This is a genomic window from Streptomyces sp. NPDC058092 (assembly GCF_042884935.1).
In the GTDB taxonomy this organism is placed as follows: Bacteria; Actinomycetota; Actinomycetes; order Streptomycetales; family Streptomycetaceae; genus Streptomyces.
Genome location: NZ_JBHVSY010000025.1, coordinates 1 through 55281 on the forward strand (window position 1 = coordinate 1; position 55281 = coordinate 55281).

Genomic DNA, 55281 nt, shown 5'->3' on the forward strand with positions numbered 1-55281 from the left:
GCTTGCTCATGTTGCTCTTGCCACTCAACCTGGACTGCTTCCTCCGGGACCAATCCGTCCCAGTATCAGGCTGTCCACTTCAGAGGGGGAACTTCGAGTCGCGCTTTCACCCGCTACACCACTGCAGAAGCGGTCCGCCATGCGACCATCGGACGCAGCCTTGCACGTTTCGCCGAACAGGCAGGCTTCTGCGTGGAAGCTGTGCTCGCCACGACACCGGTCTTCCGTGACTTCCAAGAGGCGGACCATACTCTGGGCCTCGGCCGCAACGTGCAGAAAGCCATCAATGAGGGCCGCATCGATCAAGACCGCGGCCCACCTGGAAAAGGAGTTCGGCGCCGTGGCGGTCAATTTCCATGTAGCCGAGTTCGTCGATGCAGAGAAGGTCGACGCGGCCGTAGCGGGCGCTTGACATGGAACGTCCGCGGAAGCGCGATGTACGACTCCATGCCGCCCCCGCCGGCACGCAGGCGGCGAGCGTCGCCTTCTGCCCGCGGTCATCCACCGGCTCGACGACAAAGACGGCGCTGACCTGCGGTGCGACGCACACGAGGCTACCCTCGGCGAGAGTCTCCAACAACGGTCCCTCGTCTCCCGCCAACGCCTTGCCCCACACAGCGAAATCCCGCACGATCGCACCCCAATCCGTCCACAGATCAGGCGATGCCCCCATCGCTTCGGGGCAGCTGTCGAACATGGAAATTCCGCCGACATCGCTGTGCGCGAGCATTGTCGTATCCGGGTAAAGATCACCACGAAGTGGGAACTCCCGCTTCACAGTGCCCGCACAAGGCCAGCTCAAGCCACTTTCGTGCGTACCGCCAACGGGCAAGAACAGACCAAGTGGCTTTATCGAGCAATAGTGGATTCTGGCACAGATCTTGGGGAGCGGTCGCGGAAGGTGACACTGTCGTTCGATCGCAAGGGATGGTCGCGAACCCGAGGCCCGTCACCGCGCACTCCGACCGCCACAGGCATGAGGCTGCCCTGTCCGACCCGGCACATACGCTGTCGCCACGGAACTGAAATCCTGAAGCTGGAGGCGGCATGTCTTTGACATGGCTGGAGACGGAGGGCGGCCCGTTCATCGTGGTTCCACGCGCCGCGCTGCCGCACTGGTCGGGAACGGAAGGCGACTACGACCGAGCCTGCGAGGTGATGGATCACGTTGGAGTCCTCGCACTGCCTGGCGGAGCCGAGGCACTCGTCCTTGGGGACGAACCTCTCTCCACCGCCTACCTTCCTGAGTCCCGAGTCCTCGTCCGCTGGTGCTACGCGGAGAGCGAGGAAGGTGTCGCTGACATCATCCGGGCTGCGCTTTCCACCGCCAAGTGGGAGGAAGGACCTGTGCTGAGCACCACTGGCGAGCTCGTCATGTTCGATGCCGCCTACTTCGGCACTGAGGTCGGGACACTCGCGGACAGCACCGCTCTCGAACTCGGCGCTGGTCGCTACCGGGTGGACTCGGCAAGCGTCGAACCCGATCACCTGACGTCCTTTCGCGTCCACCGATTTGTTGAGCTGGCCTGACCCGACGTTGGTACAGGTCTTGGGAAGTCGTTGCCGAGGGTCACTGAAGCAGGATCATCTTGCGGAGTAGTTCGAATCCGGCTCGTCCGTAGAGCTGTCTCTTGATCTTCTTGATGCGGTTAACGGCGCCCTCGATGCTGCCGGAACTCCAGTCCAGGGTGAGCCCGGCTGTCACGGCGCCGAGGTCCCGGCGCAGGTGGAGGGCGAAGCCAGTGAGACCGGGGAGCTGGCTGACGTCGACTGCGTCGATCCAGGCAGGGAGCGTGGCGCCGAGGCGGTCGGTGAGTATCTCGCCGAGGTCGCGGATGTGCCCGGCGGCCGTGTCCAGTTCGGGGCAACGGGCCAGGACCTCCTTCAGGCCGGCGCGGTCTTCCTCGGTCAGGGTCGCGGGGTGACGGGTGAGCCAGCCGGTCACCTGCCGCACCGTCGGTGGCCGGGGCGGTGCGGCGGACGGAGCCCCGCGCAAGGTGGCGATGTGGGCGCGGACCATGGCGTAGGTGACGGGAGCGTGCTCGGCAACCAGCTCGCTGTGCAGTCGGGTGACACTTGTGCATCCCTCGGCGAATCGCCGCTCCAGGTAAGGCTTGCAGGGGTCCAGCCTGCTGGGCCGGGGTCGGTTCTCGCGGAAGGTGTCCTGCCAGCGGGCGGCGGCCGCGTACCGGAGCACGGTGTTGAGGCCCCAGCCCAGGTGCCGGGCGATCGCCCGGCGTGAGTGGCCTTGGGCAAGCATCTCGTGGACCAGTGCATGTGCGGCCTTCTTCCGCTCGGCCCGTCGGCCGACGGGCTCCAAGTTGTCCTGCGGCCGACCGGAAGCCAGTCGGGTGGCCTCCGGCAGCATGCCGCTGGGCGACGGGTTGCGCAGGCAGTCGCGGTGGGCGGCGACGCAGGTCTCCACGGCTCGGCCGAGGCCCTGCCACAGATGGAACCGGTCTGCGACCTGCAGAGCGTCGGGGGCACCGCGCCGGGCCCCCTCGGCGTAGGCGCCCGCCCGGTCCCGGCAGATGATTTCCACGCCGGGGTGGCGGATCAGCCAGGCGGCCAGCGGCCCGGCTTCACGTGTCGGGAGTACATCGACCACGCGGTGGTCTTCGACGCTGGTCAAGACGGTGGAGTAGGTCTGGCCGCGGCGGATCGCGAAGTCGTCCACGGTTCAGCACGCGCGGCGTGCTGAACCGTGGATCGGGCAATGCCATGACCCTGCGTAGCAAGGTCATCCTTCCCGCGCCGAAGCCCAGCTGGGCAGCCAGCCGGGCGCCGGCCCGCCCGGCCAGGGCGAGCCCTACTCGCTCCAGGGCGTGGTTGAGCCGAGTGGTGAATCGTGCGTGCGGGGCGGCCAGCCGGGAGAACGGCTCGGCGAACGTCCGGCGCCGGCAGTCCGCCGACCCGCAGATGAAGCGCCGGACCGTCAGCCGGATCACAAAGCCCTGATCAACGAGCGGAAGGTCCTTCAGCCTGCGCTGGTAACGGTCGTGGACTCGGTCTGAGAAGCGGCCGCAGTCCGGACATGCAGCCCCGGCCACGCGGCCTCTCGCCACCACCTCGACCGTGCCGAACGCGGCCGTGACCGCCTCGACATCCACCTCGTCGATCCCGTCGAACACCAGCGAGTCCCAGAACGATGTATCGGCCTGCATGAACAGCACCATCACCGTCCACAGCCGACCACGGCATCGACCGACAAGCATCTGAGGGAGCGTCAATTCCGGCTGTAAGGCGGCAAGGCGTACGCCGTCTCACACGAGCCAGTCCCTCGCAATCGAACATCAAGGTAACGCTCCGCGACGGCTCCCCAAGATCTGTGCCAGAACCCAATAGTGAAGTCGCCTGTCGATGGGTTGGGGAGGCGCCCAAATCCACAGAGGGGTGCTGTTGATGAGTTCGGGAGGCACTGGATCTCTTGCCAGCTCGGCATCGGGATGCCGTTGAGGAAGGCTGCTGATCGACCGAGGCGACCCAGTCGATGTCGCCGGCTGCGTCCGCCTTCGCCTGCGCGGCTTGCAGCATCCGCTCGAAGGTGCCGTCCTTGGCCCACCGGCGGAAGCGGGTGTGCAGGGTGGCCCAGGACCCGTACCGCTCGGGTACGTCCCGCCAGGCAACCCCGGTGCGGAACTTCCACCCGATGCCGTTCAGGACCATACGGTCGTCCAACCGGTGACGGCCTGTCGCAGCCGTGGGCAGCAAAGGCCGCAGCAGGTCCCACCCGGCATCGGACAACTCCTGGCGACGTATCACCCAGACGTGATCCACTGCCCAAGATCACGGGTCGATGCCGTGACGGACTGAGCGCCAAGGTCTACCTGGCCTGCGTCGGACCGCGCGGGCTCAGACTGCGAAGCCACCGTCCACCGCCAGCTCCGCGCCTGTGACGTATCGGGCGCTCTCGCCGGCCAGGTATGAGACGGCGTCCGCGACCTCCGCCGCCGTGCCGTAGCGGCCGAGCGCAGTGAAGCCGCGCTGGAAGTCGGCGGAATCGCCGTCGCCCGGGTTCATGTCGGTGTCGATCGGGCCCGGGTGGACCAGATTGACGGTGATCCCGTGCGGGCCGAGCTCCCGGGCCATGCCCTTGGTGAAGCCGATCAGAGCGGCCTTGCTGGTCGCGTAGAGCGCGCTTCCGGGGAAGGCCACGCGCTGGGCGATGCAGCTGCCGATGCTCACGATCCGTCCACCCTCGACCAGGTACTGCAGCGCCGCCTGGGCGTAGAGGTAGGGCGCGCGAACGTTCACCGCCAGCACCCGGTCGATCTGGTCGCATGTCACCGCCTCGATTGGTCCGACGGCGCCGACACCCGCATTGTTCACCAGGATGTCCAGCCGCGTGAACCGCTCAGCGACCGCCGCCACCGCGCCGCACACCGCCTCCGGGTCTGCGCTGTCCGCGCGGACGGCCCAGCCGCTCCGCCCCATCGCGGTGATCTTGGCGACCACCTCCTCGGCCAACTCGGCCGAGCCCTGGTAGGTCAGCGCCACGTCTGCGCCGTCCTCGGCCAGCCGCAGCGCGACCGCCGCCCCGATCCCCCGGCTGCCGCCGGTCACCAGCGCCACCTTGCCGTCGAGCGCCGTCGCACCGTTCATCGTCATCTCCGTAAAACTCCTTGTTCCGGTCTTGGACACGCTCAATCCAAGACCGGAACGCCCTGCGGGTCCGGCGGTATTCAGACGTCACGTTCAATCTTCAACGACGACTCCGTACACCCCGGAAGTACGGCGTTCGTCTACGCCTTCGGAGGAGGGGATCTGTACGGGCATCTCGGTGTCAACACGCCGTGGCCGCTGCACGATCCGCCCGCCGGATCGGCAGCCACGTGGACCAAGGGGCAGCTCGGCCGGCCGACCGCCGCCGTCCAGCACCGCGCGCGCCGAGCTAGTCAACGCCGGTCAGCTCGGCCTCCGCGGGCAGGTCTCGGCCGGACGGCGCGAGTTTGCAGACCGCCATGCGCTACGTCACCGCCGCCCACCCCCAGCGCACCACCAAGCTGCCCCGGTAGCCCCGGGACACGGCCCCTGCCGCCAGCCAGAGCGGCGGCACATCGGTTCCAAGCCCTCGTCATGCGGGGTTGACCATGCGAAGCGCCAACCCGGCGGCAAGGGCGGCCGCTGGGGACTTACGTGCTGGAGCAAGGTCTGTCAGCCGTTGATGATGTCGGTGAATCGCAGGGTGTTGATGTTTCCTCCGGAGGCGATGACACCGATCCGCCGGGGGCGGTTGTCGATGTGTCCGGCGAGGAGGGCGGCCAGGGCGGTTGCGCCGCTGGGTTCGAGGACGATCTTGAGTCGTTCGAAGGCGAAGCGCATGGCGCCTCGGATCTCATCGTCGCTGACGAGGGCGATGCCGTCCACGAGCTGCTGGTTGATGGCGAAGGTGATCTCGCCGGGGGTGGGCAGAGCCTGTCCGTCGGCGAGGGTGCGGGGCACGGGGATGCTGATGCGCTCGCCGGCTTCCAGGGAGCGCTTGGTGTCGTCGCCGGTGTCGGGTTCGACACCGACGACGTGGATTCCGGGGTACAGCGTCTTGGCGGTGATGGCGCTGCCGGCCATGAGGCCCCCACCCCCGACGGGTGCGATGAGAGCGTCCAGTTCCCCGGTTTCCTCCAGGAGCTCGAGGGCTGCGGTGCCCTGGCCCGCGATGACGTGCGGGTGGTCGTAAGGAGGGATGAGCGCCAGGCCGCGTTCGGCAGCGAGCGCCTCGCCGAGCGCGGTGCGGTCCTGGATGTAGCGGTCGTAGGCGACGACTTCCGCGCCGTAGCCGACGGTTGCCTCCCGCTTGGAGCGGGGGGCGTCCTCGGGCATCAGGATGACGGCGCTGGTGCCCAGTTCCCGGGCGGCCAGCGCGGTGGCCTGGGCATGGTTACCGGAGGAGTAGGCGACGATGCCTTTGGCCAGCTGCTCGGGGGGCAGCTGCGCGGCGGCGTTGTAGGCGCCGCGGAACTTGAACGCGCCGATGCGCTGGAAGTTCTCGCACTTGATGAACACCTCCGCGCCGACCAGGGAGTTGAGAGTTCGGGAGGTCAGCACGGGGGTGCGGTGGGCGATGCCGTTGAGGCGGGCAGCGGCGTCGCGGACGTCGTCGAAGGTCACGGGCAAGGCAGTGGCCATGGGGTGTCCTTGAGCGGGTCGGGGAGGGAGGGCGAGTCGAGCGGCAGGGTGAGGGCGGTCCTGTTGCTGGTCACCAGCCGGTGATGCGTTCCCAGTTGGCCTGGATGGCGGGCGCGGGGTCTGTGGGCTGGGTGCTGTCGATGACGTGATAGCCGCGGTGCTGGGCGGCGGTGGCGCACGCGTGGTTGGGCAGGATGCGCAGCCGGGTGCCGACGGGCAGGTCGGGCAGGTCGGCGCCGTCGCGGGCGGTGAGGGTGCCGTGCTCCTGGCTCGCCGCGCTCATGACCAGGCTCGGGATCGGGTTTCCGGCCAGGTCGAGGACGAGGCCGTAGCCCTGGTCCTGGGCCTGGACGGCGGTGCCGCGGTCCCGGGACATGGCCCTCCATCCGCCGTCGGTGACGATCCAGCCGTGCTCGGGGCGGTGGCCGATGACGGTCACGACCACCGACAGGGCGAGGTCCTCCACGCGGCAGACGCCCAGGCCGGCCATGACGAGGTCGAAGAAGACGTAGTTGCCGGCGCGCAGTTCGGTGACGCCGGTGAGGTCCTCGGCCGCGTGTGCGGTCGGTGTGGAGCCGGCGCTGACCGTGCTGACGGGCAGACCGGCGGCGCGCAGCCGCTCCGCTGCAGCGACCGCGGTGTCGCGTTCGTTCTTGGCTGCCAGCCGCTGGTCTTCCGGGGTGTAGGCGAAGTAGGACTCGCCCGCGTGAGTCAGAACGCCGTCGAGGCATCCGGCCTCGTGCAGGATGCGGCCGATGTCGACGAGTCCGGGGGCATCGGCCTTGAGGCCGCCGCGGTGGCCGTCGCAGTCGATCTCGATCTGCGCCGGGACGGCGAGGCCGGCTTTACGGGCGGCGTCGGCGACGAAGGCGGCCTGTTCGCGGCTGTCGAGCAGGACGCGCAGGGTGACGCCGCGGCGCAGGAGGGCGATGACGCGGGGCAGTTTGTGCGGGTCGATGCCGACGGCGTACGTGATGTCGGTGTAGCCGCCGTCGGCGAACGCCTCGGCCTCGGCGAGGGTGGAGACGGTGACCGGACACGGGGCGCCGCCGTGCATCAGGGCGGCGATGTCGAGGCTCTTGGCCGTCTTCACGTGCGGCCGCAGGGTGACCCCAAGCCGGTCGGCCCGCCTCGCCAGTCGTTCGATGTTGCGCAGGGCCTTATGCACGTCGACGACGGCGAACGGGGTGTCGGGGTCGGCCAGAGTCGTCACGGGGGCCGGGGAAAGGGCGGTGTTCACAGGGTTATGTCCATCTTCTTGAGGAGGGCCAGGCCCAGGTAGAGGTCCTGCAGACCGATCCCGGAGCTGTCGAAGAGCGTGATGTCGTCGTTGCCGCCCCGTCCCGGGGCGCGCCCGGTGAGGGCGGCGCCGAGCGCTGTGAGCACAGTGCCCTGCGGGGCGTGCTGGCTCTCGCCCATGCGCCGGGCTTGCTCAGAAAGATCGCAGAAGACGCGGGCGCGGGCGAACAGTTCGGGCGGGAGTTCCCGCTTGCCGGGGGCGTCGGCGCCCATGCAGGAGAGGTGGGTGCCGGGGCGGACCCAGTCGGCCTCGAACAGGGGCGCGTGTCCGCCTGAGCGGTGGTGGCGGTGACGATGACGTCGGCCCGTGCGCAGGCTTCCTCGGCGCTGCTGGTCTGCGCGTCGTGGCCTTCCGCGGCCAACTGTGCGGCCAGCTGGCCGGCGCGGTCCTTGTCCCGTCCCACGACCAGCACCGTGCTGATGGGCCGTACCCGGCTGACGGCCCTGACCTCGTAGGCGGCCTGGTGCCCGGTGCCGAAAACGGCCAGGGTTGCGGCGTCGGTGCGGGTGAGAAGGTCCACGGCCAGGGCGTCGGCGGCGGCGGTCCGGTAGGCGTTGGCAGTGCCGACCTCCAGGACGGCCGCGATCCTGCCGATGGTCTGGTCGAACAGCAGCAGGGTGGAGTGGTGCCGCGGCAGCCCCTGCGCGGGGATATCCGGCCAGAAGGTACCGATCTTCACCCCGGCATGGGTCGCGGAGGCGGACGGCTTGAGGCTGAACTGATTGCGCGGGTCGGATCCATGCACGACAAGGCTGGGCAGGACGGCAGCGTCCACGGTGGCGGCGAACGCGGCGCGGGCCGCGTCGAACGCGAGGACCTCATCCACCAGCGCGGCGGTCTGCTGCTCAGTGATGTACAGCAGGCCGGACGGTCCGGCAGCCGGTCCGCGCTCGGCACAGGGTGGCGATCAGTCGAGGGCTGCAACTGCGTGCACCTCCACCGCGGACCCGTAGTGCAGCTCCCTGGCGCCGGCGACGGCCCGCGCGGGCCTGCTCGCACCGAGCCACTCCTTGTACACCTGGTCGAAGGCCGGCCAGTCACCGATGTCGGTCACGTAGACGGTGACCGAGATCAGCCTCTCGCGGCTGGTGCCGGCCGTGGCCAGGCACACATCGAGGTTGCTGAGCACTTGGCGCGCCTGGGCCTCGAACGGCTCGCCGGCCAGGGGGGAGCCGTCGGGTGTCACGGGGAGCTGGCCGGAGATGTAGGCCACGCCGCGGTGGGTGGCGATGTGCGAGTAGTGGCCTGCCGGCGATGCCAGCTGCGGGCTGTCGGACGTGTTGATCGAGGGGGTGCCGCCCGTGTGGGGGCGGTCGTTCCCCGTGGTGATCTCGCTGGTGGTCATCGTCTCACTTCGTGTAGGAGTAAACGCTGGCTCGGGAGATGCCGAGGAGGTCGGCGATGGTCTGGGCGGCGTTGCGGGTGTCGAAGTAGCCGTCCTCGTACAGGCGGCGCACCAGGTCCTTCTTCGCTTCCCGGGGCAGGGCCCGTGGGGTTGTGGAGCGCTCGGCGGCCGCTGTCTCGATGACTTCGCGCAGTTCCCGGCGGCTCCGGTCGCTCAGCCTCTCGAGCTGGACGTCCCGGTTCTCGGGATCGGTCGCGACCAGGTTCGACAGCGTCAGCGTGATGGGCGAGAGCGTCGAGATGTCCAGGTTCAGACAGAGGGCGGCGATGTACTGCCCGGCGGCGTTCTTGATCCCGATCGAGGTGCTCTTCGCGGGGCGTCCGTCGGGAAACTGGTTGGCGTAGTTCTGGATGACGCTGGGGTAGTACGGGTCCCGGATGCGAGCGAGACCCAGTTCGGTGGCAGACTCTCCCACCTTGCGTCCCGACAGGTTGTTCTCGATGAACCGGATGGCGTGGTCCGGATCGCGCAGGTCGTGCAGCACAACCTCGCAGATGCCGGGGAACATGCGGCCCAACGCTTGGGCGATCTTCTCCGCCTCGGCCAAGAGGTGCTCGTCCTCCGGCGCCCCTGACATCGCCGGCCCGGGGAGCCGCCCGTCCCGTAGCTGCGTGCCGTCCTGGCCGCTCACGTGGCGGTTGCCTTCCGAGGTCATAGCCCGGCCCTCCGTAGTGGTGTCACTGCCGCTCATCTCCTGATCCTGCTTCCGCCCGGTGCTCTGTGCAGTCACTCACGCGCCGCAGGAGTTCGCTCTCGCCAGGCCTGCGGCCGTGCGCAGGGACCGGCATTCAATGTTCTCGGATTTTTCGTCTAACTCTATACAGACAATCTATCCATCTCTAGAGTCCCCGTCCAGTGCAAGGGCTGACCGGTGCCGGCCGACCAGGACGGAGGCAGACCGATGCCGCTTCGCCCGTAGAAACGTCCGTGCTGCCGCCCCGGTCTGCAGTCGGAAGCAAGCCCGGCCCCTTCACCGGCAGTCCCCACCGCGCGGCAACCGATCCCACCGGCGACCGGCTTCCCGCTCCTGTGCCTCGGTGCAGACAGGCGAGAGCGTCATGGCACCGTCGGCTGTGGCTCCGGATGTCGTCAGTCGGGGCTCGGTCACCGTACGGACCGGGTCCTGGAGAAGTAGGACACGGTCGGCGCCGGGATAGGTAGTCGAGGTGGGCGCACAGCTGCCGCATGACCTCGGGCGGCAGGTCGCGGCCGGCCTCCGAGTCCTCGGGGTCGTCGGGGACGGGCGCCCGCTCTCGGAGCTGGATCCGTCTGCTGCGACGGGACTCGGTCCATACCGGCAGTGTGCGCACCGCCCGACTCAGGCAACCACGCTGCCCGGACCGAGCGATGGGCGGCACGGGCCCGTAGGTCGCTGAGGAAGGTCCAGAGAACGTTGACGCGGTGGCGGGTGAGGCGTCCTCCATTCGGCCCGTAGTAATTGCCGTAGGGCGGAGTTGGGGGTGGGCTGTCAGTGCGCCTGGCGATAGTCGCGGGCGCCAAGAGGGCGGGGCGCCCGCTGCCGAAACGAGCAGGGCCAGCCACCGCCGACCCACACGAGACTTGGAGATCCCCATGCCCTACCGCAAGGGACAGCACGTGGAGTACCGGGACCAGCAGGACGAGCTTCAGCGGGGCGAGATCCGCAGTGCCGAGGGCAGCGGGGCACAGACTCGCTACGCCGTCCAGAACGAGACGACCATGCGCGAAGACAAGGTCAGCGAGAACCAGATCGAGCGGGAGCTGTAGTAACGCCCCTACCGACGCAGCCCGTCGTTATACCGAACCAAGGATCAACGGCGGGCTGCTGGATGTCCTGCGACAGTGGATGCAGCGCGGTAGCCGGTACGCCGGTCAGGCATAGTCGGTGTCGAGGTATTCGATGGCGGTGATTTCCACGAGCAGGTCATTCGCACGTCGGCCCGCCGTCCTTGAAATACACCTCCTGCAATCCCTCGGCAACTGGCTCTGTACGCGACGACGAGCAGCGTTTCGTCAGCAGTTTGGGAGGCACTACGGCGGCCGGCGCGTCTCGGATGTTCACGACGACGAACAGCAGCACCCGGTCTCTGAAGGGGCCAGCCGCCATCCTCTGAACATTCAGCGAGACGGGTGGGAGATGGTCGACAAGTCCGGGCGCCATGAGGATGCGTACGAGGCGGTGTTCAGTGCGCTGGCACACCCGGCGCGCCGACGGGTGCTGCTCACCATCTACTTCAACGGCGGATCGATGGCCGCCGGCGAGATCGCCGCGGTGTTCTCATGCCTGGCAGACGACCACCCGCCACCTGCAGATCCTCGATGCCGCTGGCCTGCTCAGATCCGCACGCGACGGCCGCATGCGGATCTACCACCTCGAACGCAAGCGCCTGGACCTCCTACGCGACTGGCTCGCGCACTTCTCCATCACGCCCGACCCCACGAAGGAGACCCCCTGACATGGCAGCTGCCACCGCACCGGTTACCCGGCCCGACACTCCTCAGCTCTTCCGCCTCAGCGTCGAGGTCGGCGACCTCGACCGGGCCATCGCCTTCTACAGCGAGTTGTTCGGCATCGAAGGCCACCGGCAGGCCGGAGCCCGCTCCTACTTCGACTGCGGGCCCGTCACCCTGTCAGTCATGGACGTCTCGGCCAATGGAACGCCGCACACCGCGGCGAAGGCCCTGTACTTCACCGTCGAGGACCTCGAAGCCGTCTTCGCCCGCGCCAAGGTCCTCGGCTGCCTGTCCACGGAACTCGTCCACGACCAGAGCGCCGGGGCCATCGTCGTCCGCCCGTGGGGCGAGCGGTCGTTCTACGCCGATGATCCCTGGGGCAACCCTCTGTGCTTCGTCGAGCGCGGCACCGTATACGCGGGCTGACTTCCGCGGCCATCTCACGTCCCGCTTTCTCGCCCCGCCTCGTACTCCATGACGGCGGCCTTCGACTGCGGCCTGCCACGGCTGGGCCAACTCCTTTGCCAAACAGTTCAGATGACGCCGGGAGATCCCGGTGAAGAGCCGATGCGCGAGGACCGCCCGAATGACCTTGATCGTCACAGATGGATCACGTCATCCATCAGCACGGACGCTTCACCCGCTATCACGCACCAACTCGTAAAGGACGCCCGCTGGCTGCACCGTCTGCCGCCTCCCGCAGAGCAGATGGGGCAGAGAACTGCCGCCGCGCAACTGCTCGATGCAACCGTCCTCACCCAGGAGCCCGCCCGGCACAACCGTCACCGGGCTGCAGACTGGGCTCTGCGTGTGGTCTCCCGGCCACGTCAGCGTGCCTTGCCGGCCTCAGACCGTCTGACCGCACTGGTGCTCGCCGCGCACCACTCCCCCGGCGCCGGGCGGACCAACATGGAGCGGATCACCTGACCCGTACCTGCGGACTCGATCGGAACACACTGACCGCGACACTCGACCGCCTCGTGGCCGTGAACGCCGTCGGAGCATGGACCTTCGAATCGATCACGGAAGACGTGTCCTGGGACCCGCCTCGTACATGAGAACTCTGCTCCGATCGCGTCGATGCCACCAACAGCAGCCGCGGAGGTGGCGAAAGCACATCGGACACGCTTGCCACAGAAGTGCTGCAGATGATCGCCGCAACGCCATCCCGCCCGACATCGAAGGTCACGGACTTAATCGTCGTTCTGTTGACCCGACTTGGTCCGTGCACCCTGGAGGTTCTCGGCCCCAGTTCCTGGGCCCCAGGCCCTGTCTCCCCGAACCGGGTGACCGCACGGCGGTTCAGCAGTGTGACAGCGCCCCGGTCAGTCTCATCGTGGCGCGCCCCGCATCTGCTGGCTCCTCACCCTGAAGGGAAGAGTAAGACATCACTCGACTGGCACATCAGGGCTCTACTCGTGCGTAATATCTCTAGACACTGCTGCACATTGCGGCAGTTGTGCCCTGTGGGTGTCCCAGTCAGCGCAGACGGGGCACCCTCCCCCACCCGCTCGCGGATCGGGTTCGTGGTTTTCACAGCCGTGTCCGCGAGCTGCAGAAAGGCCCATGACATGTCTGAAATTCAGGCCCACACCACAGGACTGACGTCGCAGTACATCGCCCAGGTAACGGGTGACCTTGAACGCAACGTCAAGGAGCAGAAACGTATCGGTGGGGAAATCGATGCCTTGCAGGAGCAGTTGGGTGCCCTGCAGCACGACCACTCCGTGCTGGTGAGCATGCAGGAGGCGCTTGGCGGCGCGAGCCCCACCGGCGAGGCAGACACCACGGCCGCGCCGGCCGTGCCGCGCCAGGCCACGGCCGAACCGCAGCAGAGCAAGCCAAAGAAGGCGTCCGCCACGAGTGCAAAGGCGACGGCATCCAAGAAGAGCGCCGCCAAGGCCGCGTCCGCGAAGGCGCCCAAGACAGACACCAAGCCGACCCTCGTCAACCTGATCCGCGGCCACCTGGAGCAGCAGCGCGAGCCGCGTTCCGCCACCGAAATCTCCGCCGCGCTCACGAAGGCCCACCCTGACCGCGGCGTCAAGACCACCGTCGTGCGTACCACCCTCGAAGGGCTGGTTGCCAAGAGCCAGGCTCAGCGCACCAAGCAGGGATCGTCCGTCTTCTACACCGCGACGGCCGCCTCGAAGCCTACTGCGGCCGAACCTCAGCAGGAGGCAGTGGCCGGCTGAGCACTCTCAGGAGCGCCCATCTCACCGCGACCAGGGGGCGGTCCAGTGGCGGTCCGGCCGGAACCTCAACGTGCAGGGCCCAGCCGGCACACGACGGTCCGAAAGTGGGCCTCCCCACGCCGCCACCTGTCCCCTGCCAACCGGCCCCCGGGTCAAAGGGGGACGGACCGGCAGAGCATCAAGACGAAACACGGTGGCAGAGCCTGTACGCCCGCCTGATGGAAGTAGTGCAGGAGGTGAGGGTCTGGGCCGCTCGCGCGGCAGGTTCACCAGCAAGCTGCACCTGAACGCACACGGCGTTACCGCCCTCTGTCTCTAGGTTCTATCCATGCGATCGTGACTGTTCGAAGGTCGGGGCGCTCTGGGGGCTGCTTATGATCTGTCCGTGATCGCTGACCTGCAATGCGTGGTGCTGGACTGCTCGGATCCGGCGGAACTCGCCGCGTTCTACCAGTCGCTGCTCGGTGGGACCGTCAACCAGGAGGACAGACGGTGGGAACTTGGCGATGGCTGGGCGACACTGCACACGTCGTCCGGTCTCGTCCTCGCCTTCCAGCGGGCAGCGGAGTACCGGCCGCCGCTGTGGCCGGACCCGGCCCGGCCCCAGCAGTTCCATCTGGATCTCGTTGTTGCGGACCTGGACCGAGCCCAGGAGCAGGTGCTGGCCCAGGGAGCGACGATATTGGATGGCGGTTCCGACGGGCGGAGTTGGCGTATCTATGCCGATCCGGCAGGGCATCCATTCTGCCTGGTTCGTCATTGAACGCAGACCGCCAGATTCAGCTGCACCCCCGCGGGATCACGACCGGAGCCAGATAAGCAGGGCGGCGGCGGTGACGGTGCCGAGGTAGACATATCCGCGCTTGTCGTAACGCGGAGTCCTGATCGAGCGTGAGCATGAGGCTGCGGCATGAGTCAGAGCAAGGAACGCCCGCTGCCGTTCCTAGACGTCGACGGAGCTCTCCTGCCGTTCGGCGACGGCCCGCAGCGCGAGCCGTCAAGCACTGCGACCGATTCGCACCTGACGCGGCTTGACCCGAGCCTCGGGCCTCGCCTCGCGGCATTGCCGTGCGAGCTGGTCTGGGCCACCACCTGGGAGGAGGAGGCGAACACCGACATAGCACCCCGACCGCCTGCCGCCCCTGCCGGTCGTGCACTGGACGGAACACTCCGACGCGCATGAACGCGAGGACCAGTGGTACGGACTCCACCGGGGCGAAGTCGTGCCGCTGCTGCAGATCGCCCCGTCCAAGACCGACACCGAACGACTCCTGCTGGTCAGCCCGGAACTCGCCGACGTCCTCAGCACCATCATCAGCCGTCTGCGCAGCCCCAGCGGGGCGATCCCGCTGGTGGCCTCCTACGACGTCCGGGAGAAGGTCTGGAACCCGCCGATGCCGCTGCTGTTCCAGCGCGACATCGGCTCCGAGCACCGCGCGTTCACGCCGACCGCGATCCGAAAACTGTTGATCAATGCCCTGGCCGTCACCGGCCTGACCAAAGCCGACGGCGAGACTCTCACCTTCTCGCCTCATGACTTCCGAAGGATCTTCGTCACCGACGCCATCATGAACGGCCTGCCGCCGCATATCGCCCAAGTGATCTGTGGACACAGGCACATTGACACGACAATGGGGTACAAAGCGGTCTATCCCGCCGAGACGATCGAGGCCCACGCGCGTTCATCACCCGCCGACGAGCCTCTCGCCCCAGCGAAGAGTACCGAACCCCGACAGAAGAGGAATGGGACGCTTTCCTCGCCCACTTCGAGAAGCGAAAGGTGTCCATCGGCACCTGCGTACGCGCCTTCGGAACCCCGTGTGTCCATGAGCACGCTTGTGTCAGATGCTCACTCCTGCGACCAGATCCGGCTCAACGGGCACGGCTCGACGACATTCACGACAACCTCAATGCGCGCATCGCCGAGGCTGAGCGCGAAGGTTGGCTCGGCGAGATCGAAGGTCTGCGAATCAGCCTCGCCGGAGCGGAGGACAAGCTTGCGCAGATCGACCAGCGGGGCTCGCAGGTTATCGACCTGGGCATGCCGGAGCCACCGCGATGCTGAGGATGCGACGCGGTTCAGGCTATGAGCAGGCGGAGGCCGAGATCTGCCGCGTCGAGGTCGGCGAGGTCGCTGTTGCGCTCGGCCCACCGGCCGGAGTCGAGGTCGTCGCTGAGGCTTCGTACCGCCCGCTGCTCGGCCTCCGGCCCGACCCTCGTCCACACCGACATTGCACGGCGCACGTGTTCCTCCAGATACGCCCCCGGTCGGCGCCAGTACGCCTCGAACAGGCCGTCAGTGCAGTCCCACGGGATGGGCACCGGCTCAGCGCGGGCGCCGATCGCGTCGGCCATCCCAGCAAGCGAGGGAAATTCTGCGAGGACGGCGGCGAACTCGGGCAGGTAGTCGCGGGTAAGCCAGAACCGGTCCTGCCATCCGGGCTCGTCGGTGTCGAACGTGAGCACCACCACGCGGCGGGCCACGCGCCGCATCTCGCGCAGCCCCGCTATCGGGTCCCCCCAGTGGTGAACGGTGGAGACGGCCATCGCGACGTCGAAGGAGTGGTCCTCGAACGGCAGGCTCTCCGCGGCGGCGGCGACGCACGGCGCCGAGCCGGCAGGCCGCTGCCCCCGCATGACCGCCGATGGCTCCACCGCGGTCACGTCGCGATCAGCAGGCTCGTAGGAGCCGGTGCCGGCCCCGACGTTCAGCACCGCCTGGGCGTCCCCGAGCGCGTCCCAGATCTGCGCGGCGATCCGCGGGTCGGTGCGGCGTGTCGCGGTGTAAGCGTCGCCGATCGCGTCGTACAGCCGTGCGCCGAGCATCTCCACAGTTGCTCCTCCGGCGTCACCTTGACTCCCTTCGCCCGTGCCTCGAGTTCTCTGTCGATGGCCGCCACCATGGCGTCAGCGTGATCGCGCCGTTCCAGCAGCAGGCCACGCAGTCGGCGCAGGTGCGCGACCGCGTCGGTGGACGGTTCGCCGACCAGGTCCGCGACCTCACGCAGTCCGAAGCCCAGGCGCCGGTAGGCAAGTACCTCGCGCAGTCCTTCCACGTCGCTGCCCGAGTAGGCCCGGTACCCGGCTGCAGTTCGCGCCGACGGCCGTACGAGCCCGATCTCGTCATAGTGATGCAGCGTGCGGACGCTCACGCCCGCCAACTCGGCCACGCGTCCCACGGTCAGGTGCTCCTCCACGGCACCGACTATGCAGCCTGACGCCACGTGAGGGTCAAGCGCCTCGCTTCTGGCAGCGAGAGCCGAACGCGGAACAGCGAGTCCGAGGCGACTGCTGCAAGCCACGGCAAGCCAGATCGCCCCTCAGTTCAGCACCGCGGCGAACCCGCCCAGTTAGTTCAGAGAAGCCTGCGTCCGCTGCCCGATGCTCCGCCTCGACCTCGCCCAGGTCCCCCAGCTGCTGGAGATCGAGACCAATACCCGCGAACGGCTTGAAGAGGCCCACCGGATGCAGTGGCTGGGCGAGGTCGCGGCCCTGAAGGAGAGCCTGCGGCACATCACGGACAAGAAGAAGCAGGCCGACCGCCTGCGACGACAGGCCGAGTACGGCGAGAGCGGGACCGGCGCCCTGGATGACCCCGCCGCCGCTGGTCACTGCCCATGTTCGTGCAGTGACGACCGCCTTCGCTAGGCGCGTGCGGTCAGCTCAGCCGGGCATCGGCGTACACGGTCATCGCATTGCGCTGGTAGACGGCCAGACCGTCGGCGATCTTGTCGAAGTTGGCCCGCATCTGCGGGTCGTCAACATAGGTCTGGCCCACTCCCTTGTACGCGGCCGCGGTCGGGGTCCAGAACCGGCAGATGCCCTCGTAGTTGGCGTCCACCTCGGCCTGTACCGCGGGGTCGGAGACCGGCGTGCCGGCCACCATGAACTCCGCCATACGGATCATCTGCGCCGTCACCTCACGCTGCCAGCGCTCCGTGTCCTCGGCGGTCATCGCCTCGACGGCCTGCCGGGACTGCTCCCACGCCTGCGGCCACCGCTCCCGTACCTCGACCTCGGCCTCGGAGGGGGGCTGGAACCCCTCGAACAGGTTCTCCGGCCTGTTGATCTTCGTCATGTGTCCCTTGTCCTTACCTTCTTCCAGTTCGGCGATGGTGCGGCCGACCGTACGGGCCAGCGTCTCCAGCCGGTCCCGTTCCGCGAGCAGCCGCTGGCGGTGCTCGCGGAGCACGGCCACCTGGTCGAGCTGGCTGTCCAGGACCGCCTGGATCTCGCGCAGCCCCAGGTCCAGCTCCCGCATCAACAGGATCTGCTGAAACCGCAGCAGATCGGCCTCCTCGTAGTAGCGGTGCCCGTTGCTCGCGATCCATGCGGGCGGCAGCAAGCCGATCTCGTCGTAATGCCGCAGCGTCCGCGATGTCACCTTGGACATCCGCGCCACCTCCGCGATCGACCAGGCCATTGCCGGTGCCTCCCTCGCCGGGCCGGTCTCTCCGGCCACACACATGACCGTAGAAGTTGCCGCAACGGAAAGCACAAGCCCGAGGCCCCGTCGGACAGGCCCACCGAGCCGCTGTCTGGTGGCGACTTGCTGCCTTGCGGACCGGATCAGAGGCAGAAGCCGTGAGAGCAAGGCCAGTCGCTTTCAAGTGCAGAGAAGGATCTTCGCCTCGGCGGGGCAAGAGGCGTTCTTCGAGGGCCACGTCCACGCTCTCAACGTGCTGGGCGGGGTGCCGACCGGGAAGGTCCGCTACGACAACCTTAGGGCCGCCGTCGCTCAGGTGCTGGGCCTCTCACGCCGCTGGGTGGAAGCCGAACGGTGGACCGCCTTCCGCTCGCACTATGGCCTGGATGCGCTCTACTGCCAGCCGGGCATCCGAGGCGCTCATGAGAAGGGCGGCGTCGAAGGCCAGATCGGCTGGTTCCGCCGCAACCGTCTCGTTCCCGTCCCCGAGGTGGACACGCTCGCCGAGCTCAACGAGATGATCGACCAGTGGGACGAGCAGGACGACGCCCGCCGCATCCGCTCCCGCCCCCCCGCACCATCGGCAAGTACTTCGCGACCGAGCAGCCGCTCCTGGCGCCCCTGCCGGAAGACGCATTCGAGACGAGCCGGCTCTCCACTCCGCGGGTCGACCGCTACAGCCAGATCTGTGTCCGGATGAACCGCTTCTCGGTCCCGGTCCGGCTGATCGGACACACCGTCCGCGTCATGCTCCACGCATCCGAGCTCGTGGTCTACGACGGCCGCGAGGAAGTCGCCCGGCACGAACGGCTCATCGCCCGCAACGGGACCCGCCTGGAACTCGACCACTACCTGGAAGCCCTGATCCGCAAACCCGGGTCCCTACCCGGCGCCACCGCGCTCGACCAGGCCCGGGCCGCCGGCCGGTTCACCCCGATCCACGACGCCTGGTGGGAAGCCGCGGTCAAAGCACACGGCGAACGCGACGGCACCCGGGCCCTGATCGAAGTCCTCCTCCTCAGCCGCCATCTGCCCCACGAACACCTCGTCGCTGGGCTCGCGGCGGCCTTGAAGAGCGGTGCCCTGACCGCGGACGCCGTCGCCCTGGAAGCGCGCAAGGCGGGCAGACGCCGACACCGAGTTCGAGCAGGCTCCGCCGTTGCCCGCACCCGGCAGCCAGGCCGGCACGGCCCAGCTGCCGGCGGCCGTCCGGGCCCAATCTGCCGCCGGACAACCGGCCTCTGCCGTCTGTCGCCCACTACGACCAGCTCCTGCGACTCCGCCCGCCCGACCGCCCCACCCCGTCATAAAGGAGATCACCGTGTCCCTTCCCCGCCAGCGAGGGCTCACCGAGCACGCCGCCACCACCGGCGTTGACCAGGCATGCCGCATGCTCCGCCTGCCCACCATCCGGTCCCAGTTCTCCTAGGGTGCGTTTCAGAAGTGGATCTCGATGTGTCGAGATCCACTTCATGGGGAGGCATGATCTGACGAATGCGCAGTGGGCGAAGCTGGAGCCGCTGCTCCCGGTCGGAAGCAAGCCTGGACGGCCGCCGGTGCGCACCAAGCGACAGTTGATAGACGGCATACGCTGGCGCACTCGCGCCGGTGCTCCCTGGCGGGACGTGCCTGAGCGCTATGGCCCGTGGGAAACGGTGTACGGACTGTTCCGGCGTTGGCAGCGGGACGGCACCTGGCATCGCATCTTCGAGCAACTGCAGGCCCGGGCCGACGTCCGCGGGCGCCCATCGCCCTCCAGGGTGAGCGACCACAGGTCGGTGGCAGGAATATCGGTGAGCCGGGTGGGATCCGCCTGCCACGCCTCCACGGGCGTACGGCCGTTCAGTGCGGTCGGGCGGTGCTCGGTGTTCCACCAGTTCACCCACGCGAGTACCTCCGCCGTGAAGTCGCGGAAGGACAACACGGGCGCTCCGGACCGGCTCGCCCGCCGGGAAGGAGCAGGGGTGAGGAACAACACCCCCGGCTGTCCAAGTGCCTCGGCCAGCGCCCGGTCCGCAGCGCCGGCCCGGAGCGTCAAAGCCCCAGCTGGCGCTGTCACGTTGTTGGGTGTGTACGTGCCTGACGGGGCGTCGGGGCATGGTGGGCCCCCGGTCCGGGCCTGTGTTCAGGCCGTGGTGGGCCAGCCGACAGCGCCGGTGATCTCGTCCCAGATGGCGAAGCGGTGGCGGATTTCGGCTCGGTAGTCGTGTGCGGTCATCAGGTGGCGGCGGGGTCGGAAGTGGGGCGAGATCCCGCTGAACGCGGACAGGAACCGTTGGGCCCCACCTACGGAGCGGAAGCCCTTCATCGCCCGTTCACGCTGCCTGGTTGGCTGGTGGCTGTTCTCCGCCCGGTTGTTCAGACCCTTGTGCGAGCGGTGCTCCACCGAGGGCATGACCTCACGGTGAGCCGCGCCGTAGGAGCGCAGCTTGTCGGTGACGACCACCCGGGGCACTGTGAGGGTCGTCTTCAGCAGTCTACGGAAGAACCGCCGGGCCGCGGCAGTGTCCCGGCGGTTCTGCACGAGGATGTCCAGGACATTGCCATCCTGATCCACGGCCCGCCACAGGTACTTCCGCTCACCGTTGACCTTGATGAAGACCTCGTCCAGATGCCACTTGTCGCCGGGCCGGGGCTGCCGGCGGCGCAGCGCGCTGGCGTAGCACTGCCCGAACTTGGCACACCAGCGGCGGACCGTCTCATGCGAGACGACGACACCGCCCTCGATCATCAGCTCCTCCACCTCACGGAAGGACAGCGGAAACCGGAAGTACAGCCACACACAGTGGGAGATCACCTCGACCGGGTACCGATGGCCCTTGTACGACGGCGACACGTCCCCCACGGACAACCCTCTCCAGCATGATCAACCCGAAGATCATCCCACTCAGCCAGCCAACGTGACAGCGCCCGTCGGCCTTCTTGCCGGGCAACGTCAGCACGGGGAGGCGGACGTCCGGGAGGCCGCCGCGGCGAGGGGGCAGGGGCCTTGCTGGCTGCGCCCACGGCCTCGGCGGAACGGAGGAAGCTACCGCTTGGCGGCCACGAATCCCCACTGGTCGACCGGTTCGCCGACGACAGGCTCTTCGGGGCGCCACAGGCTGATCGAGCCGAAGCCCGGCTCCACCAGCTCGAGTCCGTCCGCGAAGGTCCCCATGACCTCCCTGGGACGCGAGATGTACGGCATGGCGCCGCCACTGGCGTACTCGTCGGACCCGGCCTGCGTCTCCGGAGTCTCGATGGTGTCGCACAGCATCAAGTAGCTGCCCGCGGGCAGCGCGTCCAAGTAGCTGCGGAGCAGCGCCGCGGCCTCGCCCGAGTCGGCGACGTGTCCCAGCGTCGAGAGCACCATTACGGCCACCGGCCGGTCGAGGTCCAGCGTCCGGGCGGCCTCGCGCAACACTGTCTTCGCGTCCGTCAGGTCCGCGTGCACATAGTCCGTCGCCCCTTCAGGCCGGCTGGTCAGCAGGGCACGCGCGTGAGCCAGGACGATCGGGTCGTTGTCCACATACACGATGCGTGCTGTCGGCTCGACGTCCTGGGCGACCTCGTGCGTCGCGTTCGCGGTCGGCAGACCTGTGCCGAGATCCAGGAACTGGCGCACCCCGGCCTCACCGGCCAGAAAGCGCACCGCTCGCGCCAGGAATGCCCGCGAGGCGCGCGCTATCTCGATGATCTGCGGGTACAGCTCCTCCATCGTTGCCCCGAGCCGACGGTCCACCTCGTAGTTGTCCTTGCCACCCAGCCAGTAATTCCACACCCGCGCCGAATGCGGCGTGCCCGTGTCGATTCCGTCCATCGGCGTCCGGATGCCTTGCTCGTCAGTCATCGGCCCTCTTCGTGTCACACATCGGTTGCGCGGACGGCACTCGTACCGCGCACGCCCATGCTTCCTCACCAGCATCGTCCGCACCAGCCCGACCAGGGAGTAACTCCCTTGTCGGGCACGGACGCAGAACGGGGCGCAGCCAGTCCGGGAAGAGCGCGCGGTGCACTCGTGCCGACCGTGCATCAGGCTGTCGAGGATCACCGGGGTGAGACCGGCGCCCGGAAGAGCTCGGCAGTTTGTTCGGGCGTCACCAGGCACTCGGACCGGCCTTGGCTTGAGCCGCCCGCCGAGTGATAGGCCCTTGTGCTGGCCATTCCCTGTCAAGTTCAGCGTGTTGAAGCTTGAGTTCGTGCCTGAGCTTGGCGTTTAATCTCGCTGCGCTTTGTGTTCCTTGATCGACTCAGCTCGTTTGAGGGTTTTGCCGACGTCGTGGTGCTTGGCGCGGTGTTTGTTCTTCGAGCCGGGCGGTCGTCCGGGGCCTGGGCGGGATGGTTTTGGCGCGGCTGCCGGGCGGGCTGCTGTGGTCGCGCGGACGTTGCGAAACCCCCTCCGCACCCGGGCGGGGGTGAGGCGTCGGGGTGGCGTGGGCCGTTCCCAGGGGCGGCGGAGGTCCTCGGCGAGGGGGCGGGCGAGGCGGAGCTGGGTGTGGGCGGCGATGATCAGCCAGGTCCACACATCAGCGGTGTCGGCGTGGCGGACCTTCGGGCGGGTCCAGCCGAGTGTCTGCTTCATCAGCCGGAAGGTGTGCTCCAGGTCGAAGCGGCGGAGGAACGCCTGCCACCAGCGGTCGACGTCCGTGCCGGTGGCGCCGATGGCCGAGCACCACAGCCACAGGGGTTTCGGGTCGCGGTCGCCCGGCAGGTGCTCGACTTTCAGGCGGAGCAACGTGCCGTGCAGGACAGGCAGTTCTTCCTTCGTGTGTTCCAGCCAGGGGCCGCGGTGGGTGAGCCGGGGGTGCATGCGGTCCCAGGCCGTTGCCTCGGCGGTGCCGTAGTGGGTGGTGTCCGTGGACGTGGTCACCTCGGGGGTGTGCCAGGTCTCGGGCCGGGCCAGGGCGAGAACGCCGCCGTGCCGGCGCGGACGCCCGCCCCTGGGCCCGGAACGGGTCGGACCCGGGTCACGGAGCATGACACGGTCCGAACGCAGACGCCCGAGCAGCACGAGCGGCAGGTCCGCCAGCGCGTGGGAGAGGTAGGCGACGTCGTAGCCGGAGTCCATGACGATCAGCATCTTCGGATCTCCCGGCTTCCGCTGCCCTGCGAGGATCAACCGCTCTGCAACGTTGCGGAGTTGGGCTGCCGTGACGGCGGTCGCGTCGTCGGCGGGCCCCAGACGCACAGCGTCCAGCAGCGCGACCCAGGAGGTGCGGCCCGTTTCCAGGGCGGCGACGAAGGAGTACGGCCAGCCCGGCACGAACTGGTCCTTGCTGCGCACCGCGTCCGTATACGCGGCAGAACAGCCGGTCGTCGCTGGTCGGAGCATCAGGGCGGAGCCAGTTGCTCACGTCCGCAGCCAGTACGATCCGCCCGTCGGCCGCCTTCGGCAACGGCAGGCCGGCCAGCGTGCGCCGCAACCGCGCCGGCTCTGCCCAGCCCCGGTCCAACGCTGCGTACAGAGCACCATGCCCACGCCGGTGCTCGAGGGCCAGCGACAGCTCCACCAGCGTCTTCACCGGCCCGTCCGCGCACAGCACCGCGTCCGTGAGCTCGAAGAGCGCATCCGCCCGGGCGTAAAGGCACCCGTAGAACTCGACCCGAAAGCGGGACAAGACATCCAACGCCTCGCCTACGGGCCCTGGGACAGGGAGACTCATACACAGCGGCCGTTCTCTCGTGCTTCGTGACTCGACATCTCGAAGCGTGGAGAACGGCCGCCTCCGCTGTCCCGGGAAGAACCGCAGATCAGCAGGTCGGGTGACAGGCGAGGATAAACGTCAAGCTCAGACGTGAATGGCGCGCGCTCAACATGTCAGGGGCACGGGACAGGGGTCAGAACAGCGGGATGATGCGCTCAAGCCGTGCAGCGATGGCCCCTTCGTTGCGGCCCGGCTCCTGGGACATGTCGCTCACTGGGGAGCAAAAGGCCTGGAGTTCACTCAGCCACGCATCTTCCTCGGGCGTCCAGCGCCCGTTGGCAGCATCCTCAAGGAAGTCCAACAGCTCTCCCCCGCACCGGGACAGCGCATCCGCGGTCACGATGTCGGTGAAATCGGGCTGGGCCGCCAGTGCGATTCCCTTCCCCACCGCCCGCTCGCTCGCGGGGAACCTGCCCGCTCATCGCCGTCCGCAGCCGGTGGTCGATGGCCGTCCCCAGAGTGGACCACCTTGGCGACTGCCCCTTGGGCAACAGGGGCGTCACCAGGTCACCACCCGTCAACCGCGCCCGGAAAGCGGACCGCAATTGGCGAACGTCGGGCAACTCCCCCTCCAGGTAACGACGTAACGGTGATGCAGGCTCTTTGATCAACGAGGTCAAACTCATAGCCGTACACCGTAACCAACACCACTGACAGCCCACGCCGCCCAGGAAGGGTCTCGTGGGCGGCGCGCGCCGTCATCCGGTGCCGGATCCTGGTGGTGCGGGCCCAGGAGCGTACAGATGACGGTGTACGAGGTGCCTGCGGGCGACAGAGTTGCCAGCAGCGCCTTGCTGACACACCACCCCTGCAACAACAGCGTCACCACAGATCCCTCGCCCACACCGACGCCAGGTAGTCGATCCAGAAGCTTGAGGACGCCAGGGCCAACCTGTTGGCCGACGGAACCCAGCCAGGTGTCCCAGCCCCGGCGGCCTGCCGAGCTCCTGGACGACATCGAACACCGCGAACGGGAAGCCACCGCTCTCCTGGATCTCCCGCCTGCCCAAGGGACTCGGCAGCTGCTCCGACGAACGCTTCCTGTCCTTCGAAGTGCGCCACCGGCCACGCGGAGAGGAACTCGAGCGCAGACCGGCCGCGGAAATCGACCGCCTGATCACCACCCTGCCGGCCGGCGCCACCGGCAAAGCAATCCCTTGGGTCGGCTGCGGTGGGCCTCGCCCGCACTGCCCGGCGCCACCCACGACCTGACCACCGCCCGCACCCACGGCATCATCGACACGCTCACAGAGGCAGACTCAAATGCTGGGCCGACAAGGCATATCAGGGCGTCGGCAGCTCCATTCGTAGACATCGCAGGCGCCGACCCGGACCGCGGGAACCGCGAGTTCGGCGGCGCGACCGGCGGTGGAACCGACGTCATCGAAGTGGAACTTGAGCAGCCACCGCTCTTCGTACGCGGTGGCCAGGCGGACGATCAGCGCGTCGAGCGGGTCGTCGCCGGTCGGGGCTTCGACGATGTCCCAGTAGGTCACCGCGTCCCGGGTCGGTTCCGTTTCGGCGGGAGTGACGAGGGTGATCAGAACGTCCTGAGCGTCGGTGATCAAGTGACATACCAGGTCCCGCACGAGCCAGCCGGTGCAGCCGGACGGCCGCGCGAAGTCCTCGTCCGGGAGTTCGGCGACCGCGGTGCGCAATGCTGTCCAAGAGCGTGAGAAGAGATCCACAGCCGCAAGCCAGCAGCGCCCGGCCCCACTGCGACCGATTTCGCCCGTCCACGAACGTGGAACTCGACCCCGTGAACCCGGAACTCGGGCTCGCGAACGTGGGACTCGCGGGCCGTCGGCGAGTCCCACGTTCAGGAAGCTTTGGCCTCCGGCTCCCGCCGCCCACGTCCGAGGACCCCGCACGCGAGACCGCCCGTGGCCGCGACGGACGCTGCACCGATACCGCCGGTCCGAAGGGCCTGGAGCGGGGTGTCCGGGGTCCAGCGCGCCAGGATGCAGGTGGCGGAGGACTGCTCGCGGATCTCCGGGCCCAGGGCGGCGACGGACTCGGCGTCCAGAAGGGCGTGGACGCGGGCCTCGCGGGCCATTGGGCCGTCCTTCTGCCGGGCCTTCTCCCATAGCGGGCCAGTTGCCGCAGTGTGATGTCGGCTCCGTCGAACAGGACCGCCGGTAGCTGCCGACCGTCGGGTCCCAGTGGTGCCGTGGGGCCGGTGAGGGCGTCGAGCAGCCGGTCCGCAGGCAGGGCCGGCCGTGTGCGGCCGGCGAAGCCGGTGGTCGTCGTCGCTGCGAGCAGGGAGTCGAGCACACCCTCTTCCTTCGACTGCGTCGAGTACAGCTTCGAACAACAGCCCCAGATCGGCGTCCGTCACGGGAGCTCCGGCGCCCGGTCCCGTATCCAAGGCGATGGCGTAGTCGCCACTGCCGTGGCTGTAGACCGCACCCGTACGGGCGAGGCGAAATCGGCACGCCGGGCCACGCGGGTGAGCTGTCTGGTGTCGAGAGGGGCGTCTGTGGCCACCACCCACGCAGGAGCCGGTCTCCGGGGCCGGAGCCGGATCGCCGGACAGGCCCAAGGGCTGCGGGGTGACGGCGCGACCCCGAGCACCGTAGCGTTCCGCCGAAGTTCGCTTGCACGAGGGCCCCGCCGTGAACCGCTGTCTGTCCAGGTTCGGCGTGCGTGCGGCGGCACCTGTGCCCGCCTTGAATCCCCATGCTCCTGTGCCGGTTCCGGTACCGACGTAGCCCTCGGGCAGCGCGCCGCCGGACGCTCCGTCCAGCGCGGCCCTGACGTGCTCCCCGTGAACCGGCCGCGCGCGGATGCCGGACAGGAAACCGTCGTTGCACTCCCCCACGACCGGGTTGAGGCTCTGCTCCTTCTCGCACCCGGGCCGTTCGAGCATCCAGCCGACCAGGGCGTCGGCGCCCCGGAACGCCGACGGGCGGTCACTCCGCCGTGCACGTCGGGGTGCCGGTCGGCGGTGGTGTGACCGACGCGGACGCCTGGCATGTCGTTGATCGCGTTGCGGGGTCCGGTAGCGGCACGGCCGGTGATGATGCCGAGGTCCCGGGCAGCGCCGGGAGCGGGCTGTGTGTGAGCCCGCGGTTCCGTACGGCCGGCCGCTACGCGCCCCGGCCTGCCCGGTGGAGCGGTATCCGTGCCCTCCGCGGTGCACCGCGGAGGGCACCTGCGCCCGGGTTCATGTGCGAGAGCCGTCGTGCGGCCGGCCGCACGCATGCTGTGGCCGCCGCCTCCGACCGGAAGGGGACGGCGGCCCTGCCCGCTGTGCCTCTACTCGCTGTGGACCACCTCTCCGGCCACCAGGGTGAGCATGGCCCGGGTGCCGGCCACGGGCGTGCCGGGGGCGAAGAGGTCCCGGTCGAGGACCGCGAGGTCCGCGGCCATGCCCTCGCGCAGGCAGCCGGTCTCGTCGTCGTTGCCGTTCACCCACGCCGAGCCCGCGGTGTAGGCGCGCAGGATGTCGGCGAGCCGCAGGCGCTGCTCGGGGCCGTACGGGCGGTCGGCGCCCGGCCAGTGGGCGTGCGCCGAGCCGGGTGGTTCGGTGCGGTGCACCGCGACGTGCATGGCCTGCCAGGGGTCGGCCGTGGTCACCGGCCAGTCGCTGCCGCCGGCGAGCCGGGCGCCGCTGTCGAGCAGCCGGCGGAAGGGGTACTGGCGCCGGGCGCGTTCCTCGCCCAGCAGCGGATCGACCAGCTCGTCCGTCTGCGGATGGTGAGTCGCCCAGAGGGACTGGATGTTGGCCGTCACCCCCAGCTCGGCGAACCGGCCGATGTCCGCGTCGTCGACCAGTTGCACATGCGCGATGTGGTGCCTTCGGTCGCGCACTCCATTGGCCCGCGAGGCAGCCGCGACCGCGTCCAGGCACTCGCGGACCGCGCGGTCGCCGATCGCGTGGAAGTGGACCTGGAAGCCGGCCGCGTCCAGCCGGGTCACCGCCTCCGTGAGCAGTTCGGCGGGCACGTTGGAGTGGCCCAGGTTGCCGGTGGCGCACCCGCACTGGTCGAGGTAGGGCTCCAGCAGGGCACCGGTGCCGGTCTCCAGTACGCCGTCCTGCATGACCTTCACCGTGCCCGCACGGAACCGGCGGCCGTGCTCGCCGCGCCGGGTCATGAGATCGTCCAGCTGTTCCAGGCCGCGGTCGCGGTCCCACCACAGGGCTCCGGTGACCCGGGCCTTCAGCAGCCCTTCCGCGTCCGCCCGGCGGTAGGCGGCGAGCGTGTCGCCGGCTCCGCCGTAGGCGCCGACGATGGCGTCCTGCCAGCCGGTGATGCCGTACCGGAAGAGGTGCTCCTGGGCGTGGCGGAGCGCTGCGCGCTGGTCCTCCGGGGTGTTCTGCGGCAGCACCCGGGCGACCAGGTCCATCGCGGCCTCGTGCAGTACCCCGGTGGGGCGGCCGGCCGCATCACGCTCGATCCGCCCGGCCGCGGGGTCCGGTGTGGACGCGTCGATCCCGGCGCGTTCCAGTGCCGCCGAGTTGACCCACGCCGAGTGGTGGTCGGCGTTGGGCAGGAAGACCGGCCGGTCCGCGACGACCGCGTCCAGCAGTTCCTTGGTGGGCCAGCCGCCGGGGAAGCAGTCCATGCCCCAGCCGCCGCCCAGGATCCACGGGCGGCCGGGTTCGGCCGCCGCGTACTCCCGGACGAGGGCAGCGCACTGGGCGGCGTCGACGGCGCGGGTCAGGTCGCAGCGCAGCGCCTCCATGGCGCCCCAGACGGGGTGGATGTGCGCGTCCTGGAGACCGGGCACCACGGTCCGGCCGGCCAGGTCGACGGTTTCGGACGCCTGTCCGGCGGTCGCCCGTACTTCGGTGTCGGAGCCGACGGCGGTGATCCGGCCGTCGGCCACGGCGACGGCGGTCGCGTGCGGCCGCGAGGGGTCGCCCGTCCACACGTGGCCGCCGTGCAGGACGAGGGTCATGCTTCGGCCTGGTGGGTTCGCACCACGTACACCTTGCGGATCGTTTCGTGGACCTGCCAGGTGCCGCGCCAGCCGGCCGGCATGGCCAGGGTGGCACCGGGGCGCAGTTCGACGCTTTCGCCGCCTTCGGTTTCGACGGTGGCGGTGCCGGACAGTACCTGGCAGATCTCGTCGTAGCCCTCGCGGGTGGCGGTGAAGTGGCCGGGGTCGCACTCCCAGACGCCGACCTCGACGAGGCTGTCGGGGGACGTCCACAGGGTGTGACTGGTCTCCTGCTGACCGGTGGTGCTGGTGGGCTTGGGACAGGCGGCGGGCAGGTCGGTGGTCGCCGCGTCGGCGAGGAAGGCGACGGGGAAGACGGTGGTGTCCACAGGGATGTTCACGAGGATCGGCTCCTTTCAGCGGCCGCTGATGACGTCGGCGATGCGTGCGATGGCGGAAGTGCGCTCCAGGCCGGAGTTCTCGTGCCGGTCGGCGGCGCGGTACGCGACGTAGAGGCTGCGCACGCCGAGCCAGCGCAGCGGCTCCGGTTCCCAGCCTCGCACCTGGCGGCCGACCCAGGGCAGCCGGGTGAGGTCCGTCTCCTGACGCAGGATCAGGTCGCGCAGGGTGCGTCCGGCGAGGTTGGTGGTGGTCACGCCGTGCCCGACATAGCCGCCGGCCCAGCCCAGCCCGGTCCGCTCGTCCACGTGGACGGTGGCGCACCAGTCACGCGGCACGCCCAGCACCCCGGACCAGGTGTGGTCGATCGCCACGTCCCGGGTGGCCGGGAAGTGCTGCCGCAGGATGGCCTGCAGTTGCATCTGGGTGGCGGTACGGGTCTCGCCGTGCTGGTCGACGTGGGAGCCGAACATGTACGGGATGCCGCGTCCGCCGATGGCGATCCGCCCGTCGGTGGTGCGCTGGATGTAGCAGTAGGAGTTCGCCTCGTCGCCGATCAGTTCGGCTCCGCGCCAGCCGATCTCCTCCCACACTGCGGCGGGCAGCGGCTCGGTGACGATCATGCTGCTGTTCATGGGCAGCCACGACCGGCGGTGTCCGCGCAGCCCGGAGGTGAAGCCCTCCAGGGCCCGGATCACGAACGATGCCCGGACGGTGCCGTGCGGCGTGACCGCCTCGTGCGGGCGGATCTCGGTGACTTCGGTGCTCTCGTAGATGGTGACGCCCATCCGCTCGACCACGTCGGCCAGGCCTCGGACCAGCTTGGCCGGCTGGATGCGGGCGCAGTGCGGGCTCCACTGGGCGCTGCGGGCGCCGGCGACGCGGACGCGTTCGGCGAGCTCGTCGCGGTCCAGCTCGACCAGGTCGTCCTCGCCCCAGCCTTCGGCGCGTAGTGACGGCAGCCGGTCGCGGAGCCGCCGTTCCTGCGCGGCGTTGGTGGCGACGTGGAGCAGACCGTCCTTCTGGATGTCGGCCTCGATGCCTTCCTCGGCGGCGACGCGGACGACCTCGTCGACCGAGGAGAACATCTCGCGCTGCATGGCAACGGCCGGCTCCTGGCCGTGTGCCTTGGCGTAGCGGCGCATCTGGCCGGGCGGCTCGGCGCTGAGCCAGCCGCCGTTGCGGCCGGAGGCCCCGAAGCCGGCGAACTCCTTCTCCAGTACGGCGATCCGCAGGTCGGGCTGGGCCTGCTTGAGGTAGTACGCGGTCCACAGTGCGGTGTAGCCGCCGCCGACGAGTGCGACGTCCACGTCCAGGTCGCCGGGGAGTGCCGGGCGACGGGTGGGAATGCCGCCCTCCCGGAACCAGAAGGAGACGTCGCCGTTGACGAAGGTGGGGCTGGTGGCGGGTGTTGCGGTGCTCATCGGCCGCTCTCCTGTGCGACGCCGGCGGGGGTCCGGCCGGCGGGGGTGGGTGTGTGGGTGGTGCCGGGTGTGTCACCGAGCAGGACGCCCCGCTCGATGTCCCAGACCACGGTGACCTCGTCGCCGTGGCGGACGTCGGACAGCCGGTCGGCCTGCTCGCGGGCAAGCAGCACGGTGCCGTCGGGCAGGGCGAGTTCGAGCTTGCGGCCGGAGCCCAGGTAGATCTCCTGGGTCACCCGGGCCGGCAGGGCGTTGGCCCCGGGGGCGACCGGTGCTCCGGCGGGCTGCACCCGCAGGTGCTCGGGACGGACGACGACGGCGGCGGCGGCGGCGGTGCCATCGGCGGGCCGGCCGGGTGCGCGTACGGTGCGGTCGCCGACCTGTAGGCACGAGTCGTCGCCGTCCGGCTCGATCCTCCCCCGCACGGTGGACGACTCGCCCAGGAACTCGGCGACGAACAGGCTGCGGGGCTTCTCGTACAGTTCGCTCGCGGTGCCGACCTGCTGGATGCCCCCATCATTGAAGACGGCGATACGGTCCGAGAGGACGAGCGCTTCTTCCTGGTCGTGGGTGACGAAGACGAAGGTGGAGCCGATCTCTCGGTGCACCCGCTTGATCTCCAGCTGGAGCGATTCGCGCAGCTTCTTGTCGAGCGCGCCGAGCGGCTCGTCCATCAGCAGCACGCTGGGCTCGTACACCACCGCCCGGGCCAGGGCGACCCTTTGCTGCTGTCCGCCGGACAGTTCGCTCGGCCTGCGGTGGCCGTAGCCACCGAGCCGTACGGTCTCCAGGGCCGCCTCGACCAGCTGGGTGCGGCGGGCCTTGGGGACCTTGCGCTGCTTCAGTGGGAAGGCGACGTTCTGGGCGACCGTCATGTGCGGGAAGAGCGCGTAGTGCTGGAAGACCATGCCGATGTCACGCCGGTGCGGCGGCAGGTCCTGCATCTGGACACCGCCGACGGTCAGCGTGCCCGAGGTGGCGGCGGTGAACCCGGCGATGATGTTGAGGGTGGTGGTCTTGCCTGAGCCGCTGGGGCCCAGCAGGGTCATGAACTCGCCCGGTTCGATGACCAGGGAGACGTCGTCGACGGCGACGGAGTCCGCGTACTCCTTGCGCACCTGCGCCAGTTCGATGCGGGCTCCGCGCGCCTTGATGAGGCTGGTCTCAGCGGACACGGTTCCTCCTGGAGGTGGCGAAAGTGGCGGCCAGTACGAGCACCGTGGTGAAGGCGATGATCAGGGTGGCGGCCGCGGCGATGGTGGGATCGGTGTCCCGGGTCACGCTGGCGAACATCATCACCGGCAGGGTCTGCAGGTAGGGGCTCTGGATGAACAGTGAGACCACCACCTCGTCGAAGCTGGTGACGAAGGCGAACAGGGCGCCGGAGACGACTCCGGGAGCGATCTGGGGCAACGTCACCTGACGGATCGCGCCCCAGCGGCTCGCGCCGCAGATCAGTGCGGCGTCCTCGAGCCGCCGGTCGAAGCCGCGCAGACTCGCCGTCACCGGAATGATCACGAACGGCAGGGCGAGCACGGTGTGGGCGGTGACGAAGCCGAGCAACGTGCCCAGCAGGCCGTACTGGAGGAACAGCGCGTACACGCCGATGGCCACGACCACGGTGGGCACGATCATCGGGGCCAGCAGCAGCCCGTAGGACGGTTTCGCCCAGCGCGAGCCGGACCGGGTGAGCGCGATCGCGGCGGCGGTGCCCAGCACGGTGGCCACCACCGCGACCAGGACGCCCACCTGCAGCGAGGAGAGCAGCGCCTCGGTCCATCGGGGGTCGGTGAAGAAGTTGGTGTACCAGCGGCCGGACCAGCCGGTCGGCGGGAACACCAGGGACGCCTTGTCGGTGAAGCTGAGCGGGATCACCACGAGCGTCGGTGCGATGAGCCAGAAGCCCACCAGCACGCTGAACGCCCAGAGCGCGATCCGCGCGGGACCGGTCCTCATCGGACACCTCCACGGGTACGGGTGAGCCGCAGGACGACGCCGACCAGCCCCAGCAGGACAAGCGTGACCGCCAGCAGCACCACGCCCATCGCTCCGCCCCGGCCCCACGCGAGCAGCCCGTTGACCTGGGTGAAAATCTGCTGCGAGATCAGCGCCTGGTCGGGCGAGCCCAGCAGGGCCGGCGTCACGTAGAAGCCGAGCGAGGTGATGAACACGGTCAGCGCGCCGGCGCCGACCCCGGGCAGCGACAGGGGCACGAACACCCGCAGGAACGCGGTGGCGGGGCGCGCCCCCATGCCCTGCGCGGCGTCCAGCAACCGCCGGTCGATCCCGCTCATCACCGCGTACAGCGGCAGCACCATGAACGGCATCAGCACCTGCGCCATGCCGATCACCACTCCGGTGGGGGTACGGATCAGCTGCAGCGGCCCCATCCCCACGGTGCCGAGCAACTGGTTGACAACACCGCTGTCCTGCAGCAGCACGACCCACGCGAAAGTGCGCACCATCAGGCTCGTCCAGAACGGCAGCAGTACGAGCAGAGTGAGCCAGACCCGCGCACGGGCGCTGACCACGGTCATCAGGTAGGCGTACGGATAGGAGAGCACCAGGGTCACCAGGGTGACGACGGCGCCGACGGCCAGCGTACGGACCAGGGTGGCGAGGGCGACGTCGCTGGTGAAGAACCAGGAGTAGTTGCCCGCACCGGGGGCCGGCTCGGTGACACTGCGCCAGGCCATCAGGCCCAGCGGCACGAGGAACAGCACAGCCAGCAGCACCAGCGCCGGCAGCAGCAGCCATCCCCACCGGTCACCGGCACCCTTGGGGCGCCGGCCGGCGGCCGGGGCGGCGATCTCGATCAGGGCAGTCATGGGTCAGCGCGCCAGCCAGTCGGACCACTTCTGGATGATCTGCTCCTGGTTCTGCGCCCACCAGGCGTTGTCCAGCTTGAGAGCCTTTGCCTGCCGCCCCGGCGTGGAGGTCATGTATGCGGAGGCGGCCGCATCAATCTTCGGCTGGGCCTCGGAGTTGATCGGCGAGTAGGAGGTCAGCTCGGTGAGCCTGGCCTGCTGGCCGGCGCCCAGGTAGTAGTTGATCAGGGCCATGGATGCCTTGGGGTTCTTGGCGTTCTTGGGTACGGCGAGGGAGTCGGAGACCGGCATGAACTGGTTCCACTGCGGGGCGAACTTCGCACCGTTCTTCACGGCCGAGTACGCACGACCGGTCCACACCATCGCCATCGACACCTCGCCCGACTCCAGCAGTTGCTGGGATCGCGCACCGGTGTCCCAGAAGACCAGGGAGGAGCGGACGCCGGTGAGCTTCTTCAGACCGCGGTCGACGTCGAGCGGGAAGAGCTTGTCGGGAGCGACGCCGTCCGCGATCAGCGCCGCCTCCAGCGGGCCGGGGGCCGCGTCCGACGCCACACCAGGTATGGCGCGCTTGCCGGGGTACTTGGCGGTGTCGAAGAAGTCCGCCCAGTCCTTGGGCGGGTTGCCGCCGAACTTGGACTTGTCGTACATCAGCACCATGCCGTAGGTCATGGCCGGCACCGAGCACTTGCCCACCATGTCCTTGGGCAGCTTCGAAGTGTCGACGATGGTGGTGTCGAGCGGCATGAGGAGCTTCCCGCACTGCCGTTCGGCCCAGATGGCGTCGGTGTCCACCACGTCCCATGTGACGTTGCCCGAGTCGACCTGCGCCTTGAGCTTGGTGTAGTCGGTAGGGCCGTCCGAGAGCATCTTCGCGCCGGATTCGGTGGCGAACGGCTTGACCGCGGCGGTCTCCTGACCGTCCTGGTAGATGCCGCCGTAGGAGGCGAACGTGAGGGTGACGCCGTCGAGGGCGCCCTTCTTCACGGTGCCCGCGGCGGCCGGGCCGGGGCCGAGATCGATGTCACGGGCGGCGGGGGCACCGCCGGAGCAGGCAGTGAGGGCCAGCAGCAGCGCGCCGCAGGCTGCGAATTTTCCGACGGTTCGTCCGGTCTTTTCGGGCATGGTCGTGCTCCAGAGCGAGGGATGAAGACGGGGAGGTGAAGAGAAGGGGGGAAGGGAAAGGAGCAAGCGGGGGTCAGTCCGGTGTCGGCGGACTGATGATCCAGAGGATCTCGGCGGGCGTCTCACCATCGTTGACGACCCGGTGCGGGGTGGAGGACAGGTACTCGATGCTGTCGCCGGGATCCAGAACGTGGGGGTGCCCGTCCAGTTCGATCCGGACGGTGCCGCTGACCACCAGGAGGATCTCCTGCGAGTCCCCGTGGGTGTAGGCGTCGTCGCCGGTGGAGGCTCCTGGTTCGAACTCGCCCGCGTACACCTCCAGATGACCGAGCGGTCGCTGGGAAATCAGGAACTTCCGGCTCCCCGGGGCGGTCTGCAGCATCGGCCGGTCGGCGCGCCGTACGACTCGCGGGCCTGTGGGACCGCTCTGGTCGAACAGGTCGGCCACGGTGAGGCCGAGCGCCGCTGCGATGCGCCGCAGCATTCCGATGGAAGCGTTCGCCTGCCCGCGCTCCAACTGACTGAGGAAGCCCGGGCTCGCCTGGGCAGCCGCCCCCAGAGCACGCAGCGACATGCGCCGCTTCATGCGGTACTCCCGGATGCGGGCGCCCAGCGCCTCTTCGGCGAGCGCGTCGGAGCCGCCCTCGGAGGGGTTGGGAAGTGGTGACTCCGCCATGAGTAAACACCTGATGTGATGTCAGCAAACACTTTGTTCGCTGGTGTGGCACGAAACGTATGCCGAGGTGATCTGGCGCACAAGGGCTGCGGACGGCCTTGATCAGAACGTAACCGGAGCGAGCACGTCCGCCGGAGCGCCATGAAGGAGTCACGAGTGGTTTCGACGACAGCGCCGGCCAAGTCCGGCGCGAAACGCTTCCCGCGCTCCCGGAGGACTGGCAGCGCTGTCTGGCGGTCGCGGCACGCCCCGACGACATCGAGTACGGCACCGCCCGCGCCGTCGCCCGCTGGACCGGCCAGGGCAGGACCGTCACCTACTTCCTCGCCACCCGGGGCGAGGCCGGCATCGACGGCATGCATCCCGGGGCGGGCACGCGCGCTCGGCGTCGACGTGGTCGAGTTCCTCGGTCGCGCCGACAGGTCGTCGAGGCGGGCCTGCTGCTGCGCCGGGTCATGTCACCGGATGACATCCGGCGCCTGAAGGATCACGGCTTCCGCCGCGGGCCTGGAACAGGTCGCGGGCGCGCAGCGGCTGCTCCTGGTCGGCTACGACGGTACGGGTCTGCCCGTCGGCCGAGGCGTCCGGCACGGACGGGTGTGGCACGGCCGGGTCGCGCCGACAGTCCCGGCGGTTGCCTGCACCGCCGGGACCGCGGGCTCCCTCGTCCGTCATCGTCTTCGTCACCACCTGTTGCCGCGGCGGACCCGCCGCCGGCACATCCGGAGTCCGGGGACGAAGCACTCGGTCATGAAACCTTCGGCCCGCCGTGACGCGTGACCGAGCAGGCGCGGCTGAAGCTAAGCCGTCGGCCCCTGCGAGATTCGCACCATGTTGCCCGAGGGATCGCGGAACGCGCAGTCACGCGGGCCCCAAGGCTGGTCCATGGGCTCCTGCAGCACCTCGGCGCCGGATGCCCGCACCTTCTCGAAGGCCGCGTCGAGATCGTCGGTGCGGAAGACGATGTTCGGCAGGACGCCCTTGGTGAGCAGTTCCTGCAGCACGTCTCCATCGGCCTGGGATCGGCCGGCGTGCGGTTCCGAGAGCACGATCTCGAGGTCCGGCTGGGCCGCGCTGCCGAGGGTGACCCAGCGAAACCCGCCCGAGGCGACGTCGTTGCGCACCTCGAGGCCGAGCGCGTCACGGTAGAAGGCGAGCGACTCATCCGGGTCGTTGACGGTGATGTGGCAGTACTGGAGTGCGATGTTCATGCGCCCAACGCTAGGCGGCGGTATCGCGGGCCGCTTCTCGAATCCTGCTCGATGCGTCTCTGGTCGGCCGGGTGCGTACCTTCGCCACACACGCGGGCATCGCCGTCACGGCGCAGTGTTCCCCGATGCGGTATGCGCTCGGCGGCTCCCCCAGGAGCTCGGTGAATCGCGAGCTGAACGAGCCGAGCGAGGTACAGCCGACCGCCATGCACGCGTCGGTCGCGCTCATTCCCGCGCGCAGCAGCGCCATCGTCCGGACCTCGGCCCGTCCGCCCGGGATCCGTCCGCCTCGGACTCATCCGCCGCCGGCCCTCCCGCTCCCAACGCCCCCGCCCGCAGCCCGTCCATGACGAGGTCCAGCAGCCGTGTCGCACGCGGCTGCCAGTCGCTGTGCGGGTCGATCTGCCAGAGCCCGGCAATGGCGAGCACGAAATCGTCGGGGGTCAGCCCCGGGCGGATGGTACCGGCCTCCTCGTTGGCGTTCAGCAGGAGCGTGACCGCCTGGGTCACCGGGCCGTGGCCCAGCTGGGCCAGGCTGCCGTACGAGCTGGTGGCCTTGCGCAGTGCGTCGGCCAGGCCTGCCTTGGCCATGGCGTACTGGGCCAGGCGGTCCATCCACTCCCTCAGAGCCTGGTCGGGTGTGCGGGTCTGAAGCAGCTGGGCAGCGGTGTCGGCGACCTGCTGCATCTCGTAGCGGTAGACCTCCAGAACCAGCGCCTCGCGGTTGGGGAAGTTTCGGTAGAACGTTCCCTGCCCGACGCCGGCCTTCTTCGCGATCACACTCAACGGGGCGTCCGCTGCCCGCGTCAGCTCGGCCAGCGCGACCTCCAGGATGCGCTCGCGATTCCGTTGCGCGTCTGGGCGCAGAGCCGTGCTCTTGTCTTCCCGCACTCGTCCTCCTTCCGGAATCGCAGCCAAGTCCGGCCTTGCTGAGCGGACAGCTGTCCGCTAGGTTCAACGGTTAGTGGACAGCTGTCCGCTTACGTTCACCATAGCGGCAATTCCGGCCAGTATGACCGACCGGCGCCCCTCGTCACTGGTTCATTCACCATCGCCCTCTCCCTCCCGGACCCTCTGCCGGGATCGTCTCGTTCGACGCGCATCCGCAATGCGAAAGAAGGCTGATCATGGCCCCATCGTCGTCCAGTGCCATCACTCTGCACATCAATGGCGAGAAGTACACGCTGTCCGTCGACCATCGCACCACCCTGCTCGACGCCCTGCGCGAGCATCTCGATCTGACCGGTACCAAGAAGGGCTGTGACCAGGGCCAGTGCGGCGCCTGTACGGTGCTGCTCGATGGGCGCCGGGCCGTTTCGTGTCTTCAGCTCGCGGTCGCGGCCCAGGGGCGCGCGATCACCACCATCGAAGGCGTGGCCGATGGTGAGCGGCTGCATCCGGTGCAGCAGGCCTTTCTCGACCTCGACGGCTATCAGTGCGGATACTGCACACCGGGGCAGATCTGTTCGGCGCTCGCGGTGATCGAGGAACACGCGGCGGGCTGGCCGAGCGCCGTGACCGGCGATGTCCGGCCCGAAGCGGGCGTGCCCGCGCTCACCGCCGAGGAGATCCGCGAGCGGATGAGCGGCAACCTGTGCCGCTGCGGCGCCTATGTGTCGATCGTGCAAGCGGTCGCGCGGGCGGCGGAGGCAGCCGGCGCCGAGGGCAAGGAGGCGGCGGCATGAGGGAATTCGGTTACGAACGCGTCTTCGACGTCTCCACAGCTGTCGCCCTGCTCGGCGACCGCCCCGGCGCCCGCTTCCTCGGCGGCGGCACCAACCTGGTCGACCTGATGAAGGCCGGCGTGGAAAGGCCCGAGCTGCTCATCGATGTACGCGAACTCCCTCTCGGCGGAATCGTGTTCACTCACGAGGGCGGGCTTCGCATCGGCGCGGCCGTCACCAACAGCGACCTCGCGGCCCACCCCGAAGTGCGGCGTCACTACCCGGCGCTGGCGCAGGCCGTCCTGGCCGGCGCCTCGGGGCAGCTGCGCAACATGGCCACGGTCGGCGGGAATCTGCTCCAACGGACCCGTTGCGGCTACTTCACCGACATCAGCAAGCCGTGCAACAAGCGTGCCCCCGGCAGCGGTTGCCCCGCCCTCACGGGCGAGCACCGCAACCACGCGATCCTCGGCGCCTCCGGGCACTGCATCGCCACCCATCCGTCGGACATGGCAGTCGCGCTCGCCGCCTTCGACGCCGTCATCTCCTACGAAGCGGCGCAGGGGCCGGGCGAGTTGCCGATCTCCGCGTTCTATCCGCCCGTGGGCGACACCCCGCACATCGAGACCGCACTCCCGCCGGGTGCGCTGATCACCGGCATCACGCTGCCGCCGGCCCCGGTTGCCACCCGCTCGCGGTACCGGAAGGTACGCGAGCGCGCCTCGTACGCGTTCGCGATCGGCTCGATCGCCGCCGCACTCGACGTCCAGGACGATGTCGTACGCGAAGTGCGCCTCGCGTTCGGGGCGGTCGCGTCCCGCCCGTGGCGGGCCCGTGCGGCCGAACGGATACTGACCGGCGGCCCGGTGAGCGCGGAGGCGTTCGCCGCCGCGGCGGATGCCGAACTGGCGGCCGCCGAGGCGCTTGCCGGGAACGGATACAAGGTGACGCTGATGCGCAATCTCGTCGTGGCCGTGCTGACCGAACTCACCGAGGAGGTCACCCGATGACCGCGACGGCCAAAATCGCAGCGGTGACGGGATCCGTCGGATCCGCCCATACCCGCGTGGAGGGCCGCGACAAGGTCACCGGGGCGGCCCGCTACGCCGGAGAGATCCCCTTCGCCGAACTCGCCCATGGCTGGCTGGTGTTGTCGACCGTTGCCCGTGGCCGTATCCGTTCCCTGGAGGACGCCCCCGTCCTGGCCATGCCCGGCGTTCTCACCGTGCTGCACCACGGGAACGCGCCGCGCGTCGACACCGACTACGTGGGCATGCTGGGGCGGCCGAACCCGGTCCTCGGGATCTTCCAGCACGACCGCGTGCCCTTCGCGGGCTGGCCGGTGGCGCTGGTCGTGGCCGAGACGTCCGAGCAGGCCCGGGAGGCCGCCGAGGCACTGGTGGTCCGGTACGACGAGGAGCCGCACGACGTCGCGTTCTCCGCCGGGCATTCCGGTGCGTACACGCCGGAGAACAACCCGATGGTCCAGGCCGAGACGGAGAAGGGGAACCTTGAGGCCCAACTCGATGCCTCCGCCGCCGTCGTGGACGAGGAGTACACCACACCGGAGGAGCACCACAACCCTATGGAGCCGCATGCGGCGACGGCTCGCTGGGACGGTGGCCGGCTCGACGTCCTCGACTCCAACCAGGGCAGCACCTGGGTGGCGAGCGAGCTCGCGCAGCTCTTCTCTCTCGATCCCGCCTCCGTACGGGTGCGGTCCGAACACGTCGGCGGCGCCTTCGGATCCAAGGGACTGAGCCCGCACCAGGTGGCCGCCGTGATGGCCACGACCGTCCTGCACCGCCCGGTCCGCGTCGTACTGACTCGTCGTCAGATGTTTTTCCTCGTCGGATTCCGCAGCCCCACGGCTCAGCGCATCAGGCTCGGCGCCGACGCCGCCGGCCGGCTGCACGCCTTCGACCACCAGGCGCACAGTCTTACCTCGACCGTGCATGAATTTATCGAGTCGAGCGCCGTGCTGGGCCGCGTGATGTACGACGCCGACGCGCATCACACCCTTCACCGGCTGGTACGGCTCGACGTGCCGACTCCGGCGTGGATGCGCGCGCCGGGCGAGGCACCGGGATCCTTCGCCCTCGAATCCGCCCTCGACGAACTGGCCGAGAAGTGCGCCATGGACCCGATCGCGCTGCGCGCACGCAACGAACCCGGGACGGGTCCCGTGTCCGGGCTGCCGTTCAGCAGCCGAAACGTGCTCGCCTGTTTCGAGGAGGGCGCCCGCAGGTTCGGCTGGGCACACCGGGACCCTCGTCCCGGCCTGCGCCGTGAGGGGCGCTGGCTGCTCGGGACCGGAACGGCGGCGGCCACCTACCCCTCGGGAGTCGCCCCGTCCACGGCGGCCGTGACCGCGGAGCCGGACCAGACCTTCACCGTACGGATCAACGCAGCGGACATCGGGACCGGGGCACGGACGGCCATGGCCCTGATCGCCGCGGACGCGCTGGAGGTGGATCCAGGCCGTATCCGTGTACGGATCGCGGACAGCGACCTCGGCCCGGCGATGTTCGCCGGCGGCTCGATGGGCACCCGCTCCTGGGCGTGGGCGGTGACAGCCGCGGCGGACGAGCTGCGGGATCGATTGGCAGCCCGGGGAGGCGTCATTCCGCCGGAGGGGATCACCGCCCGGTCCGACACCACCGAGGCCGTCGGCGCCCTCGCGAAGAAGGAACGGCACTCCTTCGGAGCACAGTTCGCCGAGGTCGCGGTGGATACCGCCACCGGCGAGGTACGCGTACGCCGGCTGCTCGGCATCTACGCCGCGGGCACCATCGTCAACCCGCTCACCGCCCGCAGCCAGCTCATCGGCGGAATGACCTGGGGGCTGTCCATGGCCCTCCACGAGGAGGCGATCAGGGACCGGGCCAGCGGCGGCCACATCGGCGCCGACCTCGCCGGATACCACCTCGCCACACACGCCGACGTGCCGCTCATCGAGGCGGACTGGGTCGATGACCCCGACCCGGACGACCCGGTCGGGATCAAGGGCATCGGCGAGATCGGCATCGTGGGTGTCGCCGCCGCCATCGCCAACGCGGTGTGGCACGCCACCGGGACACGCCACCGGGACCTGCCCATCCGCCCGGACCGGGTCCTGTGCGCGGCGGACGAAACCCGGCGCCGGACGGCGCAGGAAACCCGGAGTGCTTGACATCGCCAGGAATCCGAACCGCCGGCTCGAAGAGGGCCGGACCGTCGCCGTCGCGACAGCTGCGACACCACCGTAGGTTCCGTCTCCGGTGGTTGCGTGGAAGGGGGTGTGTGCGAGCTGCGGGTGTCCAGGCACTCCGGGACGGCGGGCAGCCCGAACGCGCCACGTAGTCCGAGAACTCCGGTCGGCCCCGCCCAGCTCATGCCCGCGGCGGTTCAACGGATGGGCCGGCCGGGTGTAGGGCTTTGCGTGCGAACCCCGTCTGTTCCACGGGCGTGGCCGGATCAGCAGCACCGGGCGGGATCCCGCCGTCTCGGTCAGTGCCGCATTTACGGCGTACCGTCGGCCTGCTGCCAGCACATCGTCGTGCCGGTTCGGTCCGCCCCGTACGCGCACCTGAACTCCGGGGCGTCAGCGAGCCCGCCACCCTGGCCACCCACCACAGTTGCGGGCACAACGCAACCCGGAGTTTTCGGGACAGGCAGCCGTCACACGCCTGGTACGCCACGCCTGGCGACGGACTGGGCGTCACCCACCATGCTCCCCACGTGGGCGCGCCCGGCTCAGGCCGGATGCCCCGCTGCGCGGTACAGGTACGCGGCAGGAGGGCGCGCGGTGTCCCACCGGTGGTGGGGGAAGCGACAGAGGTCGCTGTGCACACCGCAACTCCTCATCGCCCCTTGCAACTGGCGGCAGGCGTGCCGGCACGCTCGCCTGTCCGCAGTAACCCGGCGCGCGCGGCGAACCTCCCGCCGCAAAGCTGTGGGCATACGCGCTCCGGCCGTCCTGCCGGCGAAAGACGAAGAAGGTTTTCCCTGTGCGTTTGTTCCGAACATCGCTGTGGGTCACGGCCCCCGTGGCGGTGTCTCTCCTCGCGGCACCGCCCGGGTTGACGAAGGCCGGCACTGTCGGCGAGACGACGTCGCGAAGGCCGCCATTTGCGTGGCCGGCCGGATCAGTTCCCGAGCCGACTGCCGATTCCGCACGTCCGTTCCCGGCCCTGGGAGCCACCTCGGTGGCGTTTCCCCGTGGAGCACCGCCGCCCGCCATCGTGCCGCGTGCGCAGTGGCGGGCCGACGAAACCAGGCGTGACGCCCATGCCCACTACGCGGAAAAGGTGACGGCGGTCTTCATTCATCACACCGACACTCCCAACGGCTACGACTGTGCCAGCGTCCCGCGTACCTTGCGCAACCTGTATACGGGCCAGACTCGTGACCGCAGTTGGGGAGACCTCGGCTACAACTTCCTCGTCGACACCTGCGGCAACATCTACGAGGGCCGAGCCGGCGGTGCCGGCCGCCCCGTCATCGGTTCCCACACCCTCGGCTTCAACCACGGCACCACAGGGATCGCCGCGATCGGCACCTTCGGACGGGGCACCCCCGTACCGCCGGCCATGGAACACGCGATCGCGGCCCTCGCCGCCTGGAAGCTCGGCCTGAGCGGAATCGACCCGACCAGCAAGGTGCGGCTCACATCAACGAACGACAAGAGCCGCTACACCAAAGGCACTTCGGCCCAATTCGATGCCATTTCCGGTCACCGCGACGGATATGCCACAAGCTGCCCCGGGGAAGCACTCCTCGCACGGCTCCCCGCGATCCGGAACCTCGCTGCCGGCCTCCAGAACCGATCCCCACAAACACCCATCGGTACGCTCGTTCCCACCAGTCTCCAAAACCTCCGCGACGCCGGGGGACTTCCCGGCAGTCATTCCGTCCGCCGGCCGTCACTCGACTCCGGGCTTCCCAGAGGCTGAGCCAGAACCCCCTTCCGTGATCAATATCAGTGAGTTCTGCCGTCACCCCGGCGCAAGGCAGGTCCGGAGGCCGAGCTCCAGGAGCAGTGTGGTCCGGGCAGGGTCGGAAGAGTGATCATCTGGCTGAATGGCAGCTTCGGTGCGGGCAAGACCACTACCGCGAAAGAACTGACCTCCCGCATCCCGGGCTCCAGGCTTTTCGACGCCGAGAAGGTCGGGGAGATGCTGTGGCACGTGCTGGGAGTGCCCGAGGAGAACTTCCAGGACTTCCCGCCGTGGCGGGGGCTGGTGGTGGAAACCGCGCGACAGGTGCTCGATTTCGCGGGTGGCACTCTGGTGGTCACCCAGACGGTTCCGATCAGACCTTCGGCGCGTCATGGAAGAGCCGGACCACCCTCCCGGGGAAACTTTCATCATGACCAACACAACGAAGGCAATCCTTGAGGGCGGCCCCGACGATCTCCCCGAGCGGATCGTTTCCGTCGACACGCCTGGAGTCGACCTCAAGATCCCCTTCCGGGGCGGATACGAGCACTTCAAGAGCACCACGCGCCGCCAGGAAACGCCGGAAGGCCCATTGCCTGTCTACGAATGGTGGGAGCGCACGGAAATCCCGGGTTGAGCACCGGTCGGAGTATGAATCCGGACGCGTGGTCCCGGGCAAGGAAATGCCCCGTCTGCCGCCCGATCAGGTGTGATGTGACGAGAAGGCCCCGGATCGGCCGTCGTGTTCCAGGGGCTTCGAACCGGGGGCGACACCCTACGGACGGAGCGCAGGCGCCCGGGTCGTCGACAGCAGAACACCGCGGGTGCTCTGCACCGGCACGACCACCGGGCCATGCCGATCCCCGGCGCCAGAACCAGTTCTGACCTGCTGCCCTGCGAGATGGGCAGGTCTCCTCCGCGGTCCGCGGCAAGACACCGCAGAATTCAGCGGGTAGCCGTGACCGGCAGTTCGGGCAGCTCGCGCATGTCGTGGAACGGAGTGGTGTGGGAACCTTCCGGCCGCGAGCGCGGTGTGAGACCGCCGAGTAGCCGAAGTCCCGCATTCCGGCGGCACGGACCGCCTCAACTCCGTACGTGTTGTCTTCAACCAATGGCTGCCCCGGGGCCACACCCATGGAGCGGGCAGCATGAAAGGACACGGAACCCCGGCCCGATTCCGGCGGGCCGGGGTTCCGTGTCAGGCAGGTGGTTGGGTCACCGGCCTCCGCCGAAGCGGTGATCGATCACGCGGAAGCTGCCCACGACTCCGTCGCGGACCCACACGCCGCCCCGGACGTGGCCGGGGAAGACGCCGTCGCTGGAGCTGTGGGGTCCGACGGTGGCGATGGGGGCGCCGTTGTCGCAGGTGGCGCCGCGGAAGACCTCGACGGTCCGGCGGCTGTCGTTGCGGATGTTGAGGCTCTTGGAGCCGAGGCCGCTGACGACGGTGATGCAGCCGCCGCGCTCGTCGGAGTAGGTCCGCTCGTTGATGTGGATGCGGCCCTCTTCGTGGTGGCGGCGGCCCTCCTCGCGGCCACGACCCTCCTCCTGGCCACGACCCTCCTCGTAGCCCCCGCCTTCATTGCCCTTGCCCTCGTTGCCCTTGCCCTCGTTGCCCTTGCCGGCGTCGCCGCCGTCGAGGGCCGTGACGGGGGCGGGGGCCTGCTGGACAGCGGGGGCGGCCTGCTGGACGACGGGGGCGGCCTGGGCCGGCTCGGAGGTGGCGGCGGACGCGTAGGTGATGCCGGTAGCGGCCAGGGCCGCAGCGGCCGCGACAGCGGCCGTAACAACGGTGGAACGGGTAGCCATGTCACTTCTCCTGTCTCAGAGGGGGCGACTGAACAGCCGACCTGTGATTGAACGTACTGACGGCCCCCATACCTGTCATATCGGATCTATTGGCTGCCGATGCCGAAACGCCGATCGGGGTACACAACGTACGCCATATGCTATTTTCATATAATCTTAGGCAAAGTGAACTAGTCCCTGAATTCAAGGGACTTGAAATGCCGTTAGCCTGTACGGGCGACTTGCTGAAACCCGATCACCCCGTTGACGGCGTGTCATTCATTGACACGACCCACACAGCAGTCCCACGCCACCACCCCGAACACCCCTCGGCCACACCCCCGCCCCCGTTCTGGCTGCTCGGACGGGCTGTGCCCCGTCACCGCAGAACCCAAGCGGTCAGGTCGATCGGGGCATGGCTGCGCAGAATGGCAGGCAGACCAGAAAGATCGTCACATTCACCAGGCGTTGCAGTACTGGATATGCATACGGTCCGGGACGTGCCGACGGATCCGTGCCCGTGACCACGGGCCGGGGCTGAGCTCGACGCAGAAGTGCCCGGCGTCCGGATAGCGGTGCAGGTACGGCGGGGCTCGGGTGACGAGGCCGCGCAGTGGCGCCGTGCTCGCGGAGCGCGATGGAACTACCCACGACGAAATGAGTGTGCGCAGCGATGTCAAACCCCAGGTGGTCGCGGTACGACCGGTGTTGTCGCCACCGATGGTCGATGGCGCTCTCGTCGGGGAAGTCATGGTCCGGAGTGGCTGCGGTGCCGGGTTCGCCGGCACCGAGCCGTGACCGGACCTGCTTCCACGACGCGGTCGGAAACTGCAGGCTGCGGTGGAGCAGCACCAGGTCCAGCGACACCGGTTCGCCGTCGCTGACGACGTCGTCGGGGACGGGGCTTGGCCCGACCGCGTCGCTGCCGCCGCGCGCTCGGCGCCGTCTTCGGTGATACGCACCCGCTCCTCCAGGAGCACCACGGCGGCCTGCAGGACTCCCACCCGAACCGGAACGTTCTGCATCGCCGTCAGTAGGGCCGCCGCCTGTTCAGCCGGGGTCGCGGTGGCGGCCTGCGGAATGAGCGTGGCGATTCCGCGCCCGAGCGCACGGTCGCGAGGCGGCTGAACCGCACCTGTGGTCACCCGCGAAGTCTGCTGCACCGGACACCGGGAACCGCTCAGCGACCTGACTGCGGCTCGTCGGGCTCTTCCTGGACGTGCGCGTGGACACGCCTCAACAGCACTGCCAGCTGCGTCTGTTCGGAGCGGGACAGGGGAGCGAGCAGCTTCTTCTGCACGGCCCGGGCCTCGCCCTGCAGCTCCGACAGCATCGCGCGGCCGGCCGGGGTGGGCGTGACGGTCACCCGACGGCGGTCCGTGGTGTCACGGGCGCGGTCCACGAGGCCGGCCACCGCGAGATCGTCCACGATCTTGACCATGTCGCTCCGGTCGATCCCGAGCCGTGACGCCAGCTCCCGCTGCACGTGGGGGCCGAAATCAACCAGCGCCGACAGTACGGCCATGTGCCAGAGCTTCAGATTGCGCTCAGCCAATCGTGCCGCCAGCCGGCTCCGGGCAGCCGATCCCGTCCTGGACAGCAGATAGGTCGTGAGTCCCAGGAGGCTCGGCGGGGTCTCGCTCATCCACAACATCTTAGGCCTCAACCAATGGTGGGCCTTCACCTACTAATGCCGATCGGGGCACGCCCCGGATGCCCTGCACTCGCGCCCGCTGGTCAGCAGGACACGGACCTCGTGCCACCAAACCGCGGACAGGCGCCGCAGCCCCCACGGGACGCGTGCGGTTCAGCGCATGTCGAAGACCAGACGGCCCGGTACCTTGCCCTTCAACACCTTGTCGATGGACGCGTTGATGTCCTCGAGCCCCCGGCTCTCACGGATGACGCGTGTGCGGCCGAGGCGGTGCAGTTGGAACACCTCGGCAAGATCCTCACGGGTACCGACGATGGAGCCGACGATCTTCGTTCCGTTCAGCACCGTGTCGAAGACAGGCAGTTCCAGCTTGCCTTCGGCCGGAAGCGCCACCAGAATGAGCGTGCCGCCCCGGCGCAGCGCCCCATAGGCGGCGCTGAATGATTCATTGCTCACGGCCAGCGAGATGGCCGCGTCCGCTCCACCGAGCCGGTGCGTCTCCTCGGCAACGTCCTGGACCCGGGCGTCGATGACGTGATCGGCCCCCAGCTCGCGGGCGAGCGCCAGCTTCTCGTCGGTGACGTCGACGGCGATCGTCTCGGCGCCGAAGATCCGCGCGTACTGCAGAGCGAGGTGGCCCAGGCCGCCGATGCCGGAGACGAGGGTGCGCGTACCCGGGCGCGCCCCGGACAGTTTCACGGCCTTGTACGTGGTGACGCCCGCGCAGGTCAGCGGTGCCGCATCCAGCGGGTCGATGCCGTCGGGGACCGGCACCACGTACGTTCCGTGCGCCAGCGCGTACTCGGCATGGCTGCCGTCCACCGAGTAGCCGCTGTTCTGCTGTTTCAGGCAGAGCGTCTCCCAGCCGGAGACGCAGTAGTCGCAGTGTCCGCACGCCTCTCCGAGCCACGGGATGGCCACCCGGTCCCCCGCCGCGAGATGAGCGACCTGTGCACCGGCCGCTTCGACGATGCCGATGCCCTCGTGCCCCGGCACGAAGGGCGGGACGGGCTTGACCGGCCAGTCACCCCGCGCGGCGTGAATGTCGGTGTGGCACAGTCCGGAAGTCTCCATCCGCACCAGGACCTGGTGTCCGGCCGGCGTCGGAACCGGCCTCTCCTCGACCACCAACGGCTCGGTGAAGCTGCGCACAACAGCGGCCTTCATGGGTACTCCTCCGCTTCGATCGGGCACGTCCGGCCGGCCGGCCACCGTGCGACAGCACACGGGCGACAGAAGCCTCGGAACAGACTATTTCGCGTGACCGGATTTCGCTTCTTCGTGTGCCGGGAGCGCCGTGCCCCGTGTCCCGTTTCCGATCGCCGGCCTCATGGCCTGCGCGTGCGACTATCCGCGGGCCCAGTCGCGCATGGCGGTCCGCGAGGAGAATGCGGCGACGTCTTTGTCGAGCGGCTGGTCGGTGTACTGATGAATGCGCCAGGACGCCTTGATCTGAGGCTTCCCCGCGGTCACGTAGTCGGCTATCCACAGGCCGTCCCCCGCATACGACGTGGTGTCGTGATGCAGCCAGAAGTAGCGGTTGCAGTACAGCAGAACCTTGTGATGGGGCCTCAGGCGCTTGAGCTCACGGATGAAGCCGTCCTTTTCGGCGTTGCTCGCCCGCGTGCCTTCGCCGTTCTCCTCCCAGTCCACGGCGAGCAGATCGCCCGCCTCCTCCGGAGCCTTGCTCACGAAGTACTCCGCCTGGGCCGTGATGTCGCCCGGCCAGAGAAAGTGGTAGAAGCCGACCACACATGCCGCGTCCCTGGCACGTTTGACCTGCGAGGTCAGATGCGGGTTGACGTATGAACGGCCTTCGGTGGCCTTGATGAGGACGAAGTCCAGTCCGTCCGCATCGAAGGACGACTGATACGCGCTGACGTCGACGCCATGCAGCATGAGCACCGCCTCCAAGTGAGCCGGCTGATTCCGGTTCTCTCACTGTTCGTGCCCGCAGTCGCACCTTCCTATCCGTCCGGTGACGGAGCGAATCCTTTTGCCACTTCCCGGAATAGGGGACCGCAGCGGGTAGTTGGTGAAGCGGCGAGTCCACATCACATACCGCAGGCACCATCGGAAGGTCGGATCCATGAAGATCGGCATCGTCGGAGCGGGCAACATCGGCGGTAACCTCACCCGGCGTCTCACCGCACTGGGGCATGACGTCTCCGTCGCCAACTCGCGCGGTCCCCAGACGCTCACCGAGCTCGCAGAGGAGACCGGAGCCACCCCGGTCACAGTGGCCGAGGCCGCTCGGGGAGCCCAGGTCGTGGTCGTCACCGTCCCCCTCAAGGCCGTCCCCCGTCTGACCTCGGGATTCCTCGACGAGGCCGCGGAGGGGGTCGTGGTCATCGACACGGGCAACTACTACCCGCAGCAGCGCGACGGCCGCATCGCCGCGATCGAGGACGGTCTGCCGGAGAGCCGGTGGACCGAGCAACAGATCGGCCACCCCGTGATCAAGGCGTTCAACGGGACGTACGCGCAGGACATCCTCGACAACGGCCGCCTCCAGGGCAGCCCCGGCCGTCAGGCGCTGCCGGTGGCCGGTGACGACACGGCGGCCAAGCAGGTCGTGCGCGACCTCATCGACGAGCTGGGCTTCGACACCGTGGACGCGGGTGGCCTCGACGAGTCCTGGCGGCAACAGCCCGGCACGCCCGTCTACGGTCACCAGGGAGACGCCGAGGCCGTTGCCAAGGCACTCTCCGATGCATCCCCGGAGCGTACGGCGGAGTGGTGCGCCTGACGGGCCGGGCGACGGCGATCGACGGGTTCACCCTCGTCGCGGTGGGCTTCGCACGTACGACCGGGCCTTCAAGGACGGCGGTCCGAGCGGGTCCCTGTCCGTTCCGCGTGAGCGACGAGCCGGTGCAGGCAACTGATCGCCCGGTCCCGCCGCCCAGGTACCTCATGCGTCGAAATCGGCGCTGCGACGGACCGGTTCCCACGCGAGTGTCCCGGTCGATCCGTCCGTCCCGGAGCGCGGTGTCGGCGACGACCGAGGCGCTGCGTACCGTGTCCGTGACGTGCAGCTGGGCGGCGGCGGTCGTCGGCCGAAGCCGGAACACGCGCCCGTGATCAGCCGGACGCAACCACCCCAGGTTGGTGCCGGCCAACGACAACGTCGAAGAGATGCTGGAGCAGGTGGCGGAGGAATCCGCCACCTGCTTCGCACCGGACATCACGGCCCGGTACTACGCCCGGCCCGGCCTCTCGTTCGTCCGGTCCTACGCGAATCGGCTGCCGCCCGCCCTGGCTGTGTCCGAAGACCGGTCCGGTGTCACTGCTCGTCGTCCGGACGGGCCGGGAGGCTGTCCATGAACGAGCTGACGGAGAAGACGGCGCGACCGGGTCCGGGCGGGCCGTAGCCGGGGGGTGAGCTGAGCCCGTACTCCTCCATCGTCGCGCGGTAGGCGTCCAGCAGGCGGATGTGGTACTCCAGCGGCGCTCCGTCCGGGTTGGTCTTCCCGAGCGGGGTGGTGGGCTCCGGGCACCAGGTGGTGAAGCGCGGCGTGATGCCGTGCGACATGAAGAACCGCAGGCCCTCGGTGGTCGATTCGATGGCCTCGTTCACCGTGGTGAAGCCGAAGGGCTCGGCCATCTCCACGCCCGCCACGAAGTTGGGGATGACATTGCGGGGGCCGAAGACCTCGGCGGAGTCCAGAATGCGGCGGTGCCACTCGTCACGGCCCACGTAACGCTCCTTGCCGGGGCAGTAGAGCTCGAACAGCCGGCGGTCCCACACCTCGTAGTTGGGGTGGTAGATCTGGACGCCGTAGTCGTGGAAGCGCTGCACATCGGCCTTGGGCAGGGCCTGGGCGACGACCTTGCCGATCCAGCGACCGGGGAAGCGCTCTTCGATGGCCTTCGCGTACTGGCCGTAAAAATCCGCCTCGTCACGGCCGCCGATGTGGGAGGTGATGGCGCCCCCGGTGAGGGTGTACGCGGTCGACGTCTTCGCGGTGTCGTACTTGTCGATGATGGCCAGTGCCTCCAGGACCTCCTCGACCGGTTTCACACCGGTGTACGGGCGTCCCGCCGCCTTGTGCTGGCGCCAGTTGTGGTTGATGTCGCAGTACTGGCACTCCTCCTTCGCCCCGAAGTACTGGCAGACCCGGAAGACCGTCAGATAGACGAGGTAGCCCCACTGGATGGTGGGCGCGACCTCCATCACGGACTTGCCGTTCTCAAGGGTGTGCCGGTAGTAGTCCGGCATCGGCGGCAGGCCGACGTCGGAGATCCGCCGGCCGTCGAGGTACAGCCCGAGCACGCCGTCGCTGTCGGCAGCGACGCGGTACGGGGACGCCGGGTTGACCCGTACCGACACCACGGTCCGGCGCAGCTCGTACGGGCCACCGGTGAGGACGATCTCCTCCGGCGGGCGGCGGAGCGCGGCCGCGCCGAGCTCGGGGAGTGTTCCGTGGTCGAACGAGAAGATGAAGTACGACTTCGGCTTGACGTCGCCGCCCTCGTTGTCGCTGAGTGCGGACTCGTCGAACGCCACACCGCCTCGCAGGAGATCTTCCTTGATGACGGCTTCCCGGGGCACGTGCGGGAACTGCTCCATGAGCCGCTCGATCAGGCGGGTGCGGCTCCCGTCCGCACCACTCTCTTCGGCGCGGCTCTGATCGGTGCGGCTGTGGTCGGTACTGCTGGGCATGTGCGCGACTCCTCGGTCCGGTCGTCGGAGGCGTTCCGGGTACGCCTCACTGTGCAACGAACCACGGGCGTCTGCGGTGCCCGGCCGCACCGGCCGATTCGTCCGGGTGCGGTGCGGATGCCGTCCGGTCCGTCAGTGACACGGCCCGGGCCGGGAATTCACCGCTCCCAGTGAGTGGGCCGGCTGAGCGAGGGCGGGAGTTTCGTCGCCGCGTCGCCCCGGGCCGCGTTGAGCTGCGCCTGAGTGAGGAAGAGACTTCCGGTGAGGTCGGCACCGGACAGGTCGGCGTCCCGGACGTCGGCGCCGATCAGATCGGCCAGGCGCAGATCGGCACCCGTGAGGTCCGCCGCGATGAGGTAGGCGCCTCGCAGGTCGGCGCCCCGCAGATCGGCGCCCTTGAGTCTGGCTCCGATGAGGTCGGCGCCGCGGTGGTCGCGCTTCTTCCTGCGGGGCACCGTGGCGCGTACCAGTTCGCTGGTACGGAGCAGGAGGCCCGCGACGTCGTCACGGTGCGCGGCCACGTCCAGGTCCGTGAACGCGTCCGCAGGGAGATGGGTGAGGCGGTCCGTCTCGTCGAGGACGCGCCGGATCTCGCCGTGGAGGGAGCGTGCCGCTTCCAGGGACAGTGCTTCCGTGAGGTACCAGAGGAGTTCGTGGAGCTGCCGCATGACCGGGAACACCTGGAACATCTGCTGGGCGGTCTGCGGGGCCCGTCGCCAGTCCTGCCCGTCGAAGGTTCCGCGGGAGACCTTCTGGCCGGCCCCGAAGCAGTCGTACACGGTGCAGCCGGGGAAGCCCTGTGTCCGCAGTTCGGTGTGGATACCGCAGCGGAAGTCCTCCTGGAGATTACGGCAGGGCTTACCGGCATCCTTGTTGATCGCGAAGTCCGCGGACCGGGTCAGGGTCAGTGCGACGCAGCACAGCCCGAAACAGTTCGCACAGTCGGCGCGCAGCGCGGCACGCTCGGTGCGGTCGGTGCCGGGGCGTGGGGCGTTGTCGGGCACAGTGCGTGGGTCCTCCGGGATACGAAACTGTCGGACGGTCGACCCTATCCGGATCCGTCACCCGTACACACCGATTTCCTGATCATCACCAGTAGGCACCGACCACCGCGGCGTCCCTTTCGGCTTCTTCGCAGGTACCGGATCAGGGGGCTCCGCTCCGGGCGGCAATCGTGCGCGCAATGATGGTGGCTATTGCATCTTTACAGGAGGTGACCACGGGCATGGCGAACGCACCGGCCGACAGCATCCCTGCTCAGCGGGCCCTCACGGATCCGGCAGGCCTTGCCCGGTATCAGCACGACGAGGCCGAGTGAGCCCCCTACGGAACGCCCCTGGCCGTGGTGCGCCCGCAGAGCACCGACGAGGTGCGGGACGTGGTCCGGCACTGCCTGGCGCACCGCATCCCGCTGGTGCCGCGTGGCGCCGGCACCGGCCTCTCCGGTGGAGCGAACGCCGTCGACGGGGCGATCGTCCTGTCCTTCGAGGACATGAACCGGATCATTCACATCGACATCGCGGAGCGGCTCGCGATCGTTCAGCCGGGGGTCGTCAACGACGATCTGCGGGCGGCCTGCGCGGAGCACGGGCTCTTGTACCCGCCGGATCCGGCGAGCTCGCCCTGGTCGACGATCGGCGGGAACGTCGCGACCAACGCGGGTGGGATGTGCTGCGTCAAGTACGGCGTGACCCGCGACTATGTGCTCGGTCTGGAGATGGTCAATGGGCTCGGTGAGGTCGTCCCGCTCGGCCGGCGCACCGCGAAGGGCGTCGCGGGATACGACCTGGCGGGGCTGATGGTCGGATCCGAGGGCACCCTGGGTGTGATCACGGAGATCACGGTGCGGCTGCGTCCGGCGCGGCCTCAGGAACGGACCGTGGCCGGGTACTTCTCGTCGGTGGTCGCGGCGGGAGAGGCGGTGAGTGCCGTGACCGCGTCAGGTGTGATTCCTTCGGCTCTCGAACTGGTCGACCGTCACTGTCTCGCCGCCGTCGACGCGTGGAAGAAGATGGGGCTCTCCGCCGACGCGGACGTGGTGTTGCTCGGCCGGGTCGACACCCCCGGCGCCGAGGGCGATGCCGAGGCGGAACTCGTGCGGGACTGCTTCGACAGGGCGGGCGCGACCTGGGCCGTGGTCTCCACGGACCAGCAGGAGGCCGATGCGCTGTTCCAGGCGCGGTGGCTGGCCTACCCGGCGCTGGAACGGCTCGGTCCGGTTCTGACCGAGGATGTCTGTGTACCACGGACCGCGGTGCCCGAGATGCTGGCCCGGATCGAGAGGACAGCGGCTCGGCACGACATCCTGGTGGCCGACATCGCCCATGCCGGGGATGGCAACCTGCACCCGCTGATCATCACCCCGCCGGGTGACGAAGCCGCACGTGCCCGCGCCCAGTCGGCGTTCGAGGACATCCTCGACGACGCGATCGCGCTCGGTGGCACCGTGACGGGCGAGCACGGGGTCGGGCTGCTGAAGATGCGCGGCATGAACAAGGAGCTGGGACCCGCTGTCCTGAGCATGCATCACGCCGTGAAGGCGGCGTTGGGCCCGCACGGCATTCTCAATCCCGGCAAGGTGCTCGACGGGGCCGGTCCGTCGCCGTCCGATGAAAGGGGCACCCCGGGGGCGTAGCAGGGACGTCGGCTGTGGGGCGGCGTCTTCGGCGTCCGGGACGGCCCGCGCCCGCGCCGTTGTCAGTGCGGCGCCGCACACTGACAGCAGTACGGCACGGGCGAAGGGGACACTGATGGGCACCGAGCACGAGACCGGCTTCGAACCGGCCACCGGGGACGGCCCGCCGGCTTCGGCACCGGACGGAAGCCGGGCCGCTGCGGTACGGACGGCGTTCGAGGGCCTGCTGCAGATCCGGCGGCTGACGAACACCGGACACGCGAGTCCGGAGGGCGTGCCCGCACAGTGGGAGATTCACCGGCCGATACGGGCCGTCGCCCTGGCGCTGGAGGCATCGGGCCTGGCTGCCTCGGCCGTTGACGGCTCGGGCGCGCGTACGGCGACCGGGTACCGCTTGGTGCCCGGCGATGCGCCGGGCAGCGTGAGGGTCGAGTGGCTCGGCCAGCCCGGCAGCGGAGCCGCGCATGCGGAGGAGGTCGAGCTGCCCCGGTGCGCCGCCGTGCTGCGGGAGTTGGGCTGGACGGTATTGCTGTACCGGGGGCCGCGGCGCAGAAGATTCCTGGAGGTCGAACCACCGGCCGGTGTCCGACGGCCGAACGGCGGCTAGGAGCGTGGGTCAGTAAACAACTCCTGGAATGCCGCGCCTCGTGGTGGAGTGGGGCTGTCGGGCGCTGCTGTTGAAAAGGCGTGGCTGCCCGTCAGCCGTGATGCGACAATCAGTCCGCATCTTGATCCAAATCCGCGTCCCGGAGGTCCGCATGGACATCGCCTCGCTGCTGCCGATGACCACGCCCCGGTTGTCGCTGCGTCTGTTCACTCCCGGCGACGCCGACGACCTGTACGCCTACCAGAGCCTGCCGAGCGTGGCGCGCTACTTGTACCGGCCGGCGCACACGCGGGAGCGCAGCGAGCAGGTTGCGGCCGAGCGCGCGGCGCACTCGGTTTGGTGCGCCGACGGGGACAAGCTGGCGCTTGCTGTGTGCCGACGCGATGAGCCCGGCGTCCTTGGCGAGGTGACGCTCACCCTGGCCAATGCCCGCGCCGCCCAGGCCGAGATCGGCTGGACTCTCGACCCACGTCACCAGGGGCACGGCTATGCGACCGAGGCGGCCGTGGCGCTGGCCGGGTTTGCCTTCGACAGGCTGGGCGTGCACCGGCTCTACGCACGGCTGGATGTGGAGAACACCGGGTCTGTGCGGGTCTGTGAGCGCCTCGGGATGCGTCGGGAGGCGCACCTGGTCGAGAACGACCTCGACGGGGATCGCTGGGGCAGCGAGTACATCTACGCGGCGCTGGCCGCGGACATTGGCGGTCAATCAGGCAGTTGAGCCCGACGCCGCCTCCTGTTCGTGATCTTCCATATGGAAGAATCCTGGTATGTCTGGTGGGGATGGCCTGTTCGAGGTGGATACGGGGGCGGTGGTGGAGCCGCAGACCGCGCCGACGGTGCCGGCGAAGAAGACGTTCCGGGTGTTCGTCCCCGATCAGATGATGTTGCTGCCGCCGTCGCTGGATGAGTGGTTGCCGCAGGACCATCTGGCGCGGTTCGTCGCCGAGTTGGTCGACGAGGTCCTGGACCTGGCCCCGATCCTGGCGGCCTACACCGAGAAGCGCGGGTTCCCGCCGTATGACCCGCGTCTGATGGTCCGGCTGCTGATCTACGGCTACACAACCGGGATGCGCTCGTCGCGGGCGATCGAGCGCAGGTGCGTGGACGATGTGGCGTTCCGCTACCTGGCCGCCGGGGCCGACCCGGATTACCGGTCGATATCCACGTTCCGGGCCCGGCACCTGGACGCCCTGGCCGGGATCTTCACTCAGTCGCTGCACCTGGCGCAGAGG

At 69.0% G+C, this 55281-nt stretch carries 47 protein-coding genes and 15 pseudogenes (1 of these 62 only partly in view); 24 read left to right on the plus strand and 38 right to left on the minus strand.

Going from position 1 to position 55281, the window contains the following annotated elements; all coding sequences use genetic code 11:
- Positions 1-316: 316 nt before the first annotated feature.
- Positions 317-406: pseudogene (locus ACFVV1_RS31705) on the minus strand (AAA family ATPase); the annotation flags it as partial.
- A gap of 641 nt (positions 407-1047) precedes the next feature.
- On the opposite strand from ACFVV1_RS31705, the gene ACFVV1_RS31710 reads away from it, so the two are divergent.
- Entirely contained in the window at positions 1048-1530 is a 483-nt protein-coding gene (locus ACFVV1_RS31710; protein WP_389996363.1) for an Imm21 family immunity protein, read from the plus strand.
- A gap of 40 nt (positions 1531-1570) precedes the next feature.
- On the opposite strand, the gene ACFVV1_RS31715 is transcribed toward ACFVV1_RS31710, so the two are convergent.
- The 10 genes and pseudogenes from ACFVV1_RS31715 to ACFVV1_RS31760 all read right to left on the minus strand — a co-directional run bounded on the left by ACFVV1_RS31715 (position 1571) and on the right by ACFVV1_RS31760 (position 9405).
- Entirely contained in the window at positions 1571-2632 is a 1062-nt protein-coding gene (locus tag ACFVV1_RS31715; protein ID WP_389996366.1) for a transposase, read from the minus strand.
- Complete coding sequence (locus tag ACFVV1_RS31720; protein WP_389996369.1) at positions 2583-3176, minus strand: transposase family protein; 594 nt, start codon at positions 3174-3176, stop codon at positions 2583-2585. Before ACFVV1_RS31720 ends, ACFVV1_RS31715 begins: the two co-directional genes overlap by 50 nt.
- 367 nt (positions 3177-3543) lie before the next feature.
- A pseudogene (locus tag ACFVV1_RS31725) lies at positions 3544-3777 on the minus strand (transposase); the annotation flags it as partial.
- Between the two features lie 75 nt (positions 3778-3852).
- Positions 3853-4608 carry an SDR family NAD(P)-dependent oxidoreductase gene (locus ACFVV1_RS31730; RefSeq protein ID WP_389996372.1) on the minus strand — a complete coding sequence of 252 codons (756 nt, stop codon included), beginning with the start codon at positions 4606-4608 and terminating at the stop codon, positions 3853-3855.
- Positions 4609-5154: 546 nt separating this feature from the next.
- Complete coding sequence (locus tag ACFVV1_RS31735; protein ID WP_389996375.1) at positions 5155-6123, minus strand: pyridoxal-phosphate dependent enzyme; 969 nt, start codon at positions 6121-6123, stop codon at positions 5155-5157.
- 70 nt (positions 6124-6193) lie between these two features.
- Positions 6194-7363 carry a DSD1 family PLP-dependent enzyme gene (locus ACFVV1_RS31740; protein WP_389996377.1) on the minus strand — a complete coding sequence of 390 codons (1170 nt, stop codon included), beginning with the start codon at positions 7361-7363 and terminating at the stop codon, positions 6194-6196.
- A complete protein-coding gene (locus ACFVV1_RS31745; protein WP_389996380.1) occupies positions 7360-7635 on the minus strand; it encodes a hypothetical protein in 276 nt (91 codons plus the stop codon). The genes ACFVV1_RS31740 and ACFVV1_RS31745 overlap by 4 nt, the downstream gene beginning before the upstream one ends.
- A 116-nt stretch (positions 7636-7751) precedes the next feature.
- Positions 7752-8249: pseudogene (locus tag ACFVV1_RS31750) on the minus strand (ornithine cyclodeaminase family protein); the annotation flags it as partial.
- An 81-nt stretch (positions 8250-8330) separates the two neighbouring features.
- Positions 8331-8768: a RidA family protein gene (locus ACFVV1_RS31755; RefSeq protein ID WP_389996383.1), complete on the minus strand. Its 438-nt coding sequence runs from the start codon at positions 8766-8768 to the stop codon at positions 8331-8333.
- A gap of 4 nt (positions 8769-8772) precedes the next feature.
- Complete coding sequence (locus ACFVV1_RS31760; protein WP_389996604.1) at positions 8773-9405, minus strand: transcriptional regulator; 633 nt, start codon at positions 9403-9405, stop codon at positions 8773-8775.
- A 995-nt stretch (positions 9406-10400) separates the two neighbouring features.
- Between ACFVV1_RS31760 and ACFVV1_RS31765 the strand changes: the two genes are divergently transcribed.
- Together ACFVV1_RS31765 and ACFVV1_RS31770 are read left to right on the plus strand one after the other, a co-directional pair.
- Positions 10401-10574 (plus strand): hypothetical protein, encoded by a 174-nt coding sequence (locus ACFVV1_RS31765; RefSeq protein WP_389996385.1) that lies wholly within the window; start codon positions 10401-10403, stop codon positions 10572-10574.
- A gap of 690 nt (positions 10575-11264) precedes the next feature.
- Entirely contained in the window at positions 11265-11687 is a 423-nt protein-coding gene (locus ACFVV1_RS31770) for a VOC family protein (protein ID WP_389996388.1), read from the plus strand.
- A gap of 21 nt (positions 11688-11708) precedes the next feature.
- On the opposite strand, the pseudogene ACFVV1_RS31775 reads toward ACFVV1_RS31770, so the two are convergent.
- A pseudogene (locus ACFVV1_RS31775) lies at positions 11709-11864 on the minus strand (IS5/IS1182 family transposase); the annotation flags it as partial.
- Between the two features lie 105 nt (positions 11865-11969).
- Between ACFVV1_RS31775 and ACFVV1_RS31780 the strand changes: the two are divergent.
- From ACFVV1_RS31780 to ACFVV1_RS31795, 4 genes are all read left to right on the plus strand, one after another.
- Positions 11970-12188: a hypothetical protein gene (locus ACFVV1_RS31780; protein WP_389996391.1), complete on the plus strand. Its 219-nt coding sequence runs from the start codon at positions 11970-11972 to the stop codon at positions 12186-12188.
- Between the two features lie 644 nt (positions 12189-12832).
- Positions 12833-13456 carry a hypothetical protein gene (locus tag ACFVV1_RS31785; protein WP_389996394.1) on the plus strand — a complete coding sequence of 208 codons (624 nt, stop codon included), beginning with the start codon at positions 12833-12835 and terminating at the stop codon, positions 13454-13456.
- Between the two features lie 385 nt (positions 13457-13841).
- The gene (locus tag ACFVV1_RS31790) at positions 13842-14219 is read left to right on the plus strand and encodes a VOC family protein (RefSeq protein ID WP_389996398.1); all 378 of its coding nucleotides are present in this window, start codon (positions 13842-13844) and stop codon (positions 14217-14219) included.
- Between the two features lie 388 nt (positions 14220-14607).
- Positions 14608-15546 carry a tyrosine-type recombinase/integrase gene (locus ACFVV1_RS31795; protein ID WP_389996401.1) on the plus strand — a complete coding sequence of 313 codons (939 nt, stop codon included), beginning with the start codon at positions 14608-14610 and terminating at the stop codon, positions 15544-15546.
- Here the strand turns inward: ACFVV1_RS31795 and ACFVV1_RS31800 are convergent.
- Positions 15536-16635, minus strand: a pseudogene (locus tag ACFVV1_RS31800) (MerR family DNA-binding transcriptional regulator). The gene ACFVV1_RS31795 and the pseudogene ACFVV1_RS31800 overlap by 11 nt on opposite strands.
- Before the next feature lie 202 nt (positions 16636-16837).
- Here ACFVV1_RS31800 and ACFVV1_RS31805 point away from each other — a divergent pair.
- Positions 16838-17104, plus strand: a complete 267-nt coding sequence (locus tag ACFVV1_RS31805) for a hypothetical protein (protein WP_389996404.1) — start codon at positions 16838-16840, stop codon at positions 17102-17104.
- 10 nt (positions 17105-17114) lie between these two features.
- On the opposite strand, the gene ACFVV1_RS31810 is transcribed toward ACFVV1_RS31805, so the two are convergent.
- A complete protein-coding gene (locus tag ACFVV1_RS31810; RefSeq protein ID WP_389996607.1) occupies positions 17115-17879 on the minus strand; it encodes a MerR family transcriptional regulator in 765 nt (254 codons plus the stop codon).
- Between the two features lie 531 nt (positions 17880-18410).
- Here ACFVV1_RS31810 and ACFVV1_RS31815 point away from each other — a divergent pair.
- From ACFVV1_RS31815 to ACFVV1_RS31825, 3 genes and pseudogenes are all read left to right on the plus strand, one after another.
- A pseudogene (locus tag ACFVV1_RS31815) lies at positions 18411-18656 on the plus strand (hypothetical protein); the annotation flags it as partial.
- A gap of 547 nt (positions 18657-19203) precedes the next feature.
- A pseudogene (locus tag ACFVV1_RS31820) lies at positions 19204-19305 on the plus strand (AAA family ATPase); the annotation flags it as partial.
- Between the two features lie 49 nt (positions 19306-19354).
- Positions 19355-20086 (plus strand): transposase, encoded by a 732-nt coding sequence (locus ACFVV1_RS31825; RefSeq protein WP_389996407.1) that lies wholly within the window; start codon positions 19355-19357, stop codon positions 20084-20086.
- Here the strand turns inward: ACFVV1_RS31825 and ACFVV1_RS31830 are convergent.
- From ACFVV1_RS31830 to ACFVV1_RS31845, 4 genes and pseudogenes are all read right to left on the minus strand, one after another.
- The gene (locus tag ACFVV1_RS31830; protein WP_389996410.1) at positions 20008-20727 is read right to left on the minus strand and encodes an IS6 family transposase; all 720 of its coding nucleotides are present in this window, start codon (positions 20725-20727) and stop codon (positions 20008-20010) included. The two genes, ACFVV1_RS31825 and ACFVV1_RS31830, sit on opposite strands and share 79 nt — an antisense overlap.
- 183 nt (positions 20728-20910) lie before the next feature.
- A complete protein-coding gene (locus tag ACFVV1_RS31835) occupies positions 20911-21711 on the minus strand; it encodes an SAM-dependent methyltransferase (protein WP_389996413.1) in 801 nt (266 codons plus the stop codon).
- A 366-nt stretch (positions 21712-22077) separates the two neighbouring features.
- Positions 22078-23524, minus strand: a pseudogene (locus ACFVV1_RS31840) (NF041680 family putative transposase).
- A gap of 175 nt (positions 23525-23699) precedes the next feature.
- A complete protein-coding gene (locus tag ACFVV1_RS31845) occupies positions 23700-23954 on the minus strand; it encodes a hypothetical protein (RefSeq protein ID WP_389996416.1) in 255 nt (84 codons plus the stop codon).
- A gap of 760 nt (positions 23955-24714) precedes the next feature.
- On the opposite strand from ACFVV1_RS31845, the pseudogene ACFVV1_RS31850 reads away from it, so the two are divergent.
- A pseudogene (locus ACFVV1_RS31850) lies at positions 24715-24875 on the plus strand (IS5/IS1182 family transposase); the annotation flags it as partial.
- Here ACFVV1_RS31850 and ACFVV1_RS31855 read toward each other — a convergent pair.
- From ACFVV1_RS31855 to ACFVV1_RS31905, 11 genes and pseudogenes are all read right to left on the minus strand, one after another.
- A pseudogene (locus tag ACFVV1_RS31855) lies at positions 24847-25254 on the minus strand (maleylpyruvate isomerase N-terminal domain-containing protein); the annotation flags it as partial. The pseudogenes ACFVV1_RS31850 and ACFVV1_RS31855 sit on opposite strands and share 29 nt — an antisense overlap.
- 131 nt (positions 25255-25385) lie before the next feature.
- Positions 25386-25622: a hypothetical protein gene (locus ACFVV1_RS31860; RefSeq protein ID WP_389996630.1), complete on the minus strand. Its 237-nt coding sequence runs from the start codon at positions 25620-25622 to the stop codon at positions 25386-25388.
- Positions 25623-26234: 612 nt separating this feature from the next.
- Positions 26235-26435 (minus strand): annotated as a pseudogene (locus ACFVV1_RS31865) (P1 family peptidase); the annotation flags it as partial.
- 389 nt (positions 26436-26824) lie between these two features.
- Positions 26825-28471 (minus strand): amidohydrolase, encoded by a 1647-nt coding sequence (locus ACFVV1_RS31870; RefSeq protein WP_389996419.1) that lies wholly within the window; start codon positions 28469-28471, stop codon positions 26825-26827.
- A complete protein-coding gene (locus tag ACFVV1_RS31875) occupies positions 28468-28854 on the minus strand; it encodes a cupin domain-containing protein (protein WP_389996421.1) in 387 nt (128 codons plus the stop codon). The genes ACFVV1_RS31870 and ACFVV1_RS31875 overlap by 4 nt, the downstream gene beginning before the upstream one ends.
- 15 nt (positions 28855-28869) lie before the next feature.
- Positions 28870-30276 carry an NAD(P)/FAD-dependent oxidoreductase gene (locus ACFVV1_RS31880; RefSeq protein WP_389996424.1) on the minus strand — a complete coding sequence of 469 codons (1407 nt, stop codon included), beginning with the start codon at positions 30274-30276 and terminating at the stop codon, positions 28870-28872.
- A complete protein-coding gene (locus ACFVV1_RS31885; RefSeq protein ID WP_389996426.1) occupies positions 30273-31451 on the minus strand; it encodes an ABC transporter ATP-binding protein in 1179 nt (392 codons plus the stop codon). Before ACFVV1_RS31885 ends, ACFVV1_RS31880 begins: the two co-directional genes overlap by 4 nt.
- The gene (locus ACFVV1_RS31890; RefSeq protein WP_389996429.1) at positions 31441-32232 is read right to left on the minus strand and encodes an ABC transporter permease; all 792 of its coding nucleotides are present in this window, start codon (positions 32230-32232) and stop codon (positions 31441-31443) included. Before ACFVV1_RS31890 ends, ACFVV1_RS31885 begins: the two co-directional genes overlap by 11 nt.
- A complete protein-coding gene (locus ACFVV1_RS31895) occupies positions 32229-33104 on the minus strand; it encodes an ABC transporter permease (RefSeq protein WP_389996432.1) in 876 nt (291 codons plus the stop codon). Before ACFVV1_RS31895 ends, ACFVV1_RS31890 begins: the two co-directional genes overlap by 4 nt.
- 3 nt (positions 33105-33107) lie before the next feature.
- Entirely contained in the window at positions 33108-34229 is a 1122-nt protein-coding gene (locus tag ACFVV1_RS31900; RefSeq protein WP_389996435.1) for an ABC transporter substrate-binding protein, read from the minus strand.
- Between the two features lie 73 nt (positions 34230-34302).
- Positions 34303-34905, minus strand: a complete 603-nt coding sequence (locus ACFVV1_RS31905) for a helix-turn-helix domain-containing protein (RefSeq protein ID WP_389996438.1) — start codon at positions 34903-34905, stop codon at positions 34303-34305.
- Positions 34906-35135: 230 nt separating this feature from the next.
- On the opposite strand from ACFVV1_RS31905, the pseudogene ACFVV1_RS31910 reads away from it, so the two are divergent.
- Positions 35136-35357: pseudogene (locus ACFVV1_RS31910) on the plus strand (PIG-L deacetylase family protein); the annotation flags it as partial.
- 348 nt (positions 35358-35705) lie between these two features.
- Here the strand turns inward: ACFVV1_RS31910 and ACFVV1_RS31915 are convergent.
- The 3 genes and pseudogenes from ACFVV1_RS31915 to ACFVV1_RS31925 all read right to left on the minus strand — a co-directional run bounded on the left by ACFVV1_RS31915 (position 35706) and on the right by ACFVV1_RS31925 (position 37007).
- On the minus strand, positions 35706-36116 hold the full coding sequence (locus ACFVV1_RS31915; RefSeq protein ID WP_389996440.1) for a VOC family protein: 411 nt from the start codon (positions 36114-36116) through the stop codon (positions 35706-35708).
- 10 nt (positions 36117-36126) lie between these two features.
- A pseudogene (locus ACFVV1_RS31920) lies at positions 36127-36372 on the minus strand (AraC family transcriptional regulator); the annotation flags it as partial.
- Positions 36342-37007: a TetR/AcrR family transcriptional regulator gene (locus ACFVV1_RS31925; RefSeq protein ID WP_389996443.1), complete on the minus strand. Its 666-nt coding sequence runs from the start codon at positions 37005-37007 to the stop codon at positions 36342-36344. The pseudogene ACFVV1_RS31920 and the gene ACFVV1_RS31925, both read right to left, overlap by 31 nt.
- A gap of 236 nt (positions 37008-37243) precedes the next feature.
- Between ACFVV1_RS31925 and ACFVV1_RS31930 the strand changes: the two genes are divergently transcribed.
- From ACFVV1_RS31930 to ACFVV1_RS31955, 6 genes and pseudogenes are all read left to right on the plus strand, one after another.
- Positions 37244-37801 carry a 2Fe-2S iron-sulfur cluster-binding protein gene (locus ACFVV1_RS31930; RefSeq protein WP_389996445.1) on the plus strand — a complete coding sequence of 186 codons (558 nt, stop codon included), beginning with the start codon at positions 37244-37246 and terminating at the stop codon, positions 37799-37801.
- Positions 37798-38790, plus strand: coding sequence for an FAD binding domain-containing protein (locus ACFVV1_RS31935; protein ID WP_389996448.1), 993 nt, complete (start codon positions 37798-37800; stop codon positions 38788-38790). The genes ACFVV1_RS31930 and ACFVV1_RS31935 overlap by 4 nt, the downstream gene beginning before the upstream one ends.
- Complete coding sequence (locus ACFVV1_RS31940; RefSeq protein ID WP_389996451.1) at positions 38787-40952, plus strand: xanthine dehydrogenase family protein molybdopterin-binding subunit; 2166 nt, start codon at positions 38787-38789, stop codon at positions 40950-40952. The genes ACFVV1_RS31935 and ACFVV1_RS31940 overlap by 4 nt, the downstream gene beginning before the upstream one ends.
- Before the next feature lie 1015 nt (positions 40953-41967).
- Positions 41968-42714 (plus strand): peptidoglycan recognition protein, encoded by a 747-nt coding sequence (locus tag ACFVV1_RS31945; RefSeq protein WP_389996454.1) that lies wholly within the window; start codon positions 41968-41970, stop codon positions 42712-42714.
- 111 nt (positions 42715-42825) lie between these two features.
- Positions 42826-43068, plus strand: a pseudogene (locus ACFVV1_RS31950) (ATP-binding protein); the annotation flags it as partial.
- Between the two features lie 61 nt (positions 43069-43129).
- Positions 43130-43336 carry a DUF5988 family protein gene (locus tag ACFVV1_RS31955; RefSeq protein ID WP_266751387.1) on the plus strand — a complete coding sequence of 69 codons (207 nt, stop codon included), beginning with the start codon at positions 43130-43132 and terminating at the stop codon, positions 43334-43336.
- A 578-nt stretch (positions 43337-43914) separates the two neighbouring features.
- Here ACFVV1_RS31955 and ACFVV1_RS31960 read toward each other — a convergent pair.
- From ACFVV1_RS31960 to ACFVV1_RS31975, 4 genes are all read right to left on the minus strand, one after another.
- Positions 43915-44508, minus strand: coding sequence for a hypothetical protein (locus ACFVV1_RS31960; RefSeq protein ID WP_389996457.1), 594 nt, complete (start codon positions 44506-44508; stop codon positions 43915-43917).
- A 1159-nt stretch (positions 44509-45667) separates the two neighbouring features.
- On the minus strand, positions 45668-46132 hold the full coding sequence (locus ACFVV1_RS31965; RefSeq protein WP_389996460.1) for a MarR family winged helix-turn-helix transcriptional regulator: 465 nt from the start codon (positions 46130-46132) through the stop codon (positions 45668-45670).
- A 162-nt stretch (positions 46133-46294) separates the two neighbouring features.
- A complete protein-coding gene (adhP, locus tag ACFVV1_RS31970; protein ID WP_389996462.1) occupies positions 46295-47308 on the minus strand; it encodes an alcohol dehydrogenase AdhP in 1014 nt (337 codons plus the stop codon).
- Positions 47309-47488: 180 nt separating this feature from the next.
- The gene (locus tag ACFVV1_RS31975) at positions 47489-48040 is read right to left on the minus strand and encodes a GH25 family lysozyme (RefSeq protein ID WP_389996465.1); all 552 of its coding nucleotides are present in this window, start codon (positions 48038-48040) and stop codon (positions 47489-47491) included.
- A 154-nt stretch (positions 48041-48194) separates the two neighbouring features.
- On the opposite strand from ACFVV1_RS31975, the gene ACFVV1_RS31980 reads away from it, so the two are divergent.
- Entirely contained in the window at positions 48195-48890 is a 696-nt protein-coding gene (locus ACFVV1_RS31980; RefSeq protein WP_389996610.1) for an NADPH-dependent F420 reductase, read from the plus strand.
- A 534-nt stretch (positions 48891-49424) separates the two neighbouring features.
- On the opposite strand, the gene ACFVV1_RS31985 is transcribed toward ACFVV1_RS31980, so the two are convergent.
- Both ACFVV1_RS31985 and ACFVV1_RS31990 read right to left on the minus strand, forming a co-directional pair.
- Positions 49425-50711: a radical SAM protein gene (locus tag ACFVV1_RS31985; RefSeq protein ID WP_389996613.1), complete on the minus strand. Its 1287-nt coding sequence runs from the start codon at positions 50709-50711 to the stop codon at positions 49425-49427.
- 251 nt (positions 50712-50962) lie between these two features.
- Positions 50963-51808 (minus strand): pentapeptide repeat-containing protein, encoded by an 846-nt coding sequence (locus ACFVV1_RS31990; protein ID WP_389996468.1) that lies wholly within the window; start codon positions 51806-51808, stop codon positions 50963-50965.
- A gap of 221 nt (positions 51809-52029) precedes the next feature.
- Here ACFVV1_RS31990 and ACFVV1_RS31995 point away from each other — a divergent pair.
- From ACFVV1_RS31995 to ACFVV1_RS32010, 4 genes and pseudogenes are all read left to right on the plus strand, one after another.
- A pseudogene (locus tag ACFVV1_RS31995) lies at positions 52030-53439 on the plus strand (FAD-binding oxidoreductase).
- Positions 53440-53554: 115 nt separating this feature from the next.
- Complete coding sequence (locus ACFVV1_RS32000) at positions 53555-54046, plus strand: hypothetical protein (RefSeq protein ID WP_389996471.1); 492 nt, start codon at positions 53555-53557, stop codon at positions 54044-54046.
- A gap of 151 nt (positions 54047-54197) precedes the next feature.
- Positions 54198-54767 carry a GNAT family N-acetyltransferase gene (locus tag ACFVV1_RS32005; RefSeq protein WP_365435250.1) on the plus strand — a complete coding sequence of 190 codons (570 nt, stop codon included), beginning with the start codon at positions 54198-54200 and terminating at the stop codon, positions 54765-54767.
- A 49-nt stretch (positions 54768-54816) separates the two neighbouring features.
- On the plus strand, positions 54817-55281 hold the 5' portion of the coding sequence (locus ACFVV1_RS32010; RefSeq protein WP_389996474.1) for an IS1182 family transposase. Its footprint extends 1041 nt past the window's final position; 465 of the gene's 1506 nt are visible here — the first part of the coding sequence; the start codon lies at positions 54817-54819; the stop codon falls past the right edge of the window.

What these genes read in the sequence shown, in the direction of transcription:
- ACFVV1_RS31710 (WP_389996363.1), top strand. Translation starts at nt 1,048, where the DNA reads ATGTCTTTGACATGGCTGGAGACGGAGGGCGGCCCGTTCATCGTGGTT.
- ACFVV1_RS31720 (WP_389996369.1), bottom strand. Translation starts at nt 3,176, where the DNA reads ATGGTGCTGTTCATGCAGGCCGATACATCGTTCTGGGACTCGCTGGTG.
- ACFVV1_RS31730 (WP_389996372.1), bottom strand. Translation starts at nt 4,608, where the DNA reads ATGACGATGAACGGTGCGACGGCGCTCGACGGCAAGGTGGCGCTGGTG.
- ACFVV1_RS31735 (WP_389996375.1), bottom strand. Translation starts at nt 6,123, where the DNA reads ATGGCCACTGCCTTGCCCGTGACCTTCGACGACGTCCGCGACGCCGCT.
- ACFVV1_RS31745 (WP_389996380.1), bottom strand. Translation starts at nt 7,635, where the DNA reads ATGGGCGCCGACGCCCCCGGCAAGCGGGAACTCCCGCCCGAACTGTTC.
- ACFVV1_RS31755 (WP_389996383.1), bottom strand. Translation starts at nt 8,768, where the DNA reads ATGACCACCAGCGAGATCACCACGGGGAACGACCGCCCCCACACGGGC.
- ACFVV1_RS31760 (WP_389996604.1), bottom strand. Translation starts at nt 9,405, where the DNA reads ATGTCAGGGGCGCCGGAGGACGAGCACCTCTTGGCCGAGGCGGAGAAG.
- ACFVV1_RS31765 (WP_389996385.1), top strand. Translation starts at nt 10,401, where the DNA reads ATGCCCTACCGCAAGGGACAGCACGTGGAGTACCGGGACCAGCAGGAC.
- ACFVV1_RS31770 (WP_389996388.1), top strand. Translation starts at nt 11,265, where the DNA reads ATGGCAGCTGCCACCGCACCGGTTACCCGGCCCGACACTCCTCAGCTC.
- ACFVV1_RS31780 (WP_389996391.1), top strand. Translation starts at nt 11,970, where the DNA reads ATGGGGCAGAGAACTGCCGCCGCGCAACTGCTCGATGCAACCGTCCTC.
- ACFVV1_RS31785 (WP_389996394.1), top strand. Translation starts at nt 12,833, where the DNA reads ATGTCTGAAATTCAGGCCCACACCACAGGACTGACGTCGCAGTACATC.
- ACFVV1_RS31805 (WP_389996404.1), top strand. Translation starts at nt 16,838, where the DNA reads ATGCTCCGCCTCGACCTCGCCCAGGTCCCCCAGCTGCTGGAGATCGAG.
- ACFVV1_RS31810 (WP_389996607.1), bottom strand. Translation starts at nt 17,879, where the DNA reads ATGGCCTGGTCGATCGCGGAGGTGGCGCGGATGTCCAAGGTGACATCG.
- ACFVV1_RS31825 (WP_389996407.1), top strand. Translation starts at nt 19,355, where the DNA reads ATGGGGAGGCATGATCTGACGAATGCGCAGTGGGCGAAGCTGGAGCCG.
- ACFVV1_RS31835 (WP_389996413.1), bottom strand. Translation starts at nt 21,711, where the DNA reads ATGACTGACGAGCAAGGCATCCGGACGCCGATGGACGGAATCGACACG.
- ACFVV1_RS31860 (WP_389996630.1), bottom strand. Translation starts at nt 25,622, where the DNA reads ATGGCCCGCGAGGCCCGCGTCCACGCCCTTCTGGACGCCGAGTCCGTC.
- ACFVV1_RS31870 (WP_389996419.1), bottom strand. Translation starts at nt 28,471, where the DNA reads ATGACCCTCGTCCTGCACGGCGGCCACGTGTGGACGGGCGACCCCTCG.
- ACFVV1_RS31880 (WP_389996424.1), bottom strand. Translation starts at nt 30,276, where the DNA reads ATGAGCACCGCAACACCCGCCACCAGCCCCACCTTCGTCAACGGCGAC.
- ACFVV1_RS31890 (WP_389996429.1), bottom strand. Translation starts at nt 32,232, where the DNA reads ATGAGGACCGGTCCCGCGCGGATCGCGCTCTGGGCGTTCAGCGTGCTG.
- ACFVV1_RS31895 (WP_389996432.1), bottom strand. Translation starts at nt 33,104, where the DNA reads ATGACTGCCCTGATCGAGATCGCCGCCCCGGCCGCCGGCCGGCGCCCC.
- ACFVV1_RS31900 (WP_389996435.1), bottom strand. Translation starts at nt 34,229, where the DNA reads ATGCCCGAAAAGACCGGACGAACCGTCGGAAAATTCGCAGCCTGCGGC.
- ACFVV1_RS31905 (WP_389996438.1), bottom strand. Translation starts at nt 34,905, where the DNA reads ATGGCGGAGTCACCACTTCCCAACCCCTCCGAGGGCGGCTCCGACGCG.
- ACFVV1_RS31915 (WP_389996440.1), bottom strand. Translation starts at nt 36,116, where the DNA reads ATGAACATCGCACTCCAGTACTGCCACATCACCGTCAACGACCCGGAT.
- ACFVV1_RS31930 (WP_389996445.1), top strand. Translation starts at nt 37,244, where the DNA reads ATGGCCCCATCGTCGTCCAGTGCCATCACTCTGCACATCAATGGCGAG.
- ACFVV1_RS31935 (WP_389996448.1), top strand. Translation starts at nt 37,798, where the DNA reads ATGAGGGAATTCGGTTACGAACGCGTCTTCGACGTCTCCACAGCTGTC.
- ACFVV1_RS31940 (WP_389996451.1), top strand. Translation starts at nt 38,787, where the DNA reads ATGACCGCGACGGCCAAAATCGCAGCGGTGACGGGATCCGTCGGATCC.
- ACFVV1_RS31955 (WP_266751387.1), top strand. Translation starts at nt 43,130, where the DNA reads ATGACCAACACAACGAAGGCAATCCTTGAGGGCGGCCCCGACGATCTC.
- ACFVV1_RS31960 (WP_389996457.1), bottom strand. Translation starts at nt 44,508, where the DNA reads ATGGCTACCCGTTCCACCGTTGTTACGGCCGCTGTCGCGGCCGCTGCG.
- ACFVV1_RS31965 (WP_389996460.1), bottom strand. Translation starts at nt 46,132, where the DNA reads ATGAGCGAGACCCCGCCGAGCCTCCTGGGACTCACGACCTATCTGCTG.
- adhP (WP_389996462.1), bottom strand. Translation starts at nt 47,308, where the DNA reads ATGAAGGCCGCTGTTGTGCGCAGCTTCACCGAGCCGTTGGTGGTCGAG.
- ACFVV1_RS31975 (WP_389996465.1), bottom strand. Translation starts at nt 48,040, where the DNA reads ATGCTGCATGGCGTCGACGTCAGCGCGTATCAGTCGTCCTTCGATGCG.
- ACFVV1_RS31985 (WP_389996613.1), bottom strand. Translation starts at nt 50,711, where the DNA reads ATGGAGCAGTTCCCGCACGTGCCCCGGGAAGCCGTCATCAAGGAAGAT.
- ACFVV1_RS32000 (WP_389996471.1), top strand. Translation starts at nt 53,555, where the DNA reads ATGGGCACCGAGCACGAGACCGGCTTCGAACCGGCCACCGGGGACGGC.
- ACFVV1_RS32005 (WP_365435250.1), top strand. Translation starts at nt 54,198, where the DNA reads ATGGACATCGCCTCGCTGCTGCCGATGACCACGCCCCGGTTGTCGCTG.